The 55,377-nt window shown below is 71.4% G+C and carries 59 protein-coding genes and 1 pseudogene (2 of these 60 running past the window's edge); 28 read left to right on the top strand and 32 right to left on the bottom strand.

From position 1 onward, the window contains the following. From ABFJ78_RS04375 to ABFJ78_RS04360, 4 genes are all read left to right on the top strand, one after another. Positions 1 to 471, top strand: the 3' portion of a protein-coding gene (locus ABFJ78_RS04375) for an FABP family protein (protein WP_436384355.1). It extends 144 nt beyond the left edge of the window; the window shows 471 of its 615 coding nt (coding positions 145-615); its start codon lies off the left edge, out of view; its stop codon occupies positions 469 to 471. Between the two features lie 4 nt (positions 472 to 475). Next, positions 476 to 1,072: a 5-oxoprolinase subunit B family protein gene (locus tag ABFJ78_RS04370; RefSeq protein WP_436384353.1), complete on the top strand. Its 597-nt coding sequence runs from the start codon at positions 476 to 478 to the stop codon at positions 1,070 to 1,072. Beyond that, positions 1,069 to 1,914: a biotin-dependent carboxyltransferase family protein gene (locus tag ABFJ78_RS04365; RefSeq protein WP_436384352.1), complete on the top strand. Its 846-nt coding sequence runs from the start codon at positions 1,069 to 1,071 to the stop codon at positions 1,912 to 1,914. The genes ABFJ78_RS04370 and ABFJ78_RS04365 overlap by 4 nt, the downstream gene beginning before the upstream one ends. Positions 1,915 to 2,012: 98 nt before the next feature. After that, entirely contained in the window at positions 2,013 to 2,438 is a 426-nt protein-coding gene (locus ABFJ78_RS04360; protein ID WP_436384351.1) for a hypothetical protein, read from the top strand. Here ABFJ78_RS04360 and ABFJ78_RS04355 read toward each other — a convergent pair. Further along, positions 2,417 to 3,265, bottom strand: a complete 849-nt coding sequence (locus ABFJ78_RS04355) for an aminodeoxychorismate lyase (protein WP_436384349.1) — start codon at positions 3,263 to 3,265, stop codon at positions 2,417 to 2,419. The two genes, ABFJ78_RS04360 and ABFJ78_RS04355, sit on opposite strands and share 22 nt — an antisense overlap. Before the next feature lie 31 nt (positions 3,266 to 3,296). Here ABFJ78_RS04355 and ygfZ point away from each other — a divergent pair, with 31 nt between their 5' ends. Genes ygfZ through ABFJ78_RS04340 form a run of 3 tightly spaced genes read left to right on the top strand, consistent with a single transcriptional unit; the run spans position 3,297 to position 5,969 of the window. Then, positions 3,297 to 4,427, top strand: coding sequence for a CAF17-like 4Fe-4S cluster assembly/insertion protein YgfZ (ygfZ, locus tag ABFJ78_RS04350; protein ID WP_436384348.1), 1,131 nt, complete (start codon positions 3,297 to 3,299; stop codon positions 4,425 to 4,427). 49 nt (positions 4,428 to 4,476) lie between these two features. Next, the gene (locus ABFJ78_RS04345) at positions 4,477 to 5,040 is read left to right on the top strand and encodes an RsiG family protein (protein WP_086681249.1); all 564 of its coding nucleotides are present in this window, start codon (positions 4,477 to 4,479) and stop codon (positions 5,038 to 5,040) included. Then, entirely contained in the window at positions 5,037 to 5,969 is a 933-nt protein-coding gene (locus tag ABFJ78_RS04340; protein ID WP_436384346.1) for an asparaginase, read from the top strand. Before ABFJ78_RS04345 ends, ABFJ78_RS04340 begins: the two co-directional genes overlap by 4 nt. Before the next feature lie 72 nt (positions 5,970 to 6,041). Here ABFJ78_RS04340 and ABFJ78_RS04335 read toward each other — a convergent pair whose 3' ends face one another. Next, positions 6,042 to 6,938 carry a hypothetical protein gene (locus ABFJ78_RS04335; RefSeq protein ID WP_436384345.1) on the bottom strand — a complete coding sequence of 299 codons (897 nt, stop codon included), beginning with the start codon at positions 6,936 to 6,938 and terminating at the stop codon, positions 6,042 to 6,044. A 207-nt stretch (positions 6,939 to 7,145) separates the two neighbouring features. Between ABFJ78_RS04335 and ABFJ78_RS04330 the strand changes: the two genes are divergently transcribed. Then, the gene (locus ABFJ78_RS04330) at positions 7,146 to 7,334 is read left to right on the top strand and encodes a DUF3073 domain-containing protein (protein WP_086684206.1); all 189 of its coding nucleotides are present in this window, start codon (positions 7,146 to 7,148) and stop codon (positions 7,332 to 7,334) included. Between the two features lie 106 nt (positions 7,335 to 7,440). Next, on the top strand, positions 7,441 to 8,295 hold the full coding sequence (locus ABFJ78_RS04325) for a 3-hydroxybutyryl-CoA dehydrogenase (protein ID WP_286001104.1): 855 nt from the start codon (positions 7,441 to 7,443) through the stop codon (positions 8,293 to 8,295). Here ABFJ78_RS04325 and ABFJ78_RS04320 read toward each other — a convergent pair. The 4 genes from ABFJ78_RS04320 to ABFJ78_RS04305 form a co-directional block, all read right to left on the bottom strand. Continuing rightward, positions 8,286 to 9,104: an ECF transporter S component gene (locus ABFJ78_RS04320; RefSeq protein ID WP_436384344.1), complete on the bottom strand. Its 819-nt coding sequence runs from the start codon at positions 9,102 to 9,104 to the stop codon at positions 8,286 to 8,288. The genes ABFJ78_RS04325 and ABFJ78_RS04320 overlap by 10 nt on opposite strands. Before the next feature lie 325 nt (positions 9,105 to 9,429). Further along, positions 9,430 to 11,028: an ABC transporter ATP-binding protein gene (locus ABFJ78_RS04315; protein ID WP_436384343.1), complete on the bottom strand. Its 1,599-nt coding sequence runs from the start codon at positions 11,026 to 11,028 to the stop codon at positions 9,430 to 9,432. Then, entirely contained in the window at positions 11,025 to 12,086 is a 1,062-nt protein-coding gene (locus tag ABFJ78_RS04310) for a CbiQ family ECF transporter T component (protein ID WP_436384342.1), read from the bottom strand. Before ABFJ78_RS04310 ends, ABFJ78_RS04315 begins: the two co-directional genes overlap by 4 nt. Further along, positions 12,076 to 12,705 (bottom strand): hypothetical protein, encoded by a 630-nt coding sequence (locus tag ABFJ78_RS04305; protein WP_436384340.1) that lies wholly within the window; start codon positions 12,703 to 12,705, stop codon positions 12,076 to 12,078. Before ABFJ78_RS04305 ends, ABFJ78_RS04310 begins: the two co-directional genes overlap by 11 nt. Before the next feature lie 66 nt (positions 12,706 to 12,771). On the opposite strand from ABFJ78_RS04305, the gene ABFJ78_RS04300 reads away from it, so the two are divergent. From ABFJ78_RS04300 to ABFJ78_RS04290, 3 genes are all read left to right on the top strand, one after another. Continuing rightward, entirely contained in the window at positions 12,772 to 13,677 is a 906-nt protein-coding gene (locus tag ABFJ78_RS04300) for a Gfo/Idh/MocA family protein (protein ID WP_436384339.1), read from the top strand. A 239-nt stretch (positions 13,678 to 13,916) separates the two neighbouring features. Beyond that, entirely contained in the window at positions 13,917 to 14,567 is a 651-nt protein-coding gene (locus ABFJ78_RS04295) for a VanZ family protein (RefSeq protein ID WP_436384338.1), read from the top strand. Between the two features lie 175 nt (positions 14,568 to 14,742). Beyond that, complete coding sequence (locus tag ABFJ78_RS04290) at positions 14,743 to 15,480, top strand: GNAT family N-acetyltransferase (protein WP_436384337.1); 738 nt, start codon at positions 14,743 to 14,745, stop codon at positions 15,478 to 15,480. Here ABFJ78_RS04290 and arfB read toward each other — a convergent pair. From arfB to ABFJ78_RS04260, 6 genes are all read right to left on the bottom strand, one after another. Beyond that, the gene (arfB, locus tag ABFJ78_RS04285) at positions 15,477 to 15,893 is read right to left on the bottom strand and encodes an alternative ribosome rescue aminoacyl-tRNA hydrolase ArfB (RefSeq protein ID WP_400869439.1); all 417 of its coding nucleotides are present in this window, start codon (positions 15,891 to 15,893) and stop codon (positions 15,477 to 15,479) included. The two genes, ABFJ78_RS04290 and arfB, sit on opposite strands and share 4 nt — an antisense overlap. A 62-nt stretch (positions 15,894 to 15,955) precedes the next feature. Then, entirely contained in the window at positions 15,956 to 17,026 is a 1,071-nt protein-coding gene (gene purM / locus ABFJ78_RS04280; RefSeq protein ID WP_436384335.1) for a phosphoribosylformylglycinamidine cyclo-ligase, read from the bottom strand. Positions 17,027 to 17,055: 29 nt separating this feature from the next. After that, positions 17,056 to 18,582 (bottom strand): amidophosphoribosyltransferase, encoded by a 1,527-nt coding sequence (purF, locus tag ABFJ78_RS04275; RefSeq protein WP_436384334.1) that lies wholly within the window; start codon positions 18,580 to 18,582, stop codon positions 17,056 to 17,058. Positions 18,583 to 18,794: 212 nt separating this feature from the next. Further along, positions 18,795 to 19,100 carry a hypothetical protein gene (locus tag ABFJ78_RS04270; RefSeq protein ID WP_436384333.1) on the bottom strand — a complete coding sequence of 102 codons (306 nt, stop codon included), beginning with the start codon at positions 19,098 to 19,100 and terminating at the stop codon, positions 18,795 to 18,797. Beyond that, a complete protein-coding gene (locus ABFJ78_RS04265; RefSeq protein ID WP_360468969.1) occupies positions 19,087 to 19,326 on the bottom strand; it encodes a DUF397 domain-containing protein in 240 nt (79 codons plus the stop codon). Before ABFJ78_RS04265 ends, ABFJ78_RS04270 begins: the two co-directional genes overlap by 14 nt. Positions 19,327 to 19,596: 270 nt before the next feature. Continuing rightward, positions 19,597 to 20,475: a helix-turn-helix domain-containing protein gene (locus ABFJ78_RS04260; protein ID WP_436384331.1), complete on the bottom strand. Its 879-nt coding sequence runs from the start codon at positions 20,473 to 20,475 to the stop codon at positions 19,597 to 19,599. A 200-nt stretch (positions 20,476 to 20,675) separates the two neighbouring features. Between ABFJ78_RS04260 and ABFJ78_RS04255 the strand changes: the two genes are divergently transcribed. Beyond that, positions 20,676 to 21,473 (top strand): SAM-dependent methyltransferase, encoded by a 798-nt coding sequence (locus ABFJ78_RS04255; RefSeq protein WP_436384330.1) that lies wholly within the window; start codon positions 20,676 to 20,678, stop codon positions 21,471 to 21,473. A gap of 9 nt (positions 21,474 to 21,482) precedes the next feature. On the opposite strand, the gene ABFJ78_RS04250 is transcribed toward ABFJ78_RS04255, so the two are convergent. Next, positions 21,483 to 21,863: a sterol carrier family protein gene (locus tag ABFJ78_RS04250; RefSeq protein ID WP_436384329.1), complete on the bottom strand. Its 381-nt coding sequence runs from the start codon at positions 21,861 to 21,863 to the stop codon at positions 21,483 to 21,485. 56 nt (positions 21,864 to 21,919) lie between these two features. On the opposite strand from ABFJ78_RS04250, the gene ABFJ78_RS04245 reads away from it, so the two are divergent. The 5 genes from ABFJ78_RS04245 (at position 21,920) to ABFJ78_RS04225 (ending at position 26,809) form a co-directional block, all read left to right on the top strand. Then, positions 21,920 to 22,624, top strand: a complete 705-nt coding sequence (locus ABFJ78_RS04245; RefSeq protein WP_436384328.1) for a type VII secretion system-associated protein — start codon at positions 21,920 to 21,922, stop codon at positions 22,622 to 22,624. A gap of 99 nt (positions 22,625 to 22,723) precedes the next feature. Next, complete coding sequence (locus tag ABFJ78_RS04240) at positions 22,724 to 23,521, top strand: lysozyme (RefSeq protein WP_436384327.1); 798 nt, start codon at positions 22,724 to 22,726, stop codon at positions 23,519 to 23,521. Positions 23,522 to 23,712: 191 nt separating this feature from the next. After that, complete coding sequence (locus ABFJ78_RS04235) at positions 23,713 to 24,582, top strand: lysozyme (protein WP_436384326.1); 870 nt, start codon at positions 23,713 to 23,715, stop codon at positions 24,580 to 24,582. A 232-nt stretch (positions 24,583 to 24,814) separates the two neighbouring features. Continuing rightward, positions 24,815 to 25,738: a hypothetical protein gene (locus tag ABFJ78_RS04230; protein WP_436384325.1), complete on the top strand. Its 924-nt coding sequence runs from the start codon at positions 24,815 to 24,817 to the stop codon at positions 25,736 to 25,738. A 3-nt stretch (positions 25,739 to 25,741) separates the two neighbouring features. Continuing rightward, complete coding sequence (locus ABFJ78_RS04225) at positions 25,742 to 26,809, top strand: pentapeptide repeat-containing protein (protein WP_436384324.1); 1,068 nt, start codon at positions 25,742 to 25,744, stop codon at positions 26,807 to 26,809. A gap of 33 nt (positions 26,810 to 26,842) precedes the next feature. On the opposite strand, the gene ABFJ78_RS04220 is transcribed toward ABFJ78_RS04225, so the two are convergent. Beyond that, entirely contained in the window at positions 26,843 to 27,571 is a 729-nt protein-coding gene (locus tag ABFJ78_RS04220; protein WP_436384323.1) for a TetR/AcrR family transcriptional regulator, read from the bottom strand. Positions 27,572 to 27,643: 72 nt separating this feature from the next. On the opposite strand from ABFJ78_RS04220, the gene ABFJ78_RS04215 reads away from it, so the two are divergent. Continuing rightward, entirely contained in the window at positions 27,644 to 28,819 is a 1,176-nt protein-coding gene (locus tag ABFJ78_RS04215; RefSeq protein ID WP_436384322.1) for a DUF418 domain-containing protein, read from the top strand. Positions 28,820 to 28,858: 39 nt separating this feature from the next. Here the strand turns inward: ABFJ78_RS04215 and purL are convergent, their stop codons facing one another. Continuing rightward, complete coding sequence (gene purL / locus ABFJ78_RS04210; protein WP_436384321.1) at positions 28,859 to 31,165, bottom strand: phosphoribosylformylglycinamidine synthase subunit PurL; 2,307 nt, start codon at positions 31,163 to 31,165, stop codon at positions 28,859 to 28,861. Positions 31,166 to 31,260: 95 nt separating this feature from the next. Here purL and ABFJ78_RS04205 point away from each other — a divergent pair, with 95 nt between their 5' ends. From ABFJ78_RS04205 to ABFJ78_RS04190, 4 genes are read left to right on the top strand one after another with little or no spacing between them, the layout of a single operon-like run. Next, positions 31,261 to 32,895, top strand: coding sequence for an ABC transporter transmembrane domain-containing protein (locus ABFJ78_RS04205; RefSeq protein ID WP_436384320.1), 1,635 nt, complete (start codon positions 31,261 to 31,263; stop codon positions 32,893 to 32,895). Then, positions 32,892 to 34,637, top strand: a complete 1,746-nt coding sequence (locus ABFJ78_RS04200; protein ID WP_436384318.1) for an ABC transporter ATP-binding protein — start codon at positions 32,892 to 32,894, stop codon at positions 34,635 to 34,637. Before ABFJ78_RS04205 ends, ABFJ78_RS04200 begins: the two co-directional genes overlap by 4 nt. Before the next feature lie 60 nt (positions 34,638 to 34,697). Beyond that, complete coding sequence (locus ABFJ78_RS04195; protein ID WP_436384317.1) at positions 34,698 to 35,123, top strand: pyridoxamine 5'-phosphate oxidase; 426 nt, start codon at positions 34,698 to 34,700, stop codon at positions 35,121 to 35,123. A 43-nt stretch (positions 35,124 to 35,166) separates the two neighbouring features. After that, positions 35,167 to 35,640, top strand: a complete 474-nt coding sequence (locus tag ABFJ78_RS04190) for a hypothetical protein (RefSeq protein WP_436384316.1) — start codon at positions 35,167 to 35,169, stop codon at positions 35,638 to 35,640. A gap of 92 nt (positions 35,641 to 35,732) precedes the next feature. Here ABFJ78_RS04190 and purQ read toward each other — a convergent pair whose 3' ends face one another. Next, on the bottom strand, positions 35,733 to 36,410 hold the full coding sequence (gene purQ, locus ABFJ78_RS04185) for a phosphoribosylformylglycinamidine synthase subunit PurQ (protein WP_436384315.1): 678 nt from the start codon (positions 36,408 to 36,410) through the stop codon (positions 35,733 to 35,735). Next, complete coding sequence (gene purS, locus ABFJ78_RS04180; RefSeq protein WP_372667250.1) at positions 36,407 to 36,646, bottom strand: phosphoribosylformylglycinamidine synthase subunit PurS; 240 nt, start codon at positions 36,644 to 36,646, stop codon at positions 36,407 to 36,409. Before purS ends, purQ begins: the two co-directional genes overlap by 4 nt. A 149-nt stretch (positions 36,647 to 36,795) precedes the next feature. On the opposite strand from purS, the gene ABFJ78_RS04175 reads away from it, so the two are divergent. Next, complete coding sequence (locus tag ABFJ78_RS04175) at positions 36,796 to 38,355, top strand: GMC family oxidoreductase (protein ID WP_436384312.1); 1,560 nt, start codon at positions 36,796 to 36,798, stop codon at positions 38,353 to 38,355. A gap of 534 nt (positions 38,356 to 38,889) precedes the next feature. Here ABFJ78_RS04175 and ABFJ78_RS04170 read toward each other — a convergent pair. Both ABFJ78_RS04170 and ABFJ78_RS04165 read right to left on the bottom strand, forming a co-directional pair. Beyond that, on the bottom strand, positions 38,890 to 40,386 hold the full coding sequence (locus tag ABFJ78_RS04170) for an aldehyde dehydrogenase family protein (RefSeq protein ID WP_436384310.1): 1,497 nt from the start codon (positions 40,384 to 40,386) through the stop codon (positions 38,890 to 38,892). A 34-nt stretch (positions 40,387 to 40,420) separates the two neighbouring features. Continuing rightward, positions 40,421 to 41,560, bottom strand: a complete 1,140-nt coding sequence (locus ABFJ78_RS04165) for an MFS transporter (RefSeq protein ID WP_436384309.1) — start codon at positions 41,558 to 41,560, stop codon at positions 40,421 to 40,423. A gap of 61 nt (positions 41,561 to 41,621) precedes the next feature. Between ABFJ78_RS04165 and ABFJ78_RS04160 the strand changes: the two genes are divergently transcribed. The 3 genes from ABFJ78_RS04160 to ABFJ78_RS04150 are packed head-to-tail and all read left to right on the top strand — an operon-like array spanning position 41,622 to position 43,996. Next, positions 41,622 to 42,554: a DUF5937 family protein gene (locus ABFJ78_RS04160; protein ID WP_436384308.1), complete on the top strand. Its 933-nt coding sequence runs from the start codon at positions 41,622 to 41,624 to the stop codon at positions 42,552 to 42,554. A gap of 2 nt (positions 42,555 to 42,556) precedes the next feature. After that, positions 42,557 to 43,327, top strand: a complete 771-nt coding sequence (locus tag ABFJ78_RS04155; protein ID WP_436384306.1) for a tyrosine-protein phosphatase — start codon at positions 42,557 to 42,559, stop codon at positions 43,325 to 43,327. Positions 43,328 to 43,360: 33 nt separating this feature from the next. Continuing rightward, positions 43,361 to 43,996: an MBL fold metallo-hydrolase gene (locus ABFJ78_RS04150; protein WP_436384305.1), complete on the top strand. Its 636-nt coding sequence runs from the start codon at positions 43,361 to 43,363 to the stop codon at positions 43,994 to 43,996. On the opposite strand, the gene ABFJ78_RS04145 is transcribed toward ABFJ78_RS04150, so the two are convergent. The 3 genes from ABFJ78_RS04145 to ABFJ78_RS04135 form a co-directional block, all read right to left on the bottom strand. Next, positions 43,993 to 44,688: a DUF2334 domain-containing protein gene (locus tag ABFJ78_RS04145; RefSeq protein WP_436384303.1), complete on the bottom strand. Its 696-nt coding sequence runs from the start codon at positions 44,686 to 44,688 to the stop codon at positions 43,993 to 43,995. The two genes, ABFJ78_RS04150 and ABFJ78_RS04145, sit on opposite strands and share 4 nt — an antisense overlap. A gap of 74 nt (positions 44,689 to 44,762) precedes the next feature. Next, a complete protein-coding gene (locus ABFJ78_RS04140; protein ID WP_436384301.1) occupies positions 44,763 to 45,227 on the bottom strand; it encodes an NADPH-dependent FMN reductase in 465 nt (154 codons plus the stop codon). Next, positions 45,148 to 46,152 carry a phosphoribosylaminoimidazolesuccinocarboxamide synthase gene (locus ABFJ78_RS04135; protein WP_436384299.1) on the bottom strand — a complete coding sequence of 335 codons (1,005 nt, stop codon included), beginning with the start codon at positions 46,150 to 46,152 and terminating at the stop codon, positions 45,148 to 45,150. Before ABFJ78_RS04135 ends, ABFJ78_RS04140 begins: the two co-directional genes overlap by 80 nt. Before the next feature lie 47 nt (positions 46,153 to 46,199). Here ABFJ78_RS04135 and ABFJ78_RS04130 point away from each other — a divergent pair, with 47 nt between their 5' ends. Continuing rightward, positions 46,200 to 47,006 carry an SAM hydrolase/SAM-dependent halogenase family protein gene (locus ABFJ78_RS04130; protein WP_436385380.1) on the top strand — a complete coding sequence of 269 codons (807 nt, stop codon included), beginning with the start codon at positions 46,200 to 46,202 and terminating at the stop codon, positions 47,004 to 47,006. On the opposite strand, the pseudogene ABFJ78_RS04125 reads toward ABFJ78_RS04130, so the two are convergent. The 10 genes and pseudogenes from ABFJ78_RS04125 to ABFJ78_RS04080 all read right to left on the bottom strand — a co-directional run. Beyond that, positions 46,889 to 47,769 (bottom strand): annotated as a pseudogene (locus ABFJ78_RS04125) (MOSC domain-containing protein). The gene ABFJ78_RS04130 and the pseudogene ABFJ78_RS04125 overlap by 118 nt on opposite strands. Positions 47,770 to 47,812: 43 nt before the next feature. Next, positions 47,813 to 48,553 (bottom strand): amino acid ABC transporter ATP-binding protein, encoded by a 741-nt coding sequence (locus ABFJ78_RS04120; RefSeq protein ID WP_436384297.1) that lies wholly within the window; start codon positions 48,551 to 48,553, stop codon positions 47,813 to 47,815. Continuing rightward, positions 48,550 to 49,302, bottom strand: a complete 753-nt coding sequence (locus tag ABFJ78_RS04115; RefSeq protein WP_436384295.1) for an amino acid ABC transporter permease — start codon at positions 49,300 to 49,302, stop codon at positions 48,550 to 48,552. Before ABFJ78_RS04115 ends, ABFJ78_RS04120 begins: the two co-directional genes overlap by 4 nt. A 53-nt stretch (positions 49,303 to 49,355) precedes the next feature. Further along, positions 49,356 to 50,117, bottom strand: a complete 762-nt coding sequence (locus ABFJ78_RS04110; RefSeq protein ID WP_436384293.1) for an ABC transporter substrate-binding protein — start codon at positions 50,115 to 50,117, stop codon at positions 49,356 to 49,358. Continuing rightward, positions 50,114 to 50,887, bottom strand: coding sequence for an ABC transporter substrate-binding protein (locus ABFJ78_RS04105; protein WP_436384292.1), 774 nt, complete (start codon positions 50,885 to 50,887; stop codon positions 50,114 to 50,116). The genes ABFJ78_RS04110 and ABFJ78_RS04105 overlap by 4 nt, the downstream gene beginning before the upstream one ends. Before the next feature lies 1 nt (position 50,888). Further along, positions 50,889 to 51,704, bottom strand: a complete 816-nt coding sequence (locus ABFJ78_RS04100) for a substrate-binding periplasmic protein (protein WP_436384290.1) — start codon at positions 51,702 to 51,704, stop codon at positions 50,889 to 50,891. A 120-nt stretch (positions 51,705 to 51,824) separates the two neighbouring features. After that, positions 51,825 to 53,252 (bottom strand): adenylosuccinate lyase, encoded by a 1,428-nt coding sequence (purB, locus tag ABFJ78_RS04095; protein ID WP_436384289.1) that lies wholly within the window; start codon positions 53,250 to 53,252, stop codon positions 51,825 to 51,827. Next, positions 53,249 to 54,094 (bottom strand): DUF4380 domain-containing protein, encoded by an 846-nt coding sequence (locus ABFJ78_RS04090; RefSeq protein ID WP_436384287.1) that lies wholly within the window; start codon positions 54,092 to 54,094, stop codon positions 53,249 to 53,251. Before ABFJ78_RS04090 ends, purB begins: the two co-directional genes overlap by 4 nt. After that, complete coding sequence (gene dgoD / locus ABFJ78_RS04085) at positions 54,088 to 55,233, bottom strand: galactonate dehydratase (RefSeq protein WP_436384286.1); 1,146 nt, start codon at positions 55,231 to 55,233, stop codon at positions 54,088 to 54,090. The genes ABFJ78_RS04090 and dgoD overlap by 7 nt, the downstream gene beginning before the upstream one ends. 13 nt (positions 55,234 to 55,246) lie before the next feature. Then, on the bottom strand, positions 55,247 to 55,377 hold the end of the coding sequence (locus ABFJ78_RS04080) for an SDR family NAD(P)-dependent oxidoreductase (RefSeq protein ID WP_436384285.1). Its footprint extends 553 nt past the window's final position; only the last 131 of its 684 coding nucleotides appear in the window; its start codon lies off the right edge, out of view — the gene reads right to left on this strand; its stop codon occupies positions 55,247 to 55,249.

Raw genomic sequence — 55,377 nt, 5'->3', positions numbered from 1 at the left:
TGCCTCGCCCTGCTGCCGCTCGTCGGCGTGTGGCGCGGGGAGGGCGAGGTCGACTACCCGACCATCGACGGCCCCCGCAAGTTCGCGCAGCAGCTGACGATCTCCCACGACGGCCGCCCCTTCCTGATCCACGAGGCCCGTTCGTGGCTGCTGGACGACGACGGCAACGTCATCCGCCCGGCCGCCCGCGAGTCCGGGTTCTGGCGGCCGCAGGAGGACGACACGATCGAGCTGCTGCTCACCCACAACACCGGCATCGTCGAGCTGTACTACGGCAAGCCGCGCAACCAGACGTCCTGGGAGCTCGGTACCGACGCGGTGATCCGCACGGCCACGGCCAAGGACGTCACCGCGGCCCAGCGGCTGTACGGCCTGATCGAAGGCTCCCTCGGCTACGTCGAGGAACGCGCGATGGTGGGCCAGGAGATGCAGCCGCACTCCTCGGCCCTGCTGCGCCGCGTCGTCGGCTGACGCCGTGCGCTGGCGGCGGTGTGGCGAAGACGCCGCCCTGCTCGACTGCGACTCCCTCGAGCAGATGCGGGCGGCCCACGCGACCGTGGCGGCCGCCCGCCCGGCCGGAGTCGTCGACCTCGTGCCGGGCGCCCGCAGCCTCCTGGTCGTCGGCGGGGTCGCCGCCGTGAAAGCTCTGCTCGACGACGCCGATCTGACGCACCCGCCCGCCGGCGAGCCACGCGAAGTGACGCTCGACGTCCGCTACGACGGCGAAGACCTCTCCCTGGTCGCTTCGGACGCTGGGATGTCCGTGGACGCTGTCGTCGAGCTGCACACCGAAGCCGTCTACACGGTCGCGTTCACCGGCTTCGCGCCCGGCTTCGGTTACCTGACCGGGCTTCCCTCGCAGCTGCAGCAGCCGCGGCTGGAGTCGCCGCGCACCCGCGTCCCGGCCGGGTCGGTGGGCCTGGCGGGCGAATTCACCGGCGTCTACCCGCGTGAGTCGCCGGGTGGCTGGCGGCTGCTCGGCCACACGTCGGCGACGCTGTTCGACCCGCACGCCGACCCGCCCGCGCTCTTCGCGCCGGGGGACCGCGTCCGCTTCCGGAGCGTCCGGTGAGGTCCCTCGAAGTGCTCGACCCCGGGCCGTACGCGCTGGTCGAGGACCTGGGCCGGCCCGGTTACGCGCACCTCGGGGTCGCGCCGTCCGGCGCGCTGGACACCGCGTCGCTGCGGCTCGCGAACCGGCTGGCCGGCAACCCTGCGACGGCCGCGGGCATCGAAGCCCTGCTGGGCGGCCTCGCGGTGCGGCTCACGGCCTCGGCGACGGTCGCGGTGACGGGCCCGGTGGTCGACGTCCGGGTCGACGGCCGCTCCTTCGGCTCCCACGTCCCGGTGCCGGTGCGCGCCGGCCAGACGCTGACCGTCGGCACGCCGTCGACCGGTCTGCGCTGCTACCTCGCGGTCTCCGGCGGGATCGCCGTCGAGGAGGTGCTGGGCAGCCGCTCCCGCGACGTCCTGTCCGGTATCGGCCCGGCACCGCTGAAGGGCGGTGACGTGCTTCCGCTCGGGGAGCCCGGCATCCCGGCGGGCGCGGACGTCATCGTCCCCGCGCCGGCCCCGGCCGAACTGGTGGTGCCGGTGACGCTCGGCCCGCGCGACGACTGGCTCGACGACCCGGCGCGCGGGCTCTCCGCGTGGTGGACCGTCACGGCGGAGTCCAACCGCGTCGGCCTGCGCCTCGACGGGACGCCGCTGCGCCGCGCGATCGACGGCGAGCTGCCCAGCGAGGGCGTCGTCACGGGCGCGATCCAGGTGCCGCCGAGCGGTTTGCCGGTGGTGTTCCTCGCCGACCACCCGACGACCGGCGGCTACCCCGTCGCGGCCGTCGTGCGGCCCGCCGCGCTGAGCGCGCTCGCCCAGGCCCGGCCGGGCACCCGCGTCCGGTTCCGGATGTCCTGAAAGTCCGCTACCGCCAGGGGAGTGAGACGCCGATCACCCGGTGCACCCGTCCGCGTGAGTCCTGGAACCATGTCGCGCCGCCGCCCGTCCTGATAGGCGTGGAACAGGTGACGATCAGCGGTGGCACGGGTTTCCTCGACGTGAACACGCGGGTGCGGGCGGAGCTGCCCCAGTCGCTGCGGATCGCGCTGGCCACCGGTCAGCTGCGCCGCCCGCTCGCCACCACCCTCGGCCCGGTCCTCGACCTGCTCGTCGACGGCGACTACCGCGTCAGCGGCCCGGAACGCCTGCCCGATGACCAGCTGCTCACGCCGACCGACACCTGGCCGCCGGCCGACGAGGCCCGCGTCGGCTACTACCGGACCGCCATCCGCACCGGCCACCGCCCGGTCGCGGTCCTGCTGGCCGACGGCGACCGCGAGCTGATCATCGACGGCCACCACAAGATCGCCGCCTACCGCGCCGAAGAGGTCGCCCCCGCCGTCGTCCGGATCCGCCTCGGTCAGGCGTACTCGGCCTCGTAGGCGGCCACGAGCTCGGCGTACACCGCCGACGAGTCCGGCAGCCGCTCGCCGTCCAGCGTGTGCACGCGGGTCAGCTTGCGCACGCTCGACGCCATGAAGACGCCGTCGCCCTCGACGAGGTCGCGCACGGTCAGCGGCTCGACCTTGACCGCCCAGCCGGCCTTCTCCGCGCCGCGGAACAACGCGGCCTGGGTCGTGCCCGGGAGGATGCCGATGCTCGACGGCGGCGTGTAGAGCGTCCGGCCCTTCGCGAGCACCACGTTCGACGTCGGCCCTTCGAAGATCGAACCGTCGGTCGCGGTGAAAATCACATCTTCGGCGCCGCGGCGGCGCGCCTCGCGCACCGCGGCCATGTTCATCGCGTACGACAACGGCTTCGCGCCGAGCAGCAGCCAAGGCGCGCGCTCGGCGAGGTCCGGCGGGAAGCCGCGTTCGAGGGTGATCGCGGCGACGCCTTCGGCACGCGCCTTCAAGGTCGCCGGGGTGACCTCCGAGCCGAGCGCGAAACCGGTCGGCACCGCGGCCGGGTCACCGTCGGATCCCCTGGTGTACACCAGTTTCAGCACCATTTCGGGCCCGCCGGTCCACCTTTCGAGCACGAGCGAAACGACGTGCTCCCACGCGGCGAGGTCGGGCTCGGGCAGGTCGAGCATGGCCGCCGAGCGGGCCAGCCGCTCGAGGTGCGGCCGCAGCTCCCGCGGCTTGCCGTCGACGACGAGGACGGTCTCGAAGACGCCGTCGCCGCGCTGCAGCCCGAGGTCGTCGACCTTGATCTGGGGGACGTCTGGGTCGGCCGGGGTTCCGTCGAGGAGGACGAGCACGCGCATGGGCACACGGTACTCACCTAGGCTTAGCGGTATGCCGTACCGCTCGCCGCTGCTGGACGTGCCCGGATCGATCCCTTCTCCTGACGACCACCCCGAAGCCGGCGTCCCCTGGCACTGGGGAGACCCCTTCGCGGAGCAGCGCACGGCCTCGCGCAGCGCCGTCGTGATCGACCGGTCGCACCGCGAATTCCTCGCCGTCAGCGGCGAAGAACGGTTGTCGTGGCTGCACCTGGTGATCTCGCAGCACGTGACCGAGCTGGCCGAAGGGTCCGGCACCGAGGCGCTGGTGCTGGACAGCCAGGGCCGCGTCGAGACGCACATGGTGGTCGCGCACCTCGACGGCACCGTCTACCTCGACACCGACCCCGGCACGAGCGTCACCAGCGCGCTGCCCAAGGGCGGCCCGCAGACCCTGCTCGAGTACCTCGAGGCGATGAAGTTCTGGTCCAAGGTGGACATCCGCGACGCGACCGGCGAACTCGCGCTGCTCACCGTGCTCGGCCCGGACGCCGAGCGCGTGCTGAGCGCGGTCGGCGCGGAGGTCGGCCCGGAGCCGTACGCGGTCGCGGCGCTGCCCGGCGGCGGGTTCGCGCGGCGGATGCCGTGGCCCGGCCGGTGGAGCGTCGACCTGGCGGTGCCGCGCGACTCCCTGGTCGAGTGGTGGAAGCGGCTCACCGACGCGGGCGCCCGCGCGGCGGGCAGCTGGGTGTTCGACGCCCTGCGCGTCGAGTCGCTGCGGCCGCGGCTGGGCGTCGACACCGACGACCGCACGATCCCGCACGAAGTCGGCTGGGTCGGCTCGGCCGCGCACGTCGCGAAGGGCTGCTACCGCGGCCAGGAGACGGTGTCGAAGGTCCACAACGTGGGACGCCCGCCGCGCAACCTCCTCCTGCTGCACCTCGACGGCTCGCCCGAGGTCACGCCGGAGACCGGCGACCCCGTGCTGCTCGACGGCCGGACCGTCGGCCGGATCGGCACGGTGATCCAGCACCACGAGCTCGGCCCGATCGCGTTGGCGCTGGTCAAGCGGTCTACCCCGGTGGGCGCCGAGCTGCTGACGGGCTCGGAGGACAACCTCGTCCAGGCGGCGATCGACCCCGATTCCGTCCCTTCGGAGCAGCCCGCGCCCGGCCGTGCGGCGGCGGCCCAACTCCGTGGCTGATCGAAAGCCCCTGACAGCGAGATCACGCTCAACCGGGATAAACTGCGCTGTGATCGAAGTGCGGCCCGGCGGCAGGCGGCGGATCGACCGCGTGCTCGGCCCGGGGTACCTCAGCGGCCTGGGTGAACTGCCGCTGAAGGTGCTGCGCGAGCGGCGCGACGAGGCCGCGCAGGAAGAGACGGACCTGTCCTACCTGCGCCGGCTACTGCACGCGCGGATCGACATCGTCCGCGCGGAGCAGGCGCGGCGCAGCTCCGGCGGCGAGTCGAGCATCGTCGACCAGCTGGCCACGATCCTCGCCGACAACGCGCTGGGCCCGGCCGCGGGTTCCGGCCGCCACCAGCAGCTCGAGCCGTCCCGCGCCGGCGAGCACCGGCGGCACGCGGAGGCCCTGATCGGCGACACCGACCTCACCGACGTCGAGTCTCTGACGGACGAGAAGCTCGCCTCCGCTTTGGACACCTACGCCAGCGAAGAGCTGTCGGTTTCGTCCTTCCGGCGCGAAGTGCAAGGCGTGATGGACACGCTCAACGCGGAGATCGCGAAGCGCTACCAGCAGGGTTCGGCCACTGTGGACGAGCTGCTGGAGAGCGAAGGCGGGCACGGCGAGTGACGAATCCCGTCCTCGCGGAAGTCGTCCGGTCCGGTTTCGTGGAAAGCGTCCACCGCGGCGCGCTCGTGATCACCGGCCCCGAAGGCGACGCGCGCCTGGCCCTGGGTGACGTGACTTCGCCCGTCTTCCCGCGTTCGTCGAACAAGCCGCTGCAGGCGATCGGCATGCTGCGGTCCGGGCTGGACTTCACGGGCGAGGAGCTGGCGCTGGCGTGCGCGTCGCACTCCGGCGAGCCGGGACACGTGAAGCGGGTGCTCGAGCTGCTCGGCGCGGCCGGGCTGCGCGAAGACGACCTGGCGTGCCCACCGGACTTCCCGTTGCACGTCCCGAGCATGCGCGACGCCGCCGAGCCGCGGCGCGTGATGATGAACTGCTCCGGCAAGCACACGGCGATGCTGACGACCTGCGTCCGCGCCGGCTGGCCGACGTCGGGGTACGAATCGCCGGACCACCCGCTGCAGCAGGCGCTCGCCGCGGTCGTTGCGGAGCTGACGGGCGAACCGATCGCCCACACGGGTGTCGACGGCTGCGGCGCGCCGCTCTTCGCGTTCTCCCTGACGGGCCTGGCCCGCGCGTTCGGCCGGGTGACGTCCGCGACTTCGGGTCCCGCTTCCGAGGTCGCTTCGGCGATGCGCGCGCACCCGTGGCTGGTGGCGGGGACGGGCCGCGAGGACACCGTGCTGATGTCCGCCGTGGACGGTCTGGTCGCCAAGGGCGGCGCGGAGGGCGTCCACGCGTTCGCGCTCCCGGACGGGTTCGCCGTGGCGATGAAGATCGACGACGGCAACAAGCGGGCCTGCGCCCCCCTGGCGGTCGAGGCGCTGCGCTACTTGGGTGTGGACGTCTCGGGGCTCGGGGAACTGGCCCGCGGCTCGGTGCTCGGCGGCGGGCGCCCGGTCGGCGAGGTGCGGGTGCCCGAACTACGCTGAGCAGGCCCCCGTTTTCCACGCTACCGGTGGGCACCGACAGTTTCGGGCCGGACGGTTTCGGGGCCGGAAGCGCTAGTTCGAGCGTTCCTTCGACGCCAGGTCGCCCCAGAACTCGCGCAGGTCGGAGAACAGCTCGGCCAGCTCCTCGACGTTGCCCGAGCGCAGCGCGTCCAGGATGTCGTGGACCTCGTCCGCGGTGTTGTCGGACTCCAGGATCGGGTCGGCGAACAGCTGGACCAGCCCGCCGTAGTCGAGCTCGACCACCGAGTCCGCGTGGAAGTTGTCCAGCCACCGCCGCGTCTCGAAGAGCACGCGCCCGGGCCCGGAGTCGCCGAACGTCTGCTCCAGCAGCTCGCCCGCCTCGCGCGCCCGGTGCTGCGCGTCGGCGAGGGTGGTCCGCCAGGAGAGTTCGCGCTTCGGGTCGTCGCGGCCGCTGCCGAGCACCAGCCGGCGCTCGTCCGGGTCGATCAGCACGAACCAGGGCAGCGGGACGGTCCACGTCGTCGACAGCGTGTGCGCCGCCGTCGTGCTCAGGTCCGCCATCGCCGACTTCGTCCGCGCGCGGATCGTCTCCTGGGTGAAGCCACCCTCGTCGAGGACGACGTTCTTCAGCGCCGGGTGCGCGTCCCCGATGAACGTGACGAGTGCCGCGGCCGAGCGGGCCCGCAGCTCCAGGGGGCAGACGAACGGCCCCTGCCCGGCCCGGCCGTCCGGCAGGTCTTCGGGCGCGAGCACCAGGACGTCGGTCAGCAGGCTCGGCGCGGGACGCCCGTCGGCGAGCTCGGCGGGCAGCAGCCGCCGCGGCGCCGCGACCTGTGACTTGAGCCACATGGCCTGCTCGCGCACCCCCGCGTCCGTCCGCCGCAGCTTGGCCGCCGCGACGGCCGCACGCAGCCGTTCGTCCGGCGGCTCGCCCAGGGCGAGCAGGGGTTCGTACACCCGCAAGTAGGCCGCGAAGGGACGGAGCACGAGTAGATCGTGGCACGCCTACCTGCGCCGATCGCCACCGACCGGCCGGTAACCGGTGTCCGGCGGACACTGTCACCACCGGCACACCGTGCCACGTCGCATCGAACCCCCCGGACACGGTACGGTGTGAGCAGGAAAGAATTGTCGAGACGATGCGGGGCCGCCGATTCCCCCGGCCGCCCCGCCCCTGTGCGAGGGGGTCGAGCCATGGGGCGCGGCCGGGCTAAGGCCAAGCAGACGAAGGTGGCGCGCGAGCTCAAGTACAGCTCGCACGAGACCGACTTCGATGCTTTGCAGCGCGAGCTGTCGAGTAACTCCTCCAGCAGTCATTACGAGGAGTCCGACAGCGAAGATCAAGACCCGTACGACGATGGGTACGACGAGTACCGTCGTTGAGCACGCGTAACCGCGCGAGGGCGATGCCGGGTACGACCTGGTCACCGCCCTCGCGCGCTGCGTGCTGCCCAAGTACGGGCCTGCGAGGCGATGAAGGAGTGAGCCGGTGGTAAGTCGGGTTGGAGTCGTCGGGGCGGGCCTGATGGGGTCCGGCATCGCCGAGGTGCACGCCCGGTCCGGGTTGGACGTCGTGGTCACCGAGGTGAACCAGCCGGCGCTCGACGCGGGCAAGGCCCGCATCGAGAAGTCGCTGCAACGCGGCGTCAAGAACGGCAAGCTCTCCTCCGAAGACGCCGACGCGGCACTGGGCCGGCTCCGCTTCACGACGGACATCGCCGAGTTCGCCGACCGCGAACTGGTCGTCGAGGCGATCCTCGAGCAGGAGCAGGCGAAGGTCGACGTCTTCCGCCAGCTGGACAAGATCGTCGAGGCGGAGGACGCGCTGTTCGCGTCCAACACGTCGTCGATCCCGATCATGAAGCTGGGCATGGCGACGAGCCGGCCGCAGCAGGTGGTCGGCATCCACTTCTTCAACCCGGTGCCGGTGCTGCCGCTGGTCGAGCTGGTGCCCTCGCTGCTGACGAGCGAGGAGACGGCCCGCCGCGCGGAGGAACACGCGACGACGGCGCTGGGCAAGACGGTCATCCGGTCGCAGGACCGAGCCGGGTTCATCGTGAACTCGCTGCTGGTGCCGTACCTGCTCTCGGCGATCCGCATGATCGAGTCGGGCTTCGCGTCGGCGGAGGACATCGACCGCGGCATGGAGCTGGGCACCGCGCACCCGATGGGCCCGCTGCGCCTGTCCGACCTGATCGGGCTGGACACGATCAAGGCCATCGCGGACTCGATGTACGCGGAGTTCAAGGAGCCGCTGTACTCGTCGCCGCCGCTGCTGCTGCGCATGGTGGACGCGGGCCTGCTGGGCAAGAAGACCGGCCGGGGCTTCTACTCCTACGGCTGAAATTCGACGGGCGCCTCGAAGGCGGCCCGCCGGGCGGCGCGCCGCAGTACGGCGAGGACGGCCGGCCCGAGCAGGACGATCGCGACCGCGTTCGTGATCGCGCGGCCGGTGTCCCAGCCGAGCGTCGACGTGAGGACCGTGAACGCCGCGAACCGGTGCAGGTTGTCGAGCAGTGGCGCGCCGGGCACGAACGCGAGCTGGGTGCTGGTGCCGGCGAGGAACGGCCACGACCACAGGCTCATCAGGAGCCCGAAGAAGTAGGCCGCGAAGACGCCGTACGCGACGAGCATGGCGATCTCGGCCTTGCCCCGCGGTTTGCGCGGCAGCAGCCCGGCCCCGAGCCCGATGAGCGAAGACGCGAGCATCTGGAACGGCAGCCACGGCCCGACGCCGGCGGTGAGCAGCGCGCTGGTGAACAGGGACGTCGAGCCCAGCACGAACCCGAACCCCGGTCCGAACACGCGCCCGGCGAGGACGAGCAGGAAGAAGACCAGCTCGATCCCACCGGTGCCGGCGCCGAGGGGGCGTAGCCCGGCGTTGACGGCCGAGAGCACGCCGAGCAGGGCGAGGGCTTTGGCGTCGATGCCGCCGCGGGACAGTTCGGCGAGGACGACCAGGATCAGCACCGGCAGGGTCGCCATGAAGACGAACGGGGCGTCGGTGGTGTGCGCGGCCGCGGTCGGTGCCGGGTGGGCGAAGAGGGGCCAGCAGAACATGGCCAGGCCGAGGACGGTCGCCGTGGTGAGGACCAGCGCCGGTTGAAGGGTGACGCGGACCGCGCGGGCCGGTGGGCCGAGGAAGTCGGTCATGGCGCGACCTCCGACGCCGCGGCCCTGCGTGGGACAGCACCGCCGACCCGCGGCTGATCACCGGCCGACCACGCGCCGAGCCGAGAAGCAGCCGACCGCGCCGGCGGTTGCCGCAGGAGTTGGCCCCCTGCCGAATGAGCCCGCCGGACATTGCCGAGCACGCCCGGCCGTGCGCTTGGGCATGCCGCCGATCGGCGCGGACCATGGCTGTCGAACGGACGAACCCGCAAACCATCGCCCAAGCGGCGAGCAACCGGCCGTGGCGTCGGTCGGCGCGGGCCTTGGCCCCCCGCCCGCCCCCGCCCCTCCGCCTCCTCCACCGTCCTCATGCCAGGGCCTCGGCGACCTCGTCCACCGTCAACCACTGCTCCGGCGCCAGGATCTTCGCCACCTGCGGCGCGAACGCCGGCGAGGCGACGATCACCTCCTTCGTCGGGCCGTCCGCTACCACCTCGCCCTCGGCCATGACCACCACGCGACTTGCCACCGTTGCCACGAACTCGACGTCGTGCGTGGCCAGCACTACCGCGTGACCCTGCGAGGCCAGCTCTCGCAGGGTCGCCGCGAAGCGCCTTTTTGCGTGGTAGTCGAGGCCGCGCGTGGGCTCGTCCAAGAGCACGACCGGCGGGGCCGCCGCCAGCTGGACCGCCAGCACCAGCGCCAGTCGTTGCCCTTCGGAAAGATCGCCGGGGTGCGCTTCACCGGCGATCCCGGGGGCGAGCCGGTCCAGCAGGGCCCGGGCCGTCCCCGCCGGTACCTCGGACTCCGTGTCGGCCTGTGCGCACTCGGCGTCGACCGAATCGAGGTACAGCAGGTCGGCCGGGGTCTGCGGGACCAGCCCCACGCGCTGACGGGCCGCTCGTGGCTTGAGCGATGCCGGGTCCGCTCCGCCGACGTCGACCTTCCCCGCCGACCTCGGCCCGCTGCCCTGCACCGCCCAGAGAAGCGACGACTTGCCGGAGCCGTTGCGTCCCATCAGCGCGACTACTTCCCCCTGCCCGACGCGCAGGTCGACCCCGCGCACCGCCAGGACATCCCCGTATCGGACCACCACCTCTCTCACGTCCAGTGCCGAACCGGTCACCGAGAGAGTACGACCCACCACCGACAATTTCCGGAGCCGCGATCGCAACGGCCCCGCGACCCGCCGGGCGTCGCGGACCGACAACGGCAGCGGTGACCAGCCCGCGAGCCGTCCCAGCTCGGCGATCGGCGGGGCGATCGACGACGTCGCCAGGATCTCCGCCGGTGGTCCCGAGCGCACCGAACCGTCGCCCGGCAGGTACAGCAGCCGGTCCGCGTACTGCGCCACCCGCTCCATCCGGTGCTCCGCGACGACCACCGTCGTCCCGAGGTCGTGCACCAGCCGGGTGATCGCCGCCAGCACGTCCTCGGCCGCCGTCGGGTCCAGTGCCGACGTCGGCTCGTCGAGCACGACGACCGACGGGTGCGCCGTCAGCACCGAGCCGATCGCCACGCGCTGCTGCTGCCCGCCCGACAATGTCCGAAGTGGACGGTGGCGCAGGTCCGCGATCCCCAGCAGGTCAAGGGTTTCCTCGACGCGCTTGCGCATGACGTCCGGCGCCACCGCGAGCTGCTCCATCGCGTACGCCAGCTCCTCCTCGACGGTGTCCGTGACGAACCCGGCGAGCGGGTCCTGCCCGACGACCCCGACGACCGAAGCCAGCTCACGCGGCGGGAACGAAGCCGTGTCGCGCCCGTCCACCAGGACGCGACCGGCCAAAAGACCGCCCGTGAAGTGCGGGACGTGCCCGTTGATCGCGCCGAGGAACGTCGACTTGCCGGCCCCGGTCGGCCCCGCGACCAGGCACAGCTCGCCCTCCTCGACCTGCAGGGAGACGTCCGAAAGCACCGGGCGCGCCGCGTCTGGGTAGGTCACCGTGACCCGCGAGAACTCGATCACCGGACGACCTCCGGGGGAGGCGGCGCGACCCACGCCGGCAGCACCGCGACGAGCAGGGAAACCACGTGCACCAGGGAAACCTCCGGCCACCGCAACGGGCTCAACGACGGGAACAGGTTCGCCGGATCGACCTGGGCGAAAACGAAAAGAGAAACGCACGACCCGACGCCGGCGAGCACGACCAGCGTCTCCGGCCACCGCCACGGATCCGGCCGGTACGCCGTGCGCCGCACGCGCCGGCCGCCGACGACGAACCCCACGACCGCCACCACCAGGCCCAGGACCAGCAGCGGCACGCCGGGCCACGACGACGTCCCGTCGAGCACGCCGTAGACGCCGACGCACACGCCGACCAGCCCCGAGAGAACGCAGGCGGCGATCAGCACCCGCACCCCGGGACTCAGGTACGCCCGGCGCCCGTAGCCCCGGGAGTCCATCGCGGCCGCCAGCCGCAGCGCCCGGTCCATCGCGTCCTCCAGCACCGGCACCACGATGCCCTTGACCGCCCGCAGCCCGCGAGTCCGGCCCGCCCGCAGCCGCCGGGCCCGCCGCACGCGCTGGACGCTCTCGACGAGCTGCGGCGCGACCGTCAGGGCGACCGTGACCGCCGTGCCCACCTCGTACAGTGCCCCGGGAACCGCTTTGAGCAGGCGTTTCGGGTTGGCGAGCGCGTTCGCCGCGCCGACGCAGACGACCATCGTCGCCAGGCGGAGGCCGTCGTAGAACCCGCCGAGCAGCGCCTCCGCCGACGTCGGCCCGAGCAGGGACAACCCGGCCGTCAGGGGGATCCGCGGGAGCGCCAGCAGCACGTGCCCGCCGTCTTCGCCACCGACCAGGATCCGGAACAGCACGCGCGACGCGACGATCAGCGCGCCGACGTACGCGTACAGCCGGAACGCCAGCGCCCAGGGCGCGTCGCTGCGCCGGTTCGCGACGACGAACCCCGCGACGGCGATGATCAGGCCGAGCAGCAGCGGGTTCGTCGTCCGGCTTGCGGCGACGGCCAGCGCGAGCGCCCAGACCCACCAGGCGCCGGGGTGCAGCGCCCTACTGCGCACGCCGGCGACGGGCCACGACGATCCCGGCGCCGGCGACCACCACGATCACTACGGCCCCGATGACCAGGCCCCACGGGAACGAACCGCCCTGCTCGGCGGGAGCGGGCGCCGGAGCTGGGGTGGCCGCCTGCCGCACGGGCGCCACCTTGGGGGGCGCGGGCAGGTCGTTCGCCGACTTCGGCCGCGCGAACGCCCAGCCCTCGAAGCCACCAGCCACCGGCTTCGACGTCTGCGCACCCTCCTGGCTCGACTCCCAGACGCCGCCCGCCGACGCGTGCCAGTAGCTCCAGTACGCCGTCGCCGACGGCATCCCCGCGCACGATTCGACGTCGGGACCCGGCTTGCCGTCGATCCGGCAGGCCACGGCCAGGCCGTACTTCTGCGAGCCGGTGACGTCGATCCCGGCCTCCTGCAGGGCCGCGATGCCGTTCGCGGGCGTCCCGGGGGCGCAGCGGATCAGCGGCTGCGGACCCAGGTCGCCGAAGTCGACGACCACCGTCACGCCGGCACCTTCGGCGCACGCCCCATCGGCCGCCGAGGCGGGCGCGGCGCCCGCGAAGGAGGCGCCCAGCAGCAGGGCGCAGAGGGCGGACAAGCGGGCGAAACGTGCGGCGATCATGCAAGAACCTTAACCAGCGAAGGACGCGGTTCCGGCGCGACGAGCAACACACCTAGACTGCGGGCCGTGGGACAGCTCATCGCGGACGGACAGCTGCGCGTCGGCCTGATCGGCGCCGGCCCGTGGGCGACGACGATCCACGCGCCCGGGCTTGCGGATCACCCCGGCACGGCGCTGACCGCGGTCTGGGCCCGGCGGCCCGAGGCCGCGCAAGCGCTTGCGGACACGCACTGCGCGGCGACCGCCGACACCGTCGAGGAGCTGTTCGAGCAGGTGGACGCGGTCGCGTTCGCCGTTCCGCCGTCGATCCAGGCCGAGCTGGCCGTGCGCGCGGCCGAAGCCGGGAAGCACCTGATCCTGGAGAAGCCGATCGCCGCCGACCTCGCCGGGGCGCATCGGCTGGCCGACGCCGTCGCGGCCGCGGACGTGGCCGCGCTCGTCGTGCTGACCCTGCGGTACTCGGCGCAGACCCAGGACTGGCTCGCCGGCCTCGCCCAGGCGGGCGGCTGGGCGGGCGGTGGCGCGCGCTGGCTGTCCGGCGCGCTGCTCGGCGGCCAGTACGCCGCTTCGGAATGGCGCAACGACGACGGCGGCGCGCTGTTCGACATCGGCCCGCACGCGCTCGACATGCTGGACGCCGCGCTCGGCCCGATCACCGAGGTCGTCGCCGCCCGGCGGAGCCCCGGCGACCTCTGGCACCTGATGCTCGCCCACGAAGCCGGCGTGATCAGCACCGCGACGCTCTCGCTGCGGCTGCCGGTGCAGCCGACCGTTGTCGAGGTCGCCGTCTGGGGCGAGCACGGATACCGGACGCTCGGGCGCAAACCGGGCTCGGCGCAGGAGTCCTACACCGCGCTGCTGGACGACTTCGCCGCGATGATCGCGAGTGGCACCACCACCCACCCGTGCGACGTCCGGCGCGGCCTGCACCTCCAGAAGCTGCTCGAACAGGCCCGCGCGCTCGCCGAGTAGTACACAGGCCCGGCACGCGGATTTACGTTGTGAAGTAAGGCTTCTCCTGGAAGTCTCCGAATTCATCCACAGGGTTGTCCACAACCTCCACTGTGGACAGTGCGTCTCCTGACCGAACCACGGGAAGACAAACGCCGCCACCGGAAAGATCACCGAATAGTGCGGTGCCCTCGGACTGCCGAGTCGATCTTGCGGTGCGAAGGTGAATTCGAATGGAGGGGTTCCAAGAGAGGACGCGCATGGAAGCGCTGCTTCGCGCCTTCTGGGGGATGATTCCGATATCGGCGATCGCACTGCCGTACGCGCTGCTGGGGTGGCCACTGCTCGCGGCCCGGCGACGGCGGAGACTCCCGGCGCGCTTCGCGACCGCGACGGCCGGCGCCGACTGCGCCGCCACGCTCCTGGTGTTTCTCGTGTTGTGCCTGGTCATCATGCCGGTCGGCGGCTCGTCCGACAGCACCCTCGACCTCGTTCCCGGCTCCGACATCACCGCCGCGTTCGCCGACGACGGTTCACTCTGGCAGGTGATCGGCAACGTCCTGCTGCTGTGCCCGCTCGGCGCGTTGCTGCCGTTGCGGGTGCGCCGGCTGCGCACCCTGCTGCGGGTCGCGCTGGCCGCGTTGCTTGCGTCCGTGCTGGTGGAAGGTACGCAATATCTCATCCACTGCGGCCGGGTCACCTCGGCCGACGACGTCCTGTTGAACACCGCGGGCGCGACGCTCGGGGCCGCGCTCAGCCGGCGCGGGTGGCGCTCCCTGGACCCGCCACCGCCGGTGGCCATCCCGGCGCAGCGGCGCCGGATCTGCGAGTCGCCCACGCTCCGGCTGCGCGTCCCGCGTTCGGTCTGGGACACGCGCTACGCGGCCATCGCGCACCCGGAACGCCAGTAATCCGGTTGCGGGCCGTGCCAAGATGGCGGCAGGACAGCCCCTTCGAGTCAAGGAATGACCGCCTATGCCTGGCGCCGCCTCCGGCGTCGGCCCCCGCTAGGCCCGACGCCCGGCGATCTGCCCGCAAGCCCGCGCACCGGGCTGCGGTTCCTTGACGTACTTTCGAAAGGCTCACATGTCCACCATTCAGGCCTATGTCCGCAAGACGGCGCCACGCGGCCGGGACACCGAGCGGGTCGGCCCCTTCCTGGCCACCTACTCGCCGGGCACGCCGCACCCGATGCTCAACTACGCGATCCCGGACGACGGCGCCCGGCCGACGCCGGCCGAGATCGCCGCTCTGACGGAGGCGTACCGGCGGCGGGACCTGCTCCCGCGGGTCGAGTACTTCACCGACGTCGCCCCCGACCTGGAGAAACTGCTGGTCGACGCGGGGTACGGGCTCGAACGCCGGGTGCCGCTGATGACCTGCTCGCCGGCCGAGCGGGTCGACAAGCCGGCGCCGGCGGGGATCCGGCTGCGCGCACCGGAGTCCGGCGAGGACTTCCGGCGCATGCGAGCCGCGCAGAACACCGCGTTCGGTGAACCGCCGGAAATCAGCGACGAAGAGGTCGAGCAGCTGAAGACCAGCAGCGGACGGCACCTCCTCGCGGAAGCCGACGGCGTGGTCGTCGGCGGCGGGGTCGCGCTCGACATCGTCGACGGAACCACCGAGGTCGCCGGGATCGCCGTGCTCGAGCCGTACCGCGGCCGCGGGATCGCCGCGGCGCTCACCGCGCGGCTCACCCGCGAAGCGCACGAAGCCGGTGCGCACACGGCGTTCCTGACCCCTGGTGACCTGGGGATCGGGAATGTCTACGCCCGCGTCGGCTACCGGCCGGCGGGCGAGTGCGTGCACCTGTCGCCGGCCTAGTCGTCGAAGCGGCCGGAGCGGCCACGTTTCACGTCGCTCCGGCGCTTCTTCGACGCCAGGCGGCGCTCCTTCGAACCGCGGGACGGCTTCGTGGGGCGCCGCTTGGCGGGCGGCGGCGCAGACGCGTCGAGCAGGAGGTTCGCGAGCCGGCCGCGCGCCGCCTCGCGGTTCTGCAGCTGCGAGCGGTGTTCGCTGGCCGCGATCGTGAGGACGCCGTCGACCAGCCGCGAACCGAGCCCGGCCAGGACCCGGTCACGCAGGTACTCGGGGATCGACGGCGACGCGGCGACGTCGAAGGACAGCTCGACGCGCGAGTCCGTGGTGTTCACGCCCTGCCCGCCCGGGCCGGACGAGCGCGAAAAGCGCTCGCTCAACTCGGCTCCCGGGATCGTGAACCGGGAGCCGATCACCACGTCTTCGGCTGCCACGTCAACCAGTGTGACAGCCGGGTCGAGCGCGTTTTGAAAGAACGCTGTCAGAACCGCGGGTGGTCGCCCGAGAGCACCGCGCGCGGGCCGTCGACGTCGCCGGCGGGCTGGACGTCACCCAGGATCCACGCGGGGACGTGCCGCGCGGTCAGCATGGCCAGCGCGCGGTCGACGTCCTCGGGGCCGACGATCGCGACCATGCCCACGCCCATGTTGAACGTCTTCTCCAGCTCGGCCCGCTCGACCTTGCCGCGCTGGCCGATCAGGGCGAACACCGGCGCCGGCGTCCAGGTGCCGCGCTCGAGCCGGGCGACCAGGCCGCGCGGCATGACGCGGGCCAGGTTGGCCTCCAGGCCACCGCCGGTGATGTGCGCGAACGTCCGGACCTCGGTCTCGGCGGCGAGCGCCAGGCAGTCCTTCGCGTAGATCCGCGTCGGCTCCAGCATCTCCTCGCCGAGGGTGCGGCCGAACTCCTCGACGTGGCCGTCGAGCGGCATCCGCGCGATGTCCAGCAGCACGTGCCGGGCCAGGGAGTAACCGTTCGAGTGCAGGCCGGACGAGCCGAGCGCGAGTACGACGTCGCCCGGGCGGACCTTCTCCGGCGAGAGCAGCTGGGACGCCTCGACGACGCCGACGCCGGTGGCCGACATGTCGTAGTCGTGCTCGCCCATCAGGCCGGGGTGCTCCGCGGTCTCGCCGCCGAGCAGCGCGCAGCCGGCCTGGACGCAGCCCTCGGCGATGCCGCCGACCAGCGCGGCGATCTTCTCCGGGTGCACCTTGCCGACGGCGATGTAGTCCTGCAGGAACAGCGGCTCGGCGCCGGTCACGACCAGGTCGTCGACCACCATGGCGACCAGGTCGATGCCGACCGTGTCGTGCTTGTCCAGCGCCTGCGCGACCGCGATCTTGGTGCCGACGCCGTCGGTCGAGGACGCGAGCACCGGCTCCTTCCACTTGTCGAGCTTCAGGGAGAAGAGCCCGGCGAAGCCGCCGACGCCGCCCATGACCTCGGGCCGCGTGGCCCGCTCGGCGTGCGGCTTGAGCAGCTCGACGGCTTGGTCGCCGGCGTCGATGCTGACCCCGGCGGCGGCGTACGTGGCGCTCGTGGACTCGCTCACGGTGGAAGGACTCCCTCTGGAAGGAACTGCTAGGGACGCCGGACGGCGTCTTCGGCACCGTACCCGGCGGGGCTGACCGGGGTCGCCGCGCCATTGACCGAGTCGAGGCTTTCGAGCAGGTGCTTCCCGATCAGCGCGTCCTCCGGCAGCGGGATCGGGTACTCGCCGGAGAAGCACGCCGTGCACAGCCGCGACTTCGGCTGTTCCGCCGCCGCGACCAGGCCGTCCAGGGAAATGTAACCCAGCGAGTCGGCGCCGATCGAGCGCCGGATGCCGTCGAGGTCGACGCCGTTCGCGACCAGCTCGGCCCGCGAGGCGAAGTCGATGCCGTAGAAGCACGGCCAGCGCACCGGCGGCGACGCGATCCGGACGTGCACCTCGAGCGCGCCGGCCTCGCGCAGCATGCGGACGAGCGCGCGCTGGGTGTTGCCGCGGACGATCGAGTCGTCCACGACGACCAGGCGCTTGCCGCGGATGACGTCCCGCAGCGGGTTCAGCTTGAGCCGGATGCCGAGCTGGCGGATGGTCTGCGACGGCTGGATGAACGTGCGCCCGACGTAGGCGTTCTTCACCAGGCCGGTGCCGTAGGGGATGCCCGAGCCCTGCGCGTAGCCGATCGCGGCGGGGGTGCCCGACTCCGGCACCGGCATCACGAGGTCGGCATCGACCGGCTGCTCGCTGGCCAGCCGGCGGCCGATCTCGACGCGGGTGGCGTGCACGCCGCGGCCGGCGATCGTGGTGTCCGGGCGTGCGAGGTAGACGTACTCGAAGACGCAGCCCTTGGGGTCCGGGTTCGCGAACCGGGACGAGCGCAGGCCCGCGGCGTCGATCGCGATGAGCTCGCCCGGCTCGACCTCGCGGACGAAGGAGGCGCCGACGATGTCGAGGCCCGCCGTCTCGCTGGAGACGACCCAGCCGCGCTCGAGCCGGCCGAGCACCAACGGGTGTACCCCGTGCGGGTCACGCGCCGCGTAGAGCGTGTTCTCGTCGGAGAACACCAAGCAGAAGGCGCCCTTCAGGGTGGGCAGCAGGTCCATCGCGGCGGCTTCGATGCCCTTGTCGGCGGCGTTCGCCGCGAGCAGCCCGCAGATCAGGTCCGAGTCGCTGGACGAGCCGGTCAGGCCCGCGTGCGGCTTGAGCCCGGCCTCGATGGTGCGTTCGCGCAGCTCCGCCGTGTTGACGAGGTTGCCGTTGTGCGCGAAGGAAAGGCCGCTGCCGGTTTCCGTGGTGCGGAAGATCGGCTGGGCGTTCTCCCAGATGGTCGCGCCGGTGGTCGAGTACCGGCAGTGCCCGACGGCGATGTGGCCCTGCAGCGACTGCAGGATCTGCTCGTCGAACACCTGGCTGACCAGGCCGAGGTCCTTGAAGACCACGATCTGCGAGCCGTCGGAGACGGAGATGCCGGCGGCCTCCTGCCCGCGGTGCTGCAGGGCGTAGAGGCCGTAGTAGGTCAGCTTCGCGACTTCTTCCCCGGGAGCCCAGACGCCGAAGACGCCACACTCCTCACGGGGTTCCGGTTCGGGCTGGTCGGACACGAGCTGCGGGTCGGAAACCACCGAAGGTGCTCCCAGGAAGACGTGGTCAGGCCGGTTTCAACTGAGGCTTATTCTGCCGTCGGCCGCCGCATGACTTTTGCCCTGATCAGCGGCTTGCAGTCGGGGCGCGGCGGCCTGACCAGAATAAGCCTCAGTGTAGACGCTGCGGACATGAGTCAGGCCCCGCCCGACGTGGTTCTGACCACTTCGGACAGGGCCTGAAGTCTGCATGCCTAGCAAGCGTCCGGCAGCTGGAGGATCTCCGTGAGCACTTGCGCGCCTTCCCCGCGGCGGCGCCACAACCAGCGCTCCGGTTCGAGGATGTTCTCCTCGGTGCCGGGCATCCGGGTCGCCTCGACGTCGTCTTCGGCGTTGAGCCGGACCACGTCCACCACGTCGTCGTGCACCCGCACACCGACGACGGCGAGGACCTCACCGCGCTCGTCGGCGGGGTGGACGAACTGGTAGCCGCGGGCCACCAGCGCCTGCAGTCCGGTTTCGATGTCGAAGACGGGGGCGACGGCCTCAGCCGAGGACATCGTCGAACTCACCGTCCTTGGCCCCGGCCAGGAAGGCCGCCATTTCCGCGCGCGTGTAGACGAGCGCCGGACCGGTCGGGAAGCGCGAGTTGCGCATCGCGATCTCACCGGTGGTCAGCGGCGCCACCTCGACGCAGTTGCCGACGGCCCCGCTGTAGCTCGCCTTGCGCCACTCGGCACCGGACAGCCGGTCGGCCGGGATGCCGTTCTCGAATCGCTCAGCCATGGTCCCACCTCTCGATGTGGAAAAGCTTCCAGGGCGTTGCATCTGCATGTGCATTTGCCCGCGTATCGGAGGCTAGCACGTGTGCCTGCAGCGGTAAATGCACGTGCAGAATTTCTTGCAAAGTTCTCGGACGGTAAAGAATCACCAGGTCACGGTTAACCTATCGGGTGATAGATAGCGCCTCTAATGGGTTAGCTGCTACTGGGGGTTACCGCTCAGTGGGGACACGTCCGCACCGGCGGGGTGGTTCACCGGGACCGGTTCCGGGACTCAGATCTCCGCGCGCCGCTTCGCGAGCAGAGAGCGGCTGCGCTCCGGCGTCTCCGCGTCGACGGCCAGCATGTCCAGCGCCCGGCTGTACTTCTCGATCTCTTCGCGCTTTTCGATGTAGTGCGCGCCGGTCAGGTACTCGACGTACGCGATGTTCGGCAGCTCCGGTTCGCCGAACCGCAGCAGCGAAAACGCGTGCTCGGCCGAAAGCCCGCTCCGCGAATACGGCAGGACCTGCACGGACACGTGGGGCAGCGCGCTCATCTCCAGCAGGTACTCGATCTGCTGCTTGAGCACCTTCATCCCGCCGATCGGGCGGTGCAGCACCGACTCGTCGAGCACCATCCACACGCGGGGCGCGTCCGGCCTGCTGAACATCTTCTGCCGCCGCATCCGCAGCGCGACCAGCTGGTCGACGCGCTCGTCGGCCATCTCCGGGCGGCCGTGGCTGAAGATCGCTCGCGCGTACGGCTCGATCTGGAGCAGGCCCGACACGTACAGCGGCTCCCAGATCTGGATTCGAGCCGCGGCTTCTTCGAGGCCGACGAGGTCGGTGAACCAGTTCGGCATCGTGTCGCCGAAGCGGCGCCACCAGCCGGGCTCGTTCGACTGCTTGACCATGTCGAGGAACGTCTGGCGCTCGGTCGCGTCCTCGACGCCGTACATCGTGAGCAGGTCGGTGACGTCGCGTTCCTTGAACCCGACGCGGCCCAGTTCGAGGCGGCTGATCTTGGACTCGGACCCGCGGATGTTGTAACCGGCCTGCTGACGGGTGATGCCGGCCTCTTCACGGAGACGGCGGAGCTGCGAGCCCAGGATCATGCGGCGCGCCGTGGGGCCGATGTTCTGTTCACCTGCGGACGCGTTCACCGCGTTCATTCCCGGCCCTTCCGCGCTCACGTCACCAGGGGGTTCTAGCCCGACTACCGAAAGTACACGTTGGGCCGTCCTGCGCAAAGAGGTGACCCGGTTTACCGCATGCGTGTGGAGTCCTACTCTACGTAGAGTACGAGACTTTCGACACAGAACTTGCGAGGTTCAAGATGCCCGACGCCGCGACCCGGACCGAACGAGTTCCCGTGGGGGTCGACCCGACCCGAGCGAGCATCGCGCGCGTGTACGACGCCTTCCTGCTCGGGAAGGACAACTACGAAATCGACCGCGAGGTCCTGCACAAGGTGCAGCAGGCCGCACCGGAGGCGCAGGACCTCGCGTTCGAGAACCGCGGGTTCCTCATCCGCGCGTGCCGCTTCCTCGCGAGCCAGACCGGCATCACCCAGTACCTCGACCTCGGCTCCGGCCTGCCGACGGCGGAGAACACCCACCAGGTCGTGCAGCGGATCCACCCCGAGGCCACGGTCGTCTACGTCGACAACGACCCCGTGGTCCTGGCCCACGGCCGGGCGCTGCTCGAGGAGAACGAGCACACGCACTTCGTCGCCGAAGACATCTTCGAGCCGCAGCGCATCCTCGAGAACGAGATCATCCGGGAGCACATCGACTTCACGCAGCCGCTCGTGCTGCTGCAGATGGGCACGCTGCACCACTTCAAGGGCGACGCCGACCGGCCGAAGGAAATCATGAAGGAGTACGTCGACGCGCTGCCGTCCGGCTCCTTCGTCGGGCTCAGCCACTTCTTCGACCCCGAGAACGAGGACTCCGCGACCGCGCGCCGCATGGAGGACTTCTTCGTGCACAGCCCGATGGGCTCCGGCACGTTCCGGACGCAGAAGGAGATCGAGGAGCTCTTCCCCGGCCTCGAACTTGTTGACCCCGGCGTGACGCTGTGCGCCGACTGGTGGCCGGACGGCCCGCGGCTCAAGGAGCTCAACGTCGCGCAGCGGACGATCGCGGGCGGCGTCGGCCGCAAGCCGTAGCGCGGCCCGTCAAAGCCGGACGATCGGCAGCCAGTGGGACAGGTCGGCCCGGGTGCCCGACGCGGACACCCGGCCGTCCGCCACGGCCGTGGTCCAGTCCAGCCGGCCGGTGGCCAGTTCGAGCCACGTGCGCGGGTCGGTCTCGACCACGTTCGGCGGGGTGCCGCGGGTGTGCCGCGGTCCCTCCACGCACTGCACCGCCGCGAACGGCGGCACGCGGACTTCGACCGTGCGGCCCGGCACGTCGGCCGCGAGCGCGCGCAGGCTGAGGCGGACCGCCGCGGCCAGTTCCGGCCGCGCGGGATCGGGCGCGTCGCCCTGCAGCCACGGGGAAATCGCCAGCACCGCCGCACGTAACTGTCCGGGGTCGACCGAACGCGAAGAGGCCATGGGCAAACAGTAGAGTGGCGCACCAAGACTTTTCAGAGACACCCGAGAACGCAGGGATGGCGATGGCGCAGCGGGACGAGGCAGATCGGATGGTTTCGCAGCAGCCCACCGGAAGCGGGGCCGATCGCCCCGGCAAGCACAGCAAGCCCAACCGCGCCGCGCGCCGGGGCGGGCAGCAGGCCCGGCGCTCCGGCAAGCACGGCACACCCGAGATCACCGCGGAGATGCGCGCGAACGCCCGCGCCAACCCCAACAGCTGGCTGTACGTCATCGACGAGGCCTTCGACCCGAACGGCCCGGTGCCGTCGTGGGCGGTCGTCGGCGCCTACCCGGTGAACGGCGCCGGCGACGTCGTCGCGGACTTCCACCCGAACGACCGCTACCGCCCCTCGCCCAAGGCGCTCGGCTTCCCGGAGCCGACGAACGACCTCGAGCAGCTGCTGCAGCTCGTCCGCACCGAGCACCGGCCGGCGTCGGACCTGCCGAAGGTCGTCCTCGACGCGACGCTGTTCGTCTACGCGATGTCGCCGGTGCAGCGCACGGTGATCGGCTTCCACAACACCGACGGCCGGGTGATGGTGCCCGCGTACACGCGCAAGGCGCTGGTGCCGCGCGAGTGGCCGCACGCGCGCGCGGTGCTCGGCCGCGACATCGTCAGCCTGCTCGGCGGTCACCCCGTCGCGGTGAACCCGCACGACCTGATCACCGCCGTCGTGCCGGCCGAGCACCTGCTGAAGGCGCTGGCCGACGAACAGCGCTGACCTGCGGGTTTAACCCCATCGAGTGACCATCCGAGTCGCCGATCGCGCGACTCGGGTGCATCGTGAGGCTGGACAAGTCTGACGAGACCGATGGGGAGCATGAGGGTGAAACGTTCGCTGCTGCCCTTCGCCGTCGCCGCCCTGCTCGTCGCCGGGCAGGCGCCGGCGACGGCCGACGACATCTACGAAGGCGCCGAAGACCACTTCGCCGGTTCGCAGATCGCCAAGGTCGAAGGCGTCGACGCGGCGCCCGGCGTGCTCTACGGCGGTGACGACGAGCAGCTCGGCCACGACGTCAGCGGGCACCAGGGCCCGGTCGACTGGCCCGGCGCGGCGCGGACGGGCGCGAAGTTCGTCTACGTCAAGGCGACCGAGGGCACCGGGTTCGTCAACCCGCAGTTCGCCCAGCAGTACAACGGTTCCTACAACGCGGGCCTGATCCGCGGCGCCTACCACTTCGCCCGGCCGGACATCTCCGACGGCGCGTCGCAGGCCCGCTACTTCCTCGCCCACGGCGGCGGCTGGTCGGCCGACGGGAAAACGCTGCCCGGCGCGCTCGACGCGGAGTACAACCCGTACGGCGAAACCTGCTACGGCAAGGACGCGGCCGGGATGGCCCGCTGGATCAGCGACTTCTCCGAGACCTACCGCGCGGCCACCGGGCGCTACCCGACGATCTACACGTCGACGAGCTGGTGGAAGCGCTGCACCGCGAACAACGCCGGCTTCGGCGCCAACCCGCTGTGGATCGCCCGCTACAACACCTTCATCGGCGAGCTGCCCGCTTCCTGGAGCATCCACACGATCTGGCAGTTCGCCGACCGCGGCAGCCTGCCCGGCGACCAGAACTGGTTCAACGGCTCGGCGGACCGGCTGCGCGCCCTCGCGCTCGGCTGACCGCCCGGCTCACGAATTATAGGTGTTAACCGGTCACCGGTTGACGACCGTCTTCCCGGGAAAATCACCCACGCGTATACCCAATTTCACGGAACTGAGTGACAAACGCCACTTCGTCCCCAACAATCGTGCACGGGCGGCTACCTGCAGTAAGCCGCCCTCAGCGAGGGTATCTGTGAAGGGATTCAACGATGTCCACTTCCCGAAGAAGGCGGCTGTTCGCCGCCCTGGTCGTCCCGGCCACGCTGCTCCTGCTCGGCAGCACGGCCCAGGCGACGACCTTCTCCCCCGAGGTCGACCCCGTGGCCGCGATCAACGCGGACATCGCGCAACACAACCACGAACTGGGGTCGCAGATCCGGCGCGTCGAAGGCGACAAGTCGACCCCGGACACGCAGCAGGCGGCGCAGCAGCCGCAGCCCGGCCAGGCCATCCCCGGCCAGGTGCTGGCCACCGTGGCCGGCATGGACGTCGCCAGCTACCAGGGCAACGTCGACTGGGCGAACTGGTGGAACCAGGGCAAGCGGTTCGTCTGGACCAAAGCCACGGAGAGCACCAGCTACACCAACCCGTACTTCGCGCAGCAGTACAACGGCTCCTACAACCAGGGCTTCATCCGGGGCGCCTACCACTTCGCCACGCCGAACACCTCGAGCGGCGCGGCGCAGGCCCGGTACTTCGTCGCCCACGGCGGCGGCTGGTCGAAGGACGGCAAGACGCTGCCCGGCGCGCTGGACATGGAGTACAACCCGTACGGCGCGACCTGCTACGGGCTGAGCAAGGCCGGGATGACGTCGTGGATCCTCGACTTCCACGACACCTACCACTCCCTCACCGGCCGCTACCCGGTGATCTACACGTCGACGAGCTGGTGGAGCAGCTGCGTGAGCGGTGACTTCTCCAGCACGGCCCCGCTGTGGGTCGCGCGGTACGCGTCGTCGGTCGGCACACTGCCCTACAACTGGGGCTTCTACACCGTTTGGCAGTACACCTCGAGCCCGCTCGACCAGGACACCTTCAACGGTGCCTACGACCGGCTCCAAGCCCTCGCCAACGGCTGACCCGCACCCCGGCTCCCGGATCGTGACGATGACAACCGGGGCTCCGCCCCGGGCCGGGGGCTCCGCCACCCGGAACCCCCGAAACGCAGTTTCGCCTCGTCGCGACCGGGAGCCGGTTTCATGCCGTACCGTCCGAGCTTGCAGAATGCTGCTCACCACGTCCTGGGGGAACCGCACGGGCCTTGCGGACGTCGGAAGCGCACGAACACCCAGCGCCCGGAAGGCATGAAAGATGACTTACCCGCCTCAGCCGGGCCAGCCCGGCCAGCCCGACCCGTACGGCCAGCAGCCCCAGTCCGGTGGCTTCCAGCAGCCGTACCCGCAGCAGGGTGGGTGGGACCCCAACCAGCAGCAACAGCCGTACCCGACGCAGCAGTACCCGCAGGGCTTCGACCCGAGCCAGCAGCAGGGCTACCCGTCGGGCGGGTTCCCGCAGAGCCCGCAGCCGCAGTGGGGCGACCCCAACGCCCAGCAGCAGGGCTGGGCCGACCCGAACGCGCAGCAGCAGTCGGCGTGGGCGGACCCGAACGCGCAGCAGTACGGCCAGCAGGCCTGGGACCCGAGCCAGGGCGGCCAGATGTCGGGCTGGGACCAGTCCGGCGGCTACGGCCAGGGCTTCGGCGGGCCGCCGGCGCCACCGAAGCAGAGCAAGACCGGGATGTGGATCGCCATCGGCGCCACCGTGGTGGTCGTGCTGGCCGCCCTGGGGATCACCGGCTTCGTCGCGCCCGGGTTCTTCCTGTCGAAGGACGACAACACCGTCGCGGCCCCGCCGTCGTCGAGCACGTCGGCCAAGCCGACGGCGCCGAAGTCCACCACGAAGAAGACCCCGACGACGACCAGCAAGCCGCCGTCCTCCGGTGGCGGCGCGGACGCCAAGGTCGTGCTGCAGGGCTTCATCGACAAGCTGAACGCGGGCGACACCCCCGGTGCGCTCGCGCTGGGCTGCTCGGACTCGAAGGACCTGCTCGACTCGTGGCTCAAGACGTTCCTCAAGCCGCCGCTGCAGCTGACGCTCGGCGAGGTGCCGGACGACGAGTTCCTCGTCGAGGGCCAGGTCACCGGGACGTCCGCGGGCAAGAACGTCAAGGGCACGCTGAGCGCGACGAACTTCGACGACAAGGGTTTCTGCGTCAGCACGATGCTGGTTTCCTGACAGGTGAAGCTGTGGCGATCACCGCTGGCGTGGACGTTCCTCGCGTCGGTGGTCCTGCTGGCGGGCGTCGGCGGCTGGTTGCTGACCGACCCCGCCACCAGCCGCAGCGAGGCGCTGAAGACGGGCGGCCTCGCGGGCGGCGCGATCGTGGCGCTGTACGCGCTGTGGCTGAACGACCGGCGCCGCCGCGTCGAGGAACGGCGCCAGGACATCGAGCGGCGCCGGCACGAACTGGAGTCGCAGCGCGCGGAGCAGGACCGCGAGCGGGTGGCCGACGAGCGGTTCGCGAAGGCCGTCGAGCTGCTGGGGCATGACGCCGATCAGGTGCGCGTCGGGGCGCTGCACGCGTTGGCGGGGCTGGCGCGGAGCCGGCCGGAGTACACGCAGACGGTGCTGGACGTGCTGTGTTCGTACCTGCGGCGGCCGTTCACGCGACCCGACCCGGATTCCAAGAACCCGGAACCGGAGCGCGAGCTGACCGTCCGGCTCACGGCGCAGCGCCTGGTCACGGACTTGCTGCCCGCGCGCGACGCCGAAGGCCCGGTGTACGACCTGGACCTGACCGGCGCGACGCTCGAGTACTTCGACCTTTCGGGCAAGCTGGTCGGCGGCCTGCTGCTGCGGTACGCGTCGCTGTACAGCAGCACCAACTTCAGCGGCTGCCGGTTCACGGGCCGCGTGTACCTCACCGCCGCGGGCACCGGCTCGGGCCGGCTGCTGGGGTACTTTCGTTGCCGCGGCGCGGTCTTCGAAAGCCACGCCTGGTTCAGCGGAACGACTTTCGCCGAAGACGCGGAGTTCACGGACACCAAGTTCGGCGGGAAGACGACGTTCAAGGACGCGACGTTCGCGAAGGACGCGGTGTTTTCGGGCGTGGTCGCGGCCGACTCGCTGGACCTGCGGCGAACTTCCTTCGGCGGGCAGACGGATCTGCGGTTCGCGTCGCTGCCGGCGTCGGTTTCCCTGTACAACACCAGGATCCGGACGGAGAAGGACGTGCAGCTGCCGGCGGAGTGGACGCTGGAGGAACTGCGCGACGGCGAGTCCCGGATCACCGCGGCGAGCGGGTGAAGCGCGTCTCCCCCGACCGGAGGGACCGGTCGTCTACTGTGGACTGACCGCGATGGCCGCGGCGATGCCGTCCAGGATCAGGTTCAGGCCGAACTCGAAGTCGTGGTCGGCCGGGTTTCCCGGCGGTGGCTCGAACGCGCTGACCGCGAACAGGGCGGCCGCGTCCGGGAAGCGGGCCGGGTCGACCAGCTCCGCCAGCGCCCGGCCGTAGTCGCGCTCGACCTCCGCCTGGTCTGCCGCCGCGTACTGGCGGGCCAGCACGACCGCGTTGCGCACGTGCCCGCTGATCATGCTCAGCACGCCCGCCTGCGTCCCCAGGGCCAGGCCTGTGTCGCGGAGCGCGCGCAGCAGCGCGTCCATCCAGCTCACGGCGTTCGGGCCGCGTGGGGGGCCGGCCGCCGGCACGTCGACGAGCCACGGGTGTTCGGCGCACCGCGCCCGCATCGCGGCCGCCCACCGGCGCACGCCGTCGCGCCACCCGGTGTCCTCGCCGAACTCGGGGGCGGGGCCGGTGGCGTGGTCGGCCATCAGCTCGAACAGCTCGTTCTTCGAGCCGACGTGCCGGTACAGCGCCATCTTCGTGAAGCCGAGGCTCTGCGCCACCTTCTGCAGCGTCACCCCGTCCAGCCCCTCGCGGTCGGCCAGGTCGACGGCGGCGGCCACCACCCGGTCGACGTCGAGCTCGGCCGGGCGGCCGAGGCGCGGGGACGGGGCGCGCCGCCACAGCCGGCGCAAGTCGGCAGGCAGCTCCCGATCACCCATGGCGGGACTTCCTCCACTTAGTGTACAACGGATAGTATCTACTAGATATTAACTACTGACCTGGGGAAACGCATGACCGGACAGTTCGCCGCGGCGAGAACGCGCGTCCACGACGTCGACGCCCTGCGGGGCTTCGCGCTCCTGGGCATCTTCATCGTCAACATCACCTTCATGGCCTCCGGCTACCCCGGCAGCCTCGTCACCGACCCGGCGTTCTCCTCGACCTTCGACGACGTCGTCCGCGGGCTGTCGTCGGTCTTCGTCGACATGAAGTTCTACCTCCTGTTCTCGTTCCTGTTCGGCTACAGCTTCACGCTGCAGATCCAGGCGGCGGCCCGCGCGGGCGCGGCGTTCGCCCCGCGCCTGCTGCGCCGGATCGCCGGCCTGTTCGCGCTGGGCGTGCTGCACATCGTGCTCCTCTACGGCGGCGACATCCTCACCACCTACGCCGTGGTCTGCCTGGTCCTGTTCTGGATGCGCGGAGTCCGCGACCGGACGGCCCTGCGCGTCGCCGCGATCGTGTACGGCGCCGTCCTGGTCAGCGCGCTGGTGAGCGGGCTGTTCCTGGACCGGTCGGCGTTCGTGCCGTCCGGCGCCGAAGCGCTGGCGAACGGCGAACGGGCGACGAACGCCCTGCTCGGCGGCTGGGGCGACGTCATCGGCGAACACCTCGCGGGGCTCCCGCTGCTGGTCGCGCAGTCCGTCTCGCTGCAGGGGCCGGCCGGGCTCGCGATGTTCCTGCTGGGGATGGTCGCCGGGCGCCGCCGGCTGTTCGGCTCGGTGCGCGGGGACGAGCCGGTCCTGCGCCGGATCCAGTGGATCGGGTTCCCGATCGGGATCGCGGGTGGCGTGGCCTACACCCTCGGCGGCGGGAACGGCAACACCCTGGCCGTCGCCGCGAGCATCGCCACCGCCCCGCTGCTGACCGCGGCCTACGTCGCGACGCTGCTTCGCGTGCTGCACCACCCGCGCACGTCGTTCGTCCGGACCGCGCTGGCGCCGGCCGGGCGCATCGCGCTCACCAACTACCTCGCGCAGGCCCTGTTCGGCCTGCTGGTGTTCACCGGCGTCGGGCTCGGCCTCGCCGGCACGTTCTCGCCGCTCGCGACGACCGGGCTGGCCGTGCTGTTCTTCGCCGTCCAGCTCGCGGCGAGCGCGTGGTGGTTGCGCGGGCACCGGTACGGGCCCGCCGAATGGCTCCTGCGCTGGATCACCAACGCCCGGCGGCCGGCCTGGCGCGTGGCATGACTCCGTGGGGGCCTTCGCCGCGAAGGCCCCCACGAACGCTCAGTCGAACAGGGCCGGGAGCGTGGACTCCCACGCCGTGCGCAGCTCGTCGAGCGTGAACTCCGTGATGCCCTGCAGCTCCAGCGTTCCCGACTCCGGGTCCACCACGCCGGTCTTGCGCCACGGCAGGCCGCGGGCCGTGCACATCTCGGTGAAGCGCAGCTCCTCCGTGCGCGGGACCGCTACCAGCACGCGGCCCGACGACTCCGAGAACAGCTGGACGAACGGGTCCTGGTCCGCGTCCAGGAAGACCCGGGCGCCGCACTGTCCGATGAGGACGGTCTCGACCAGCGTCTGGATCAGGCCGCCGTCGGACAGGTCGTGCGCCGCCGAGATCATGCCGTCGCGGGAACCCGCCACCAGGATCTCGCCCAGCAGCTTCTCGCGCGCCAGGTCCACGCGCGGGGGAACACCGCCGAGGTGGCCGTGGAGCTCGCGGGCCCACGCCGAACCGTCCAGCTCGTCGTGCGTTTCGCCCAGCAGCAGCAGGGTTTCGCCCGCCTCCGCGCCGATGCCGGTCGGGATGCGGCGGGTCACGTCGTCGATCACGCCGAGGACGCCGATCACCGGCGTCGGGAGGATCGCCGTCGAGCCCGTCTGGTTGAAGAAGCTCACGTTGCCGCCCGTCACCGGGATGCCCAGCTCGACGCAGCCGTCGGCGAGGCCGTGCACCGCCTGCTCGAACTGCCACATCACGCCCGGGTCCGTCGGCGCGCCGAAGTTCAGGCAGTCCGACACCGCCACCGGCGTCGCGCCGCCCGTCGCCACGTTGCGGTACGCCTCCGCGAGCGCCAGCTGCGCGCCGCGGTACGGGTCGAGGTAGACGAACTTGCTGTTGCAGTCCGTCGCGACCGAAACACCGCGGCCGGACGACTCGTCGATCCGGATCATGCCCGAGTCCGACGGCTGCGACAGCACGGAATTCCCGCGCACGTACCGGTCGTACTGCGACGTCACCCATTCCTTCGACGCCTGGTTGGGCGACGCGATCAACCGCAGCACGTCCGCGCGCAGTTCGTCCGGAGTGGACGGACGCGGCAGCTTCGCGGAAGTGTCCGCGATCAGGGCGTCCTGAAAGGACGGACGCTCGATCGGCCGGTCGTACACCGGGCCCTGGTGGGCGACCGTGTGCGCCGGGACGTCGACGACGACCTCGTCGTGCCACGTGATGACCAGGTGCTCGCCGTCGGTGACCTCGCCGATGTCGGTGGCGATGACGTCCCACTTGCGGCAGACCGCCATGAACGCCTCGACGTTCTCCGGCGAGACGACCGCGCACATGCGCTCCTGCGACTCGCTGGAGAGCACCTCGGCGGGCGTCATCCCGGTGGCGCGCAACGGAACCCGGTCGAGGTAGATGTGCATGCCGCCGTCGCCGGCCGCGGCCAGCTCCGACGTCGCGCAGGACAGCCCGGCGCCGCCGAGGTCCTGGATGCCGACGACCAGCTTCTGCGCGAACAGCTCGAGGCAGCACTCGATGAGCACCTTCTCGGTGAACGGGTCGCCGACCTGGACGCTCGGGAGCTTCTTGCGGCCGGACGCCGACTCGTCACCCGAAAAGGTGTCACTCGCGAGGACGGAAACGCCGCCGATGCCGTCGAGGCCGGTGCGGGCGCCGAACAGGATGATCTTGTTGCCGGTGCCGGACGCGAAGGCCAGGTGCAGGTCCTCGACGCGCATCGCGCCGACGCACAGCGCGTTGACCAGCGGGTTGCCCGAGTAGGACGGGTCGAACACGAGCTCGCCGCCGATGTTCGGCAGGCCGAGGCAGTTGCCGTAGCCGCCGACGCCGGCGACGACACCGGGCAGCACGCGCTTGGTGTCGGGAGCGTCGGCCGGGCCGAAGCGCAGCGCGTCGGAGACCGCCAGCGGCCGCGCGCCCATGGCCATGATGTCGCGGACGATGCCGCCGACGCCGGTCGCGGCGCCCTGGTACGGCTCCACATAGGACGGGTGGTTGTGGCTCTCCACCTTGAAGGTGACCGCCCAGCCCTCGCCGATGTCGACGACGCCCGCGTTCTCCCCGATGCCGGCCAGCATCTTGGCCTTCATCTCGTCGGTGGCGGTCTCCCCGAAGTACCGCAGGTGCTTCTTGGAGGACTTGTAGGAGCAGTGCTCGCTCCACATCACCGAGTACATGGCCAGCTCGGCGTCGGTGGGCCGGCGGCCGAGGATTTCCCGGATGCGGGCGTACTCGTCGTCGGCGAGGCCCAATTCGCGGTACGGCTGGGTGTGCTCCGGGGTCGCCCCGGCGCGCTCGGTGGTGTCAACGGTGCTGGTCACGGTGTCCGTGTCAGGGTTCGCCACGGCCGCCAGGATACGGGGCCCACCCGGGCGCCCCGGACGGTGGGCCGCCGAAAATCGGTCGCCTTCCGCTGGTCGGCGGCTTACCGTCGGGAATCGTGCTTTCCGCCACATATCCCTTTCCGCCGCTGCGGCTGCCCGCGCGGCCGAGCGCGAGCCGCTTCCTGCTCGCCGTGTTCCGGGCCCGGCTCGCCACGGTGCTGGGCGCCGCCGCGCTCGGTGTCGTGTGGGCGCTGCCCGGTGCGCTGATGCCGCTGGTGATCGGCCAGGGCATCGGCGCCGTGAGCGCGCACGACGGCGCCGGCGTCTGGCGCTGGGCGCTGGCCGCCGCCCTGCTCGGGGTGGTGCAGACGCTGACCGGGACCTGGCTGCACTTCCTCAACTACGGCCTGTGGCTGCACGGCGCGGGCTCGACCCAGCGGGCCGTCTCGGCGCACACCACCCGCGTCGGCGCCGGCCTGCGCGAGCAGACGACCACCGGCAACCTCGTCGCGATCAGCACGACCGACATCAACCACGTCGGCAACACCGTCGAGGTGACCGGCCGGGCGTTCGGCTCGCTGCTGGCGTTCGTCGTGGTGGCCGTGTGGCTGATCTCGACGTCGCCGCTGCTCGGCGTGGTCGCGCTGGTCGGCGTGCCGGTCGCGGTGCTGGGCATCGGGCCGCTGCTGGCGCCGCTGCAGAAGCGCAAGGCGAAGCAGCGCGAGAAGCGCGGCGACGTCAACGCGCTCGGCGCGGACATCGTGTCCGGCCTGCGGATCCTGCGCGGCATCGGCGGCGAGCGGCGGTTCTTCGCCCGCTTCCGCGAAACGAGCCAGCGGGTCCGGCGGGCCGGCATCGAGGTCGGCAAGGCCGAGTCGTGGCTGGCCGCGGCCGAGATCGCGCTGCCCGGCCTGGTCACCGTGGCGATCACCTGGCTGGGCGCGCGGCTGGCCGTGTCCGGGGAGATCGGCGTCGGGCAGCTCGTGGCGTTCTACGGCATTTCGACGTTCCTCATCTGGCCGGTCACGGCGGCCACCGAGGCGGTCGGCTCGATCACGTCGGGCCTGGTCGCGGCGCGGAAGGTGGTGGCGCTGCTGGCGATCCACCCGAAGCTGGCGGACCCGGAGTCGCCGGTCCGGCTGCCCGAAGGGCCGCTCGAACTGGTCGACACCGAGTCCGGCGTGCGCGTCGCGGCCGGGCGGCTGACGGTCGTCGACTTCGGCGCCGACGGCGAAGCGGTGGCCGACCGGCTGGCGCGGTTCGCCGACCCGGCCGAAGGCGAAGAAGTGCTGGTCAACGGGGTCCGGGCGGACCACGTCGCGCTCACGGAGCTGCGGCGGCGGATCGTCTACGCGCACAACCAGGACATCTGGTTCTCGGGCGTGCTGCGCGAGCAGCTGGCACCGGCGCGGCCGGGCGGCGTCGGGATCACCGAAGCGCTGTACGCGGCCGACGCCGACGACATCGTCGACGCACTGCCCAACGGAGTCGACGAGGTGATCGGCGAACGCGGGCGCGAGGTGTCCGGCGGCCAGCGGCAACGGCTGAACCTGGCCCGGGCACTGGCGGCGGACGCCGACGTGCTGGTGCTGGACGAGCCGACGTCCGCGGTCGACGCGCACACGGAGGCACGCATCACCGGGCGCGTCGCGGCGCTGCGCCGCGGCAAGACGACGGTGGTGTTCAGCCAGAGTCCACTGTGGACACATGTGGCCGACGAGGTTTTCACGGCGAAGGTAGTGACGGTATGAAACGGCTCCCCACGGCGTCCCGGCGGGACGTCCGGCGCTGGGCGCTGAAGACGGCGGCGATCCACAAACGCGAGTTCGGGCTGCTGCTCGGCGCGCTGTGCGTGGCGACGCTGATCGGACTGGCCGGGCCGCAGCTGCTCGGCACGCTGGTCGACGACGTCGCGGCCGGCACGACGACAGGCCACGTCGACGTGCTGGCGGCGGTGTTCGTCGGGATCCTGGTGCTGCAGGCGGTGGCGCGGAAGGTCGCGCGGATGCGCGGCGCGGTGTTCGGCGAGCTGGTGCTGGCCGAGACGCGCGAGGAGTTCGTCGGGACGGCGCTGCAGCTGCCGCTGGGCACGGTCGAGGCGGCGGGCACCGGCGACCTGCTCAGCCGCGCCACCACCGACCTCGGCCGGATCGACCACGCGGCGCGGTTCGCGGCGCCGGAGATCCTGATCGCGGCGGTGACCGTGGTGTTCACGGTCGTCGCGATGGTGCTGACGTCGCCGCTGCTCTCGCTGGGCCTGCTGGTCGCGGTGCCGCTGCTGGTGAGCGTCAACGTCTGGTACCAGCGGCGGATCCCGTCGGTGATGCAGTGGATGCTCGACCGCTGGGCGGACCTGACCACCAGCGTCCACGAGACGGCGGAGGGCGCGCGCACGGTCGAGGCGCTCGGCCTCACCGAGCGCCGCGTCGACGCGGCGCACGACGCGCTGAACCAGAGCATCCTCGGCGAGCGGCGGATGCGGGCGCTGCAGCTGCGGTGGCTGCCGTCGCTGGAGATCAGCTACGTGCTGCCGCTGGCGGTCATGCTGCCGCTCGGGCTGCTCGCGTACACGCGCGGCTGGGCCGGGCTCGGCGAGATCACCACGATGCTGCTGTACGTCCAGGCGATGTCGGCGCCGCTGAACGAGGCGCTGTTCTGGCTGGAGGACCTGCAGGTCGCGGCGGCCGCGGCGCGGCGGATCCGGGGCGTCCACTCGGTGTCTCTCGAAGAGTCGCCGAAGGTGACGGAGGTGCCGCGCGGGCGTGACATCGACGTCCACGGCGTCCGGTTCGCGTACACGGCCGACCGCGAGGTGCTGCACGGCATCGACCTGCGGGTACCGCGCGGCGAGCGGCTGGCGATCGTCGGCCCGTCCGGCGCGGGCAAGTCGACGCTCGGCCGGCTGCTGGCGGGCATCGCGGCGCCGTCGTCGGGGTCGGTGCGAATCGGCGGCCAGGACGTCTCGACGCTGGCCGACGACGTCCTGCGCGGCGAGGTCCTGCTGCTGACCCAGGAGCACCACGTGTTCTCGGGGACGCTGCGGCAGAACCTGGCGCTGCCGGCCCGCCGCGAGGGCGGCGACTGGACGGACGACGAGCTGCTGGCGGCGCTGGCCTCGGCGGGGGCGTCCGACTGGGCTTCTTCCTTGCCGGACGGACTCGACACGAAGCTGGGCTCGGGCGAGCACCCGGTACCGGCGGCGATCGCGCAGCAGCTGGCGCTGGCCCGCGTGGTGCTGGCGGACCCCCACACGCTGGTGCTGGACGAGGCGACGTCGCTGCTGGACACGGGCTCGGCGCGGGACCTGGAGCGGTCGCTGAACAGCGTGCTCGCCGGGCGCACCGTGATCGCGATCGCCCACCGCCTGCACACGGCGGCGGCGGCCGACCGGGTCGCGGTGGTCGAGGACGGCCGGATCACGGAGCTGGGCCCGCACGCATCGCTGCTGGCGGCGGGCGGCTCGTACGCCCGTTTGGTGGCGGCGGCTTCGTAGTCCGGAATGTCCGGAGTGCTCGGCTGGTTGCTCCCCGAGTAGGCCTACTTGGGGAGTGCCATGTCGTTTGTGATGACCGCGGCCGAGCGTGAAAAGTTCCTGAGCGGAGTGCACGTGGGAGTGCTGGCGGTGGAGCGCGCCGGCCGGGCGCCGCTGGCGGTCCCGGTCTGGTACGACTACTCGCCGGGGGGCGAGGTCCTGATCTGGATGGAGCGCGACACGGTCAAGGACCGCGCGATCACCGCGGCCGGCCGGTTGAGCTTGGCGGTGCAGGACGAGAACCCGCCGTACAAGTACGTGACGGTGGAGGGACCGGTCGTGGCGAACGACAAACCCCCGACGCGCGAGCAGGCGTTGCGGATCGCGGGGCGGTATTGGCCTGAGGAGCAGGCGAGGGCTTACGTCGACTCGGCGCTCGGGGAGCGGTCGGTGCTCGTGCGGGTGCGGCCCGAGAAGTGGTTGTCGAACGACCAGAGCAAGAGCTGAAAACCGGCTGCGTCCGGAGCGCACCGCCGGGCAGCATGGCCGGATGCCGGACTTGTGGTGGGACGACGTCAGGGATCTCTTCGACCCCGAGATGATGGGCGCGCTGCCGGACGTGACCGTGGCGAACACCTCGGTCGAGGACTGGCAGGCCGTGTTCGACCTCGTCAGGTCGGCGGGATGGTCTTGGGAGTACTCGGCAGGCCCGCTGCCGTCCGCGGCGGAAGTGCTGGCCCGTCCGGCCGACGCGGACTCGACCGACCTGCGGGTCTGGCCGGCCCCGGGTGTCCTGGCGATCTTCCGGCCGACGTGCGCCGGGCGGATCGACTTCGACGTCGACCTTCGTGAGCTGCAGGGCCAGGCGGGCGTAGACACCCTGTGCGGCTTCCTGAGCGCGATCGGCCGCCGGCTGGCCAAGCCCGTCGTCATGACCGCCGAAGGCGACTACGGATACCCGGTGCTCGGGTTCGATCCCGGCGCGGACCGCGTCGTGCTGCTGGTGGAACCGCGGGACCGCTGACCGCGTCCGGGGCTGTGGACAACTCGCGTCCGCAGCCCCGGATTTGTCGGTGGTCGCCGGTAGAATGGTGACCGGGGGGCCGAGGCCCGCCCTCAGGCCTTGACCAGCGCGTCCACCGCGCTGAAGAACATGCCCAGCCCGTCGTCCGACGGCCCCGTCAGCGCATCGATCGCGTGCTCCGGGTGCGGCATCAACCCGACGACCCGCCCGTTCTCCGACCGGATCCCGGCGATGTCGTTGCGCGACCCGTTCGGGTTGCCGCCGACGTACCGGAACACCACGCGGCCCTCGCCCTCCAGCTCGTCCAAAGTGGACTGCTCGGCCACGTAGCACCCGTCGATGTTCTTCATCGGGATGAGGATCTCGGCGCCCGCGTCGTACCGGGTCGTCCACGCCGTGTCGGTGTTCTCCACCCGCAGCCACTGGTCGCGGCAGATGAAGTGCAGGCCCTGGTTGCGGATCATCGCGCCCGGCAGGAGCCCGGCCTCGCACAGGATCTGGAACCCGTTGCAGATGCCGAGCACCGGCATGCCCGCGCGCGCCGCCTCGATCACCGGTGTCATCACCGGCGCGAACCGGGCGATCACGCCCGCGCGCAGGTAGTCGCCGTAGGAAAAGCCGCCGGGGACGACCACCGCGTCGACGTCGTGCAGGTTCTCGTCCGCGTGCCACAGCGGCACCGCCTCCGCGCCGGCGTACGTGACCGCGCGCGCCGCGTCGCCGTCGTCGAGCGTGCCCGGGAACGTGATGACCCCGATGCGCGCGCTCACGCGTCCACCCGCGTGATCGTCCACTGCTCGATGACCGGGTTCGCGAGGAAGCCCTCGGCGATCTTCTCGAGCGTCGCGTCGTCGACCGTGTCGTCGACCTCGAGCTCGAAGTGCTTGCCCTGGCGGATCTCCTTGATCCCGGTGAAGCCGAGGCGACCGGCGGCGCCGAGCGCGGCCTGCCCCTGCGGGTCGAGGATTTCGGGCTTCGGCATGACGTCGACGACGACTCGGGCCACGGCAGGCTGCTCCTTATTCACGCAGGTCGTGGGTACCCCGCGAGCATAGTTCACCCAGTTCCGCGGCCCGCGAGGACCTAGACTGGCCGTACGCGCCGACCTGCGCCATGATGAGTCGTTGACATCGCGCCAACAGCTGTGGAGGCACCGTGGACTCCTACGACTACGTGATCGTCGGCGCCGGGAGCGCCGGGTGCGTGCTGGCGAACCGGCTGACCGAAGATCCGTCCGCCCAGGTCCTGCTGCTCGAAGCGGGCGCGGAGGACACCGCCGACGAAATCCACATCCCGGCCGCGTTCCCCGGCCTGTTCAAGACCAAGTGGGACTGGAACTACGAGACGGTCGAGCAGAAGCACACCGGCAAGACGGCCTACTGGCCGCGCGGCAAGGTGCTCGGCGGCTGCTCGTCGATCAACGCGATGATCTACATCCGCGGCAACCGCGCCGACTACGACGGCTGGCGCGATTCCCATGGCGCCGAAGGCTGGGGCTGGGACGACGTCCTCCCGTACTTCAAGCGCGCCGAGGGCAACCAGCGGCTCGACGGGCCCCTGCACGGCACCGACGGCCCGCTCCACGTCGAGGACCGCCGCTTCACCCACGAACTGTCGACGGCGTGGGTCGACTCCGCCGTCGCGTGGGGGCTCAAGCGCACCGACGACTTCAACGGCGAGAGCCAGGAAGGCGCCGGCGTCTACCAGGTCACCTGCAAGAAGGGCCGCCGCTGGTCGACCGCCGACGCGTACCTGCGGCCCGCTATGGAGCGGCCGAACCTCACGGTCAAGACGTGCGCGCCGGCGACCCGCGTCGTCTTCGAGGGCACGCGCGCGGTCGGCGTGTCCTATTTGGACAACGGCGTCGAGACGACCGCGCGCGCGTCGGCCGAGGTCATCTTGAGCGGTGGCGCGGTGAACTCGCCGCAGCTGCTGATGGTGAGCGGTGTCGGGCCGGCCGAGCACCTGCGCGAGCACGGCATCGACGTCGTCGCCGCGCTGCCCGGCGTCGGCGAGAACCTGCACGACCACCCGGCGTGCGGGATCATCTGGTCGACGCGCGGCACCACCGATCTGGTCGACGCGGCCACGCCGGGCGGACTCGTCCGCTACCAGCTGACGAAGCGCGGGCCGCTGGCGTCGAACATCGGCGAGGCGGGCGCGTTCTTCCCGACGACGGACGGCCTGCCGGCGCCGGACATGCAGATCCACGTCGCGCCGACGCTGTTCTACGACAACGGCATGCGTGAGCCGACGGTCCCCGGGTTCACGTCGGCGGCGACGCTGGTGGACGTCGCGAGCCGCGGCCGGCTGCGGCTGAAGTCGGCGAATCCCTTGTGGAAGCCGGAAATCGACCCGGCGTACTACGCGGAATCGGTGGACATGGACAAGATGATCGCCGGGTTGCGCGCGTTGATCGAAATCGGTCGTTCTGGCCCGTTGAAGCGGTTCCTGGACCAGCCATTCCTGCCCGCGCGGCACGATTTGAGCGATTCCGAGCTGGCCGAGCACATCCGGGAGAACACGCAGACGCTTTATCACCCGGTCGGGACTTGCTCGATCGGTTCGGTGGTCGATCCGCAGCTGCGGGTTCAGGGGGTTGAGGGGCTGCGGGTGGTCGATGCGTCGGTGATGCCGGTTGTGCCGCGCGGGAACACGAACGCGCCGACGATCATGGTGGCGGAGAAGGCGGCCGATCTCATTCGGGGTCGCTGAGGCGGTGTCCGGACGTCATGAATGAGTCATTCATGACGCCAGACGACGTGAATGACTCATTCATGACATCGCGGCCGATCCGGTCGCCCGCACTTCATGAACGGGTCGTTCACCTCGTCAGACGACATGAACGACCCTTTCATGGCATCGCCGCGACGCCGGGCAGACCGCGCGGCCACGACTTTGCCGGAGCCCTGACGCCAGACGACATGAATGACTCATTCATGACATCGCGGCCGATCCGGTCGCCCGCACTTCATGAACGGGTCGTTCACCTCGTCAGACGACATGAACGACCCTTTCATGGCATCGCCGCGACGCCGGGCAGACCGCGCGGCCACGACTTTGCCGGAGCCCTGACGCCAGACGACATGAATGACTCATTCATGACATCGCGGCGGCCCCAGGCCAGACTGTGCCGAAGCCACCGCGGGCGGCCCTCGGCCCCCCGGTATCCAGTTTATCGGCGACCACCGACGAAACCGGCGTGGTTCCGGGGTTGCGGACCTGACTTGTCCACAACCCCGGACCGGCTCAGCGCTTGCCGTGCAGGATCGTCACCAGCTTGGCCACCAGCGCGTCCGTCGATTCCTTGCGGCTGAACGATGTCAACGTCAACGGGGCCGTGAACCGCTGCCGGGCGATTGCCTTCGTGCGGGCGAACTCGCGCAGCCCCTCCGGTCCGTGGATCCGGCCGAACCCCGAATCGCCCACCCCGCCGAAGGGCAACGACGCGATTCCCGCGAACGACAGCGGCGCGTTGATCGCCGTCATGCCCGTGCGCAGCTTCTCCGCCAGCTCCACTCCGCGGGACTTCGAAAACACCGTCGAACCCAAGCCGTACTTCGTGTTGTTCGCACGCTCGACCGCTTCGTCCATCGAGGCGACCTTCGCGATCGTCACCGTCGGGCCGAACGTCTCCTCCGTGACCGCTTCCGAATCCTCCGGGACGTCGATCAGCACCGTCGGCTGGGCGTACCGGTCGCCGACCGCGTCCTCGCCGCCCAGGACCGCCTTGCCCCCTCGGGCCAGGGCGTCCTGGATGTGCCTCTTGATCACGCCCAGCTGGGACGGCATCGTCACCGGGCCGTACTGGGCCGCCTCGTCCGAGCCCGCCCGCACGTCCTTCGACTTCTCGACCACCTTCGCGACGAACTCGTCGTGGACCTTCTCGTGGACGTACACCCGCTCGACGCCGATGCACGTCTGGCCCGAGTTCGAGAACGCGCCCCACACCGTCGCGTCGGCCGCCGCGTCCAGGTCCGCGTCCGCGTCGACCAGGACCGGGTCCTTGCCGCCCGCCTCGATGACCACCGGGGTCAGCGTCTCGGCCGCCGCGGCCATGATGCGCTTGCCCGTCGCCGTCGAGCCGGTGAACGCGATCTTGTCGACACCCGCCCCCACCAGCGCCGCGCCCGTCTCGCCGAAGCCCGTGACCAGCTGCAGCACCGGCTGCTCGGGGACGATCTCGGCGAACGCGTCGACCAGCCACTTCCCGACGCCCGGCGTGTACTCGCTCGGTTTGAACACCACGGCGTTGCCCGCCGCCAGCGCGTACGCGATCGAGCCCAGCGGCGTGAACACCGGGTAGTTCCACGGGCCGATCACGCCGACCACGCCCAGCGGCTGGTATTCGACGGTCGCCGCCTGGTTCGACATCAGCAACCCGGCTGAACGCTTCTGCTTGCCCAGGATCTTGCGAGCGTGCTTGCCCGCCCACGCGATGTGCTCGATGGCCAGGACGCTCTCGAGCTGCGCGTCCGCGATCGGCTTGCCGGTCTCGTCGCGGACCACCTGGCACAGCTGCGGCAGCCGCCGCGTCAGCACGCCCTTCCAGCCGCGGAGCCGCTCGGCGCGCCCCGCGAAGCCCAGCTCTTCCCACCACTTCGCCGCGACACGCGCTCGCGCGACGGCCGCCTGGACGTCCTCGGCTGTGTGGATCGGATAGGTTCCGACCACCTCGTCGGTCGCCGGGCTGAGCGAGTCGAAGGTCTCGCCGACCGACGTCGGCTTCGGCTGGACGGCAGTCATCGGCGTCTCCCTGGAGGTCGCGGGTCAGCCCAGGTTACGACGTTACTGACATCGTGCCAATAGCTCGCGCGGGCTTCGCCACCAGCATTCCACCGGCGATCGCCGCGGCAAAGACACCGAACAACGGGGTGACCCACAGCGGCAGCACGCCCACCGCGAGCGACCCCAGCCCGAAGCCGGCCGCCTGCACCGTGAACGACAACGAGAACCCCGCTGACCTGCGGTTCTTCGGAAGCAGCCGCTGCAGGTTGACCGAGGTGGCGGCCACCAGCGGACCCGTGCAGGCGCCGATCAGGGCCACCGAGCCGAGGAGCCCGGCCCAGCCGAAGCCGCCCGCGAGGGTGAGCCCGCCGACGACGAACCCGGCGAGGAACAGCCGCGGGTCGCCGGTCTTCCCGCGCCACGCGTAGAGCGCGCTGCCCGCGATGCTCGCCCCGCTCAGCACGGCGATCACGACCGGCGCGGCCGTCTCGGGCGCGCCGAGCCGCTGGACCAGCGGGAGCGGCGCCACCTCGATCGTCGACAGCAGCAGCCCGACGGTGAACGCGCAGCCCAGCCACGGCAGGTAGGTGGTGAGCCGCGCGGGCGGGACGTCGGCTTCGGATTCCACCCGTTCGTGCTCATGAACACCACGCGGGACGAGCAGCGCCGCCGCCAGGCACGCGACCGCCATCGCGGCGAGCGGGACGAACGTGCCGGCCAGGTCGAGCAGCGCGACCAGCGCCGGGCCGCCGATGAGCACGCCTTCGAGGAGCATCGCGTCGACGGAGATCGCGCGGGGCAGCAGCTCGTCGTCGACGGTGTCCGCGAGCAGCGTCCGGAAGCCGCCCGACAGCGCGCCGCCCGCGATGCCGGGCAGCAGGACGAGCGCGATCAAGACGGGTGCGGGAGCGTCCGCGGCCAGCGCCAGCACGACGTACCCGGCGCCGGTCAGCAGGAGCAGCGCGGGCAGGCCCCGCGAAGGGCCGACGCGGTCGAGCAGCCGCCCGACCGGCACCGCGCACACCATCTCGGCGGCGACGAAGACCGACATCAGCACGCCGCCGAGCCGGTAGGAGCCGGTCGTCGCGGTGGTCAGGAGGGTGAACGCGAGCGGCGCCATGGTCGCCGGCAGCCGGGCGAACTGGACGCCCGCCGACCAGCGCCAGTAGGCGCGATGGGTGAACAACGACATGCCGGTAGCGTCGTTCGCCGCTCGTTCGGGGCACACTGATTCGGGTGAGGGCGAATCACCGATGATCGAGCTGGTCCTGACGGCGGCGGGTGCGCAGCGCGTCCGGTTCGCGATCTCGCCGTTGGAGGAGGTGCTGGGCGCCGTCCAGACGCTGCTCGGCGTCCGGCGGCACCCGGCGCGCCTGCCGTGGCTGTCGGACGTTCCCGACGTGCCCGAGCTGGCCGCGGTGCTGAGCGCGCGGCACTACATCACCGAGTTCCTGAGCCCGCCGCCGAACGGCCCGGAAACCACCGCGCAGGCGCAGCTGCAGGCCGTGCGGACGACGCCGCCGGCACAGGTGGCGCTGGAGCTGGGGATGGTCGACGCGGACCTGTCGCTGTTGCCGGCGGATCCGGCGGCCGCGCGCGACCTGCTGGCCGACCAGCTCGAGACGGTGTGGGACGCGCTGCTGGCCCCGGAGTGGCCGCGGCTGCGCGAACTGCTGGCGGCGGACATCGCGTACCGGACGCGGCAGCTGGGGTCCGGCGGGCTCGCGGCGATGCTGGCCGGGCTGCACCCGCGCGTGCGGCTGTCGGAGACGTCGGTCCTGGTCGACCTCCGGGCGCGCGAGCGGCTGGAGCTGGATTCGCGCGGGTTGCTGCTGATCCCGGCGGTGTTCGCGTGGCCGAACGTCGGCGTCGTGACGGTGCCGCCGTGGCAGGTTTCGCTGCTGTACCCGGCGCGGGGCGTGGCCTCGCTGGGGGAATCCGCGGCCGACCCGCCGGAGGCGCTGGCCGAGATCCTCGGCCGGACGCGGGCGCTGCTGCTGACGAGCCTGGACCGCCCGGCGGCGACGACGGAACTGGCCCACCGGCACGGCTTGGCCCCGGCGACGGTTTCCGCGCACCTGACGGCGTTGCGCGCGGCGGGGTTGCTGGCGTCGGAACGGCGGGGTCACCGGGTGCTGTACCGGCGCACGGAACTCGGCGACGCGCTGCTGACCGGCAAACTGTGACGATGGACAGAGCGGTGGCTTGGGAAGGCTTCTACAACACCAGGGACCTCGGCGGCCTGCCGACGCGATCGGGCCGCACGACCCGCCGCGGCGCGTTCTTCCGGGCCGCGGACCTGCGGTTCGTGACCGAAACCGGCTGGACCCAGGCGCGGGAGGCCGGCGTCCGGACCGTCATCGACCTGCGCAACGCCGACGAGATCCGGCCGACGGCGGACGCCCCGACGGCACTGGCGGGCTCGGCGCAGTTCACCGCCGCGGCCGGCCTGACCGCTCCGGCGGGCATCGACCGCGTCGAGGTCCCCCTCGACGACATCGGCGACCTCGAGTTCTGGCGGTACGTCAACGGCGAGCGGCTGAACGGCTCCCCGCTCTACTACCCGGTCTTCCTCGACCGGAAGGCCGAGCGCTGTGCCGCCGTCATCGAAGCGATCGCCCGGTCCGCCCCCGGCGGCGTCCTGTTCCACTGCGGCGGCGGGCGCGACCGGACCGGCCTGGTCGCGCTCCTGCTCCTGGCGCTGGCGGACGTCGCCCCCGACGTCATCGCCGCGGACTACGACCTGTCCGCCGAAGCCCTGAAACCGCTGTACGCCGTGATGGGCGCCGAAGACCAGGGGCCGGCCATCGCGGCGCTCCTCGCGGAGCGGGGCACCACGACCGCGGCGGCCGTCCGGGCCACGCTCGACGGGTTCGACGTCGAGCGGTACCTCCTCGACGCGGGGGTCGCCCACGAGGACCTCGCCGCGATCCGGCACCGGCTGGGGAACCGGGACTAGGCTGGAATCGACCACCTGCGAAGGAGAACATCGATGCGTATCGTCCATTTCGGACACGCCTGCCTGTTACTGGAGACCGGCTCCGAGCGGATCCTGATCGACCCCGGGGCGTTCTCCACCGGGTTCGAGGGCGAGCGGGAGCTGTCCGCCGTGCTGGTCACGCACCAGCACTTCGACCACCTCGACGTCGAGCGGCTGCCGAAGGTCCTCGAAGCCAACCCGGACGCCAAGCTGATCGTCGACCCCGGATCCGCGCCGGAGGTCGAAAAACTCGGCGTCCCGTTCGAGGTCGCCAACGTCGGGGACGCCTTCGCCGTCGGGGACACCTCGATCAAGGCCGTCGGCGGTCAGCACGCCGTCATCCACGCGGACATCCCGGTCATCCCGAACATCGGGTACGTCTTCGACGACGGCGCCTTCTTCCACCCCGGCGACTCGTTCTTCGTGCCCGAGCAGAAGATCGACGTGCTCGGCCTGCCAACCGGAGCGCCGTGGCTCAAGGCCGGCGAGGCCGTCGACTACCTGCGGGCCGTGGCGCCGCGGGTGGCCGTGCCGATCCACGAAGCCGTGCTCGCCAACCCGGCCCTGCACTACGGCCTCTTCGGGAACCTCGCGCCGGAAGGCACCGAGGTCAAGGTCCTCGACCGGGCCGAACCCGCGAAGTTCTAAGCGGCGACCGCGCGCAGCGAGCCGTAGGTCGCGCCGAAAGCGCGGTTCTCCAACGCCACGTCCACCGCGTCCAGCAACGCCTGGCGGAGGCCGGGGCGGGTCAGGTCCGTGGCTGCCACCCCCAGCCGGACCAGCCCGCCCCGGCGAGCCGACCGCGCCGCAGCCAGCACCAGCGCGAAGCAGCGCACCGTCTCCGTGCGGTGCGACTGGCTTGTGAACTCGCTCACGCGCGCCCGCAGCACCTCGCCGGTCACCAGGTCGCGGACCGCGCCGAGGTCCGCGCACAGGCGGAAGCCGTGCTCGGCCAGCGCCTGCAGCGTGCCCTGGGAGGCGATCCAGCGCGGCGGTGCGAACCCGTCGACCGACAGGCCCGCGGTGTCCAGCGCCGCCTTCGCCGCGATCAGCCGCAGGCGCGCTTCGTGCGCCGGCAGCGTCGCGAACTCCGCCTTCTTGCCCAGGTACACCGTGCGGTGCGTGGGCGTGACGGTGTGGTCGTAGCCGTGCAGCAGCACGGAATCGCCGCGGCGGGCGCGCGTGCGCACCCACTCCGTCACCGGGCCTTCGCCGGTGCGGGCGGCGTACAGCAGAGACAGCGGGACCCGGCGGCGGTCGAGCTCGGCCGCGAGGTCGGCGCACCGGTGCAGCGTGCGCGGGGTGATTCCCGACAGCGAAACCAGCAAGCGAGCGTCCACACCACCATTGGGACGCACGCGTCTGACGTCGCCGTGAACTGCGCAGAACGGGCGAGCGTCCGTTGCCGGAAGCGTCAGGCGGCTTCGCGCAGCCGCGACACCGCCACCGCGATCCGGCCCCGCAGGTCGGGGTCGGCGACCTGGCCGTCGGCGACGTCCACCCGCGCGATCGGGATCCGCGCGCACGCCTCTTCGACGATCTTCGCGCCCGCGTACGTCAGCACCTTGCGCAGCGAGTCGTGCGCGTCGCGGCCACCCGTCGGGGCCGCCACCGACGACGCGTTGATCCACGAGACCGGCTTGCCGTAGATCTCGCCGCCGCCGACCGTCCAGTCCAGCAGGTTCTTGAACGAGCCCGGCAGCCCGCCCGCGTACTCCGGGGTGCAGATCAGGATCGCGTCCGCCTCCTTGATCGCCGCCCTCAGCTCCGCGACCGCCGGGTGCAGCGGGTCGCGGTCGTCATCGGGGTTGAAGTGCGGCAGGTCGCCGAGGCCGGTGTACGTCTTGCTCGCGGTGAGGGTCGCGACGGTCCCCAGCACCGCCGCATTGCCCGAGCCTGCTCGCAGGCTGCCGCAGATCAGCAGGATCACGGGGCCAGTCTGCCAGCGAAAGCCCGGTGACGCGGTGGTACGCCTCGATGTACCGGTCGCGCGTGGCCGTCACCACTTCGGGCGGTAGCGGCGGCAGCGCGGACACGCAGTCCCAGCCCGACGCCGGCCCGACCAGCCAGTCGCGCACGTGCTGCTTGTCGAACGACGGGCGCGGGCGGCCCGGGCGGTGCCCGTCGGCCAGCCAGTAGCGCGCCGAATCCGGCGTCAGCACCTCGTCGGCGAGCACGAGCTCGCCGTTGCGGCGGACGCCGAACTCGAACTTGGTGTCGGCCAGCAGCAGGCCCTGTTCCGCGGCCCGCGCGGCGCCGCGGCGGTACAGCTCGAGCGAGGCCTCCCGGACCTTCTCGGCGAGCCGGCGACCGAGGACCGCCGCGAACGTCCCGAAGTCGAGGTGCTCGTCGACCTCGCCGGGGAACGCCTTCGTGGACGGCGTGAAGATCGGTTCCGGCAGCCGCTCGGACTCGGCGAGCCCCGGCGGCAGCGCGACCCCGCACACCGAACCGGACTTGCGGTACTCCGCGTACCCGCGACCGGCCAGGTGCCCCCGGACGACGGCCTCCACCGGCAGCATCTTCAGGCGCTCGACCAGCAGCGCCCGGCCGCGGAAGGCCTTCGGGATCCGGCGCCCCTCGCAGGCGACCAGGTGGTTCGGGACGACGTCGGCCAGCTCGCCGAACCAGAACACGCTCATCGCGGTGAGCACCCGGCCCTTGTCCGGGACGGGGGTCGGGAACACGCGCTCGAAGGCCGAAATGCGGTCGGAGGCGACGACCAGCAGGTGGTCGTCGCCCACGGCGTAGAGGTCGCGGACCTTGCCGGAGGCGAGCCGCTCGGGGGTGGGGAGGGGTGTCACGCGCTGAACCCTAACGGGCACCCTCCGCCACCATGGATGATGCTCACATGGCGTACGACTGGATCTCGGTGACGACCGACTACGGCCTGCGCGACGGCTTCGTGGCGGCCTGCCACGGCGTGATCGCGCGGCTCGCGCCCGCCGCGCGGGTGATCGACATCACGCACGAGGTGCCGCCCCAGGACATCCGGCACGGCGCGATGGCGCTGGCCCAGACCGTGCCGTTCCTGCCGGAGGCGGTGCACGTCGCCGTCGTCGACCCGGGCGTCGGCACCGCCCGGCTCGGCGTGGTCGTCGTGGCCGAGAGCGGGCTGCTGGTCGGGCCGGACAACGGCCTCCTGCTACCGGCCGCGCACGCCCTCGGCGGGGTCCGGGAGGCCTACGAGCTGGCCGAGCCGTCGCTGCGGCTGCCGGTCACATCGGCGACGTTCCACGGGCGGGACGTCTTCGCGCCCGCGGCCGCGCACCTGGCCCTGGGGGTCGCGCCGAGCGAGTTCGGCGCGCGCGTCGACGACCTGGTCGAGCTGCCCGAGCCGTTCGTGGCGGCGTTTCCCGGGAAGCTGGTGTCGGAGGTGCTGACGGTCGACCACTTCGGCAACGTCCAGCTCGCGGCGACACCGGCCGACCTGGAGCTGTCGGGGTTGTCGGGCGCGGTGTCCGTGCACAGCGAGCGGGTCGCGGTGACCACCGAGATCGGCCGGACCTTCGCCGACGTCCCGGCCGGGGCGAGCGTCCTCTACACCGACTCGGCGGGGCGGCTCGCCGTCGCCGTCAACGGCGGCTCGGCCGCGGCGGTGCTCGGGCTCGGACCGGCCCAGGAGTGCACGATCACCTCGTCGCCGACCGCGAGCTGACCCGGCTTGACGACAGCCGCCTTCATCCCGAAGGTCACCCCGCCGTCGGGGTGGCGGCGGTAGCCGGCGAGCGTGCGGATCGGCTCGGGGCCGGCCTTCTTGCCCGTCTCCTGGTCGACCATCGGGACCGTGCAGCGCACGCACTGCTTGGCGTAGCCGAACTCCGCGGTGCCCGCGGTCATCGCGCGGACCTCGTCCTCGGTGTGCGGCTCGAGCCAGCCGGAGACGACGACGTTGGGCCGGAACCGGTCCATCGGCACGGGTTCGCCGCCGTGCTCCAGGATCCGGGCGTTCAGGCCGTCCAAAGAGGACTCACTGGCGACGAGCAGCGCGTGCCCGTCGGCGAACGCGGCGGTGCCGGGCGTCTCGCCGCCCGTCACGCGCTCGTGGTCCGGCGCGACGCCGATCAGCACCGACGGCAGGCCGAGCAGGTCCGAGAACCACTCCGCGGCTTCGGCGCCCTGGTGGATGCCTTCGCCGTGCCAGGAGAAGGTCGAGCCCGGGTGCCGCGGGCCGTCGCGCCGGATGTCGAGTTCGAGGTCGTCGCGGCCGGGCGCGGACAGCGCGAGCCGGTCGCCGAGCACCCGCGGCCGGACCGCGGCCAGCACCGGGTACCGGCGCTGGCTGCGGAAGTCACCGTCGGGCGCGACGACCTGGAACACGCGGTCGTGCGCCAGCCCGGCCGGCCCGACCTCGGCCACCGGCACGTCGGTCCCGGCGCAGCCCTTGACCGGTAGTACGTCAACCGCGCGATCCTCGCCATGCCCGCAGGCTACCCGGGGCGCCGGCGTCGAAGCCCTCGGTTTTCAGAGGACTTGTGCCAGGAATCGCCGCAGGCGGGGGCTCTGCGGGTCGTCGAACACCTGCGCCGGCGGGCCCTGCTCGACGATGCGCCCGGCGTCCATGAACGCGACCTCGTCGGCCACGCTCCGGGCGAAGCCCATCTCGTGCGTGACCACGATCAGCGTGAGCCCCCGCGAGGCGAGCCCGGCCATCAGGTCCAGCACGCCCTTGACCAGCTCGGGGTCGAGCGCGCTGGTGGCCTCGTCGAAGAGCATCACCTCGGGCTCCATCGCCAGCGCCCGCGCGATCGCGACGCGCTGCTGCTGACCGCCGGACAACGCGCTCGGCCGGTACGGCGCCTTGTCCGCGAGGCCGACCTCGGCGAGCCGGGCGCGGGCGATCTCCGCCGCCTCCTCCTTGCCCAGCTTCTTGACGCTGCGCAGCGGCAGCACGATGTTGTCCAGCACGCTCCGGTGGCCGAAGAGGTTGAAGTGCTGGAACACCATGCCGACGCGCTGGCGCAGCGCGTCCGGGTCGGCGCGGATCACGGACTCGCCGTCGAGCAGCAGGTCGCCGGAGTCGGGCTCCTGCAACCGGTTCACGCACCGCAGCAGCGTCGACTTGCCGGAGCCTGACGGTCCGATCACGCAGGTCGTCTTGCCGCGTTCGACGCGCAGGTCCACTCCCCGCAGGACTTCCAGCGTCCCGAACCGGACGTGGATGTCCCGCAGTTCCACACTGGACGATCGCACGGCCGTCGTCACGACACGACCTTTCCACTGGACACGAGGTCCAGCTCTGGTTCGTCGGCGCGCACCTTGCGGCCGGTCCGGAGCTTCTTGTCGATGTAGTTCACCAGGTGCGTCAGCGGCACGGTGATGACCAGGTAGACGAACCCGGCGGCGACGAGCGGCGACAGGTTGCCGGTGTTGGCCGCGAGGTCCTGCCCGATGCGGAACAGTTCGCGCTGCTCGGACAGCAGGCCGAGGAAGTAGACCAGGCTGGATTCCTTGATCAGCGCGATGAACTGGTTCACGAGCGCGGGCAGCACGCGCCGGACGCCCTGCGGGATGATCACGAGCAGCATGGCCTTGCCGTAGCTCATCCCCAGCGCACGGGCGGCCTCCAGCTGTCCATTGTCGACACTCTGGATGCCGGCCCGGAAGATCTCCCCGATGTAGGCGGCGGCGATCAGGCTGAGCGCGAGGATGCCGAGCGGGTAGGGGTTGGTGCCGACGACGTCCCGCGCGACCGTGCCGAGGCCCTGGCCGATCACGAGGATCGTCAGGATGGCGGGCAGGCCGCGGAAGATGTCGGTGTAGACCCGCGCCGGCCAGCGCAGCCAGCGCTTGGTGGACAGGCCCATGACCGCGAGGACCATGCCGAGGACGATGCCGATCAGGCCGGACGTCAGGGCCAGGACGAGTGTGTTGAGCAGGCCGGTCTTCAGCAGGTCGGGGAAGACCTGCCAGATGTACTCCCAGTTGAGGAAGGTGTCGAAGAACTGTCCCACCCGTCACCCACCCCCACCCTCAACGGAAGCGCTTCGCGCTACTGTTTTCATTTCTACTGTCCCGGCTTGAATTCGGCGGGCACGGGCGCGGTCGGTTCGAACTGGTCGTGGACCTTCAGCCACGTCCCGTCCGCGACGACCTTCTTGATGCCGTCGTTGAGCTTGTTCGCGAGTTCGTCGTCGCCCTTCTTGACCGCGAAGCCGTGCGGGATGGTCGTGACGATCGACTTGGCCACCTCGATACCCGCGTTGTTCTTCGCGTAGTCCTCGGCGGTGGCTTGGTCGAACACCGCGCCGTCGACCGCGCCGGTCTTGAGCGCGCTCAACGCGGCGGCGTCGTTCGGGAACCGGACAGCCTGCGCGGTGGGCGCGTTGGACGCCAGCCAGTTGTCCGAGACCGTGCCCTGGACTACGCCGATCCGCTTGCCGGCCAACGAGTTCTCGTCGGTGATGCCGGCCGTGTCCCGCGCCGCGATGCCGAGTGCCTGGTAGTTGTACGGCTCGGAGAAGCCGACGGTCTTCTTCCGGGCTTCGGTCTGCGCGATCGCCGAGCTGCCGATGGCGAAGGTGCCGTTGGCGACCTGGCCGAGCAGGGCGGAGAAGTCGGTCGCGACGAACTCCAGCTTCAGGCCTTCCTTCTGCGCGATGGCCTTGAGCAGCTCGTTGTCGAACCCGGTGAAGGTGCCGTTTTCCTGGTAGGCGTTGGGTTTCGAGTCGCTGAGCGTGCCGACGCGCAGGGTGTCCGATCCGCTGTCGGAGCTGCCGCACGCGGTCAGCAGCACCGCGACGACCGCGGTGATCAGTGCTTTCTTCACGAGCCACCCCCGGAGAACCCGGCCGGCACCGGCGCGTTCGGCAGGAACTCCTGGTGCAGCTTCAGCCACGTGCCGTCGGCGATGGTCTGCTTGAGGCCGTCGTTGAGCTTCCCGAGCAGCTCGGTGTTGCCCTTCTTCACCGCGAAGCCGTGCGGCACGTCGGTGACGAAGCTCTTCACCACGACGAGCTTCGCGTCCGGGTTGTCGGTGACGTTCTTCTCGGCGATGCTCTGGTCCAGGATGTACGCGTCCACGGCGCCGGTCTTCAACGCGGTCAGCGCGGCGGCGTAGTCGGGGAAGCGGACGGCGTGGGCGTCCGGGACCGTGGTGCCCAGCCAGTGGTCGCCGACGGTCGCCTGGATGACGGCGATCCGCTTGCCCGCCAAGCCCTTCTCGTCGGTGATCGGCGTGCCCTGCTTGGCCTGGATGCTCATCGTTTCGAAGTCGTAGGCCGCGGAGAAGTCGACCGTCTTCTTGCGCTCGTCGGTCTGCGCGATCGCCGAGCTGGCGATGTCGTAACGGCCGGACGCGACCTGCCCGAGCAGCGCGGAGAAGTCGGTCGCGGCGAACTCCAGCTTGAGGTTCTGCTTGGCCGCGATGGCCTTGAGCAGCTCGTTGTCGAAGCCGGTGTAGGTGCCGTCCTTGAGGAAGATGTTCGGCGGCGCGTCGCTCAGGGTGCCGACGCGCAGCGTCGAGGACGCGCTGTCCGAACCACCGCACGCGGTCAACGTGAGCGCGGCCGTCAGCACGGTGACGATCAGCTTCTTCACGTCAGACACCCACGTTCTCGACCGGCAGGCCGGGGCCGCCCTGCTGCAGTTCCTTCGACAGCGGGGTGGTCTTGTAGAACTGCGCGTAGATCCGGGCGACAGTCCCGTCGGCGACGGCCTTCGCCAACCCGTCGTTCAGCTTGTTCAGCAGATCCGTGTTCTTCTTGGACACCGCGAACGCCGACGGCGTGTCCTTGTCCTCGACCGTGTAGCCGAGCTCCAGCGGGACCGCCGGGTTCTGGTCCAGGTACTTCTGCCCGATGTCCTGCGGGACGACCCAGCCGTCGAGCGTGCCGTTCTTCAGCTGCGCGAAACCCGCGTTGTAGTCCGGGAACCGCACGACCTGCGCGCCCGCGGTCTTGCCCGCGAACTCGTCCTGGACCGACCCCTGGACGACGCCGAGGCGCTTGCCCGCGAACGCCGCCGGGTCCTTCAGGTTCGCGCCCTTGGCCGTCACGATCGTCGTGAAGCCCGTGTTGTAGCCGTTGGAGAACGCGACTGTCTTCTTGCGCGCCTCGGTGCTCGAGATCGTCGAGCTGCCGATGTCGAACTTGCCGTTCGCCACGCCCGCCAGCAGGCCGGCGAACTCCGTGCCGACGAACTCGACCTCGAAGCCCTCGCGCTTGGCGATGTCGCGCAGCAGCTCGTTGTCGTAGCCGGTGAAGCGGCCGTTCTCCAGGTAGATCGACGGCGGGGCGTCGCTCAGGGTGCCGACGCGCAGGGTGGTCGAACCACTGTCCGAGCCGCACGCGGCGAGGGTCAGCGCCAGCGCGCCCGAGGTGACGAACGCGGCGATTTTCGACAGCGTGGATCTCATCGCTTCTTCCATGGGTGAGCGCGCGCGGGTGGCGCGCGGAGAACACGGGGTCAGCGATCGAGATTAGGGATTCGGGCCGTTCGGGAGGATTCGTTCCAATCCGTGGACGGGTGCGTCAGCTCACAAGATCGGCTGCGGCGCGTAGCCCGCCGCTTCCGGGAACCGCTCCAGCACCCGCGCCACGCGCGCGGCCACCTGCTCGACCTGACGGCCTGCCGTGCCGGTGAAGGAAATCCGGTCGGCGAGGAGTTTGTCCAGCTCACCGCGGTCGAGCGGGATGCGCTCGTCGGCGGCGAAGCGGTCGAGGAGGTCGTTCTCGGCGCGGCCTTCGCGCATTTCGAGCGCGACCGCGACGGCGTTCTCCTTGATGGCTTCGTGGGCAGTCTCACGTCCGACGCCGGCGCGGACCGAGGCCATGAGCACCTTCGTCGTGGTGAGGAACGGCAGATAGCGATCCAGCTCACGCTCGATCACCGCCGGGAAGGCGCCGAACTCCGAGAGGACCGTGAGGAACGTCTCCAGCAGGCCGTCGAGCGCGAAGAACGCGTCCGGCAGCGCGACGCGGCGGACGACCGAGTCGGAGACGTCGCCCTCGTTCCACTGGTCGCCGGCCAGCTCGCCGATCATCGACAGGTAGCCGCGCAGCACGACGGCGAGGCCGTTCACGCGCTCGCACGAGCGGGTGTTCATCTTGTGCGGCATGGCGGACGAGCCGACCTGGCCGGGCTTGAAGCCCTCGGTGACCAGCTCGTGGCCGGCCATCAGCCGGATCGTCTTGGCCAGGCTGGCCGGCGCCGCCGCGAGCTGGACCACAGTGGACAGCACGTCGAAGTCGAGCGAGCGCGGGTACACCTGGCCGACGCTGACGAACCGCCGGCCGAAGCCCAGGTGCCGCATGACGCGGTCTTCGAGCTGGTCCAAAGTGGACTCGTCGCCGAGGAGGTCGAGCATGTCCTGCGCGGTGCCGACCGGGCCCTTGATGCCGCGCAGCGGGTACCGCTCGATGAGGTTGTCGAGGCGCTCGAAGGCGACGAGCAGCTCGTCGGCCGCCGTGGCGAACCGCTTGCCGAGGGTGGTGGCCTGCGCGGCGACGTTGTGCGACCGGCCCGCCATGACGGTGTCGGCGTGCTCGACGGCGAGGGCGGCCAGCCGCGCCAGCACGGCGGCGACGCGGGTACGCATCAGCTCCAGCGAGCGGAGCAGCTGCAGCTGCTCGACGTTCTCGGTGAGGTCGCGCGAGGTCATGCCCTTGTGGATGTGCTCCTGGCCGGCGAGGGCGCTGAACTCCTCGATCCGCGCCTTGACGTCGTGGCGGGTGACGCGTTCGCGCTCGGCGATCGACTCGAGGTCGACCTGCTCGAGAACGTTCCGGTAAGCCTCGAGCACGCCGTCGGGCACGTCGACGCCGAGGTCCTTCTGCGCCTCGAGAACGGCCAGCCAGAGCTCCCGCTCCAGGACGACCTTCCGCTCCGGCGACCAGAGCGAGACCAGCTCCGCCGAGGCGTAGCGGGCGGCGAGCACGTTCGGAATGCGGGGCTTGTCCGTCACGCCCTCACGATACCCGCGTGGATGGTCAAGCTCGCCGTGGCTCCCGGGTCGAGCCAGGTCAGCGGGCCGAGCACCTCCAGCTCGACGATCCGCGCCGGCGGGTCGAGGTCGCCGAGGGACGCCAGCGGCTCCGGCACCGGGTGCTCCAGCCAGATCTCCAGGGGCGAGCCTTCGTCGGGGTACTCGCCCGCCGGGTCGACGTCGAACGAGAGCGTCAACGGCCCGTACGTCACCCAGCCCGCGGTTCCCGGCACACCGAGCTTGCCGACGACGTCCTGCGCCGGCACGACCAGCCGGTCACCGTCCACTGTGTACTCCGGTGTCCCGGTGCCCGCGACCAGCGCGACGACGTCCGGCCGCCGCAGTCCGGCCGTGACCGTGCCGCCGCCGGGCAGCTGGGTCACGTTCCACAGTGCCCACCGCACCGGCCGATCCGCTGTGTTGGCAGCGGACAGCCTCAGCGCGTAACCGTCGTCGAGGATCGTGACCGCGCGGGTGAAGCGCAGGCCGGTGCGCGGGTCCGGCGCGCTGGTCATGGTGACCGTGTCGCCGTCGACGACCGCGGTGTACGGCCCGGAGTCGAGGATCGGGTCGGGTGGGCCGGGCCACTGATCCGGGCCGTCCCAGCCCTGCGGGGCGGGCCACGTCTTGTCGCCGCCGTAGTTGACCCAGTCGCCCATCCCCCCGGAGTTGGGCGCGTACTCGCCGCGCAGGTCGTCGTCGAGCAGCTCTGCGTTGCGCCACAACAGTTCGGCGCCGCGGTACCGGACCGACAGCAGCCGGCCGCCGAGCTCCGGCACCAGGCCGAGCCGCAGGTCGCCGCGCTCGAGCCAGGTCACCATTCGGCGAGCCCGCCGTCGTCGTGGCGCCAGACCGGCGAGCGCCAGCTGTGCCCGGCCTCGTCGGCGCGCCGGACGGCCTCCTCGTCGACCTCGATGCCGAGCCCGGGGCCGAGCGGGCGGGCCGCGTAGCCGTCCTGGAACGCGAAGATCGACGGGTCCGCGAGGTACGCGTGCTCGCGGCCTTCGTGGTAGTGCATGCCGACGCTCTGTTCCTGGATCAGGAAGTTCGGCGTCGCGAACGCGACCTGCAGGGACGCGGCCAGCGAGATCGGGCCGAGGGGGCAGTGCGGGGCGAGCGAAGCGCCGTACACCTCGGCCAGCGCGCCGATCCGCCGCAGCTCGGAGATGCCGCCGGCGTGCGACGGGTCCGGCTGGACGACCGCGACGCCCGCGTCGAGCACCGGCTTGAACTCCCAGCGCGAGTAGAGCCGCTCGCCGAGCGCGATCGGCACGGTGGACGCCTCGACGATCGAGCGCAGCGCGTCGCCCTGGGTTTCCGGCAGGATCGGCTCCTCGACGAACATCGGCTGGACGTCCTCCAGCAGCTTGACCAGCCGCCGCGCCATCGCGGGCGAGACGCGGCCGTGGAAGTCGATCGCGAGGTCGCGGTGCGGGCCGAGGACCTCCCGCGCCTCCCACGCGCGCGCCACCGCCGCGTCGGCCTCGGCGGGCGACGCGATCGCGGTCAACGGGCCGGCGACGTTCATCTTCACCGCGGTGAACCCGGCCTCGACCTGCGCGGACACGGCTTCGCGGATGCCGGACGGCCGGTCGCCGCCGACCCAGCTGTAGACCCGGACGCGGTCGCGGACCGGGCCGCCGAGCAGCTCGTGCACCGGCGCGTCGCGGACCTTGCCGGCGATGTCCCACAGCGCGTGGTCGTAGCCGGCGAGCGCGCTGGAGAGCACCGGGCCGCCGCGGTAGAACCCGCCGCGGCGCAGCACCTGCCAGTGGTCCTCGATGCGCAGCGGGTCCTGGCCGATCAGCAGTTCGGACATTTCGTGCACGGCCGCGCGCACGGTCTCCGCGCGGCCCTCGACGACGGGCTCGCCCCAGCCGCAGACGCCCTCGTCCGTACTGACCTTGAGGAACAGCCAGCGCGGCGCCACCAGAAACGTTTCAACCCCGGTGATCTTCACCCGTGTCCCCCATCTACGCGGAATCCTTGGCGGCGGACCAGCCGCCGTCGACGGTCAGCTCGGCCCCGGTGACGAACGACGCCGCGGCCGAGAGCAGGAACGCGATCACGTTCGCCACCTCGGCCGGGTCGCCGAGGCGGCCCG

The sequence above is a fragment of the Amycolatopsis sp. MEPSY49 genome, from assembly GCF_051337345.1.
Lineage (GTDB): Bacteria > Actinomycetota > Actinomycetes > Mycobacteriales > Pseudonocardiaceae > Amycolatopsis.
This window is presented reverse-complemented; position numbering and strand designations above follow the sequence as displayed.

Excerpts from the sequence above, each read along its gene's own strand:
- ABFJ78_RS04355 (WP_436384349.1), bottom strand. The coding sequence starts at position 3,265 with ATGCGCGTGCTCGTCCTCCTCGACGGAACCCCGGCCGACCCAGACGTC.
- ygfZ (WP_436384348.1), top strand. The coding sequence starts at position 3,297 with ATGCCGTACCGCTCGCCGCTGCTGGACGTGCCCGGATCGATCCCTTCT.
- ABFJ78_RS04330 (WP_086684206.1), top strand. The coding sequence starts at position 7,146 with ATGGGGCGCGGCCGGGCTAAGGCCAAGCAGACGAAGGTGGCGCGCGAG.
- ABFJ78_RS04320 (WP_436384344.1), bottom strand. The coding sequence starts at position 9,104 with ATGACCGACTTCCTCGGCCCACCGGCCCGCGCGGTCCGCGTCACCCTT.
- ABFJ78_RS04305 (WP_436384340.1), bottom strand. The coding sequence starts at position 12,705 with ATGATCGCCGCACGTTTCGCCCGCTTGTCCGCCCTCTGCGCCCTGCTG.
- ABFJ78_RS04295 (WP_436384338.1), top strand. The coding sequence starts at position 13,917 with ATGGAAGCGCTGCTTCGCGCCTTCTGGGGGATGATTCCGATATCGGCG.
- ABFJ78_RS04290 (WP_436384337.1), top strand. The coding sequence starts at position 14,743 with ATGTCCACCATTCAGGCCTATGTCCGCAAGACGGCGCCACGCGGCCGG.
- ABFJ78_RS04270 (WP_436384333.1), bottom strand. The coding sequence starts at position 19,100 with ATGTCCTCGGCTGAGGCCGTCGCCCCCGTCTTCGACATCGAAACCGGA.
- ABFJ78_RS04265 (WP_360468969.1), bottom strand. The coding sequence starts at position 19,326 with ATGGCTGAGCGATTCGAGAACGGCATCCCGGCCGACCGGCTGTCCGGT.
- ABFJ78_RS04260 (WP_436384331.1), bottom strand. The coding sequence starts at position 20,475 with ATGAACGCGGTGAACGCGTCCGCAGGTGAACAGAACATCGGCCCCACG.
- ABFJ78_RS04250 (WP_436384329.1), bottom strand. The coding sequence starts at position 21,863 with ATGGCCTCTTCGCGTTCGGTCGACCCCGGACAGTTACGTGCGGCGGTG.
- ABFJ78_RS04245 (WP_436384328.1), top strand. The coding sequence starts at position 21,920 with ATGGCGATGGCGCAGCGGGACGAGGCAGATCGGATGGTTTCGCAGCAG.
- ABFJ78_RS04240 (WP_436384327.1), top strand. The coding sequence starts at position 22,724 with ATGAGGGTGAAACGTTCGCTGCTGCCCTTCGCCGTCGCCGCCCTGCTC.
- ABFJ78_RS04235 (WP_436384326.1), top strand. The coding sequence starts at position 23,713 with ATGTCCACTTCCCGAAGAAGGCGGCTGTTCGCCGCCCTGGTCGTCCCG.
- ABFJ78_RS04230 (WP_436384325.1), top strand. The coding sequence starts at position 24,815 with ATGACTTACCCGCCTCAGCCGGGCCAGCCCGGCCAGCCCGACCCGTAC.
- ABFJ78_RS04220 (WP_436384323.1), bottom strand. The coding sequence starts at position 27,571 with ATGGGTGATCGGGAGCTGCCTGCCGACTTGCGCCGGCTGTGGCGGCGC.
- ABFJ78_RS04215 (WP_436384322.1), top strand. The coding sequence starts at position 27,644 with ATGACCGGACAGTTCGCCGCGGCGAGAACGCGCGTCCACGACGTCGAC.
- ABFJ78_RS04200 (WP_436384318.1), top strand. The coding sequence starts at position 32,892 with ATGAAACGGCTCCCCACGGCGTCCCGGCGGGACGTCCGGCGCTGGGCG.
- ABFJ78_RS04195 (WP_436384317.1), top strand. The coding sequence starts at position 34,698 with ATGTCGTTTGTGATGACCGCGGCCGAGCGTGAAAAGTTCCTGAGCGGA.
- ABFJ78_RS04190 (WP_436384316.1), top strand. The coding sequence starts at position 35,167 with ATGCCGGACTTGTGGTGGGACGACGTCAGGGATCTCTTCGACCCCGAG.
- ABFJ78_RS04170 (WP_436384310.1), bottom strand. The coding sequence starts at position 40,386 with ATGACTGCCGTCCAGCCGAAGCCGACGTCGGTCGGCGAGACCTTCGAC.
- ABFJ78_RS04165 (WP_436384309.1), bottom strand. The coding sequence starts at position 41,560 with ATGTCGTTGTTCACCCATCGCGCCTACTGGCGCTGGTCGGCGGGCGTC.
- ABFJ78_RS04160 (WP_436384308.1), top strand. The coding sequence starts at position 41,622 with ATGATCGAGCTGGTCCTGACGGCGGCGGGTGCGCAGCGCGTCCGGTTC.
- ABFJ78_RS04155 (WP_436384306.1), top strand. The coding sequence starts at position 42,557 with ATGGACAGAGCGGTGGCTTGGGAAGGCTTCTACAACACCAGGGACCTC.
- ABFJ78_RS04150 (WP_436384305.1), top strand. The coding sequence starts at position 43,361 with ATGCGTATCGTCCATTTCGGACACGCCTGCCTGTTACTGGAGACCGGC.
- ABFJ78_RS04130 (WP_436385380.1), top strand. The coding sequence starts at position 46,200 with ATGGCGTACGACTGGATCTCGGTGACGACCGACTACGGCCTGCGCGAC.
- ABFJ78_RS04100 (WP_436384290.1), bottom strand. The coding sequence starts at position 51,704 with ATGAGATCCACGCTGTCGAAAATCGCCGCGTTCGTCACCTCGGGCGCG.
- ABFJ78_RS04090 (WP_436384287.1), bottom strand. The coding sequence starts at position 54,094 with ATGGTGACCTGGCTCGAGCGCGGCGACCTGCGGCTCGGCCTGGTGCCG.